The sequence below is a fragment of the Streptomyces sp. NPDC005303 genome, assembly GCF_040607335.1.
Lineage (GTDB): Bacteria > Actinomycetota > Actinomycetes > Streptomycetales > Streptomycetaceae > Streptomyces.
The window spans coordinates 450411-507015 of record NZ_JBEXGM010000002.1 but is presented as its reverse complement, the minus strand read 5'-3'; the positions used below and the strand labels follow the sequence as shown (position 1 = coordinate 507015).

At 70.3% G+C, this 56605-nt stretch carries 57 protein-coding genes, 1 tRNA gene and 1 pseudogene (2 of these 59 only partly in view); 44 read left to right on the top strand and 15 right to left on the bottom strand.

All coding sequences use genetic code 11. The annotated features are described in order from the left end of the window. The 3 genes from ABZT93_RS06340 to ABZT93_RS06330 all read left to right on the top strand — a co-directional run. On the top strand, nucleotides 1–837 hold the 3' portion of the coding sequence (locus ABZT93_RS06340; protein ID WP_356099725.1) for a UvrD-helicase domain-containing protein. It extends 1626 nt beyond the left edge of the window; 837 of the gene's 2463 nt are visible here — the last part of the coding sequence; its start codon lies beyond the left edge, outside the window; its stop codon occupies nucleotides 835–837. A 298-nt stretch (nucleotides 838–1135) separates the two neighbouring features. Next, nucleotides 1136–2551 (top strand): NAD-dependent malic enzyme, encoded by a 1416-nt coding sequence (locus tag ABZT93_RS06335; RefSeq protein WP_356099722.1) that lies wholly within the window; start codon nucleotides 1136–1138, stop codon nucleotides 2549–2551. 328 nt (nucleotides 2552–2879) lie between these two features. Continuing rightward, on the top strand, nucleotides 2880–3161 hold the full coding sequence (locus tag ABZT93_RS06330) for an HU family DNA-binding protein (protein ID WP_007382399.1): 282 nt from the start codon (nucleotides 2880–2882) through the stop codon (nucleotides 3159–3161). Nucleotides 3162–3267: 106 nt separating this feature from the next. On the opposite strand, the gene murA is transcribed toward ABZT93_RS06330, so the two are convergent. After that, the gene (gene murA / locus ABZT93_RS06325; RefSeq protein ID WP_356099719.1) at nucleotides 3268–4614 is read right to left on the bottom strand and encodes a UDP-N-acetylglucosamine 1-carboxyvinyltransferase; all 1347 of its coding nucleotides are present in this window, start codon (nucleotides 4612–4614) and stop codon (nucleotides 3268–3270) included. A gap of 254 nt (nucleotides 4615–4868) precedes the next feature. Here murA and ABZT93_RS06320 point away from each other — a divergent pair, with 254 nt between their 5' ends. The 10 genes and pseudogenes from ABZT93_RS06320 to ABZT93_RS06275 all read left to right on the top strand — a co-directional run bounded on the left by ABZT93_RS06320 (nucleotide 4869) and on the right by ABZT93_RS06275 (nucleotide 15060). Continuing rightward, entirely contained in the window at nucleotides 4869–5441 is a 573-nt protein-coding gene (locus ABZT93_RS06320) for a YqgE/AlgH family protein (RefSeq protein WP_356099716.1), read from the top strand. Between the two features lie 30 nt (nucleotides 5442–5471). After that, nucleotides 5472–5750 (top strand): DUF3039 domain-containing protein, encoded by a 279-nt coding sequence (locus ABZT93_RS06315; protein WP_057610823.1) that lies wholly within the window; start codon nucleotides 5472–5474, stop codon nucleotides 5748–5750. Between the two features lie 160 nt (nucleotides 5751–5910). Beyond that, a pseudogene (locus ABZT93_RS06310) lies at nucleotides 5911–6188 on the top strand (hypothetical protein); the annotation flags it as partial. A gap of 40 nt (nucleotides 6189–6228) precedes the next feature. Continuing rightward, the gene (locus tag ABZT93_RS06305; protein WP_356099713.1) at nucleotides 6229–7854 is read left to right on the top strand and encodes a beta-N-acetylhexosaminidase; all 1626 of its coding nucleotides are present in this window, start codon (nucleotides 6229–6231) and stop codon (nucleotides 7852–7854) included. Between the two features lie 245 nt (nucleotides 7855–8099). Further along, nucleotides 8100–8993, top strand: coding sequence for an FAD binding domain-containing protein (locus ABZT93_RS06300; RefSeq protein WP_356099710.1), 894 nt, complete (start codon nucleotides 8100–8102; stop codon nucleotides 8991–8993). Beyond that, nucleotides 8990–10771, top strand: a complete 1782-nt coding sequence (locus ABZT93_RS06295; protein WP_356099707.1) for a 2Fe-2S iron-sulfur cluster-binding protein — start codon at nucleotides 8990–8992, stop codon at nucleotides 10769–10771. The genes ABZT93_RS06300 and ABZT93_RS06295 overlap by 4 nt, the downstream gene beginning before the upstream one ends. Next, complete coding sequence (locus ABZT93_RS06290) at nucleotides 10768–13080, top strand: molybdopterin cofactor-binding domain-containing protein (RefSeq protein WP_356099704.1); 2313 nt, start codon at nucleotides 10768–10770, stop codon at nucleotides 13078–13080. Before ABZT93_RS06295 ends, ABZT93_RS06290 begins: the two co-directional genes overlap by 4 nt. After that, nucleotides 13077–13205 (top strand): hypothetical protein, encoded by a 129-nt coding sequence (locus ABZT93_RS06285; protein ID WP_356099701.1) that lies wholly within the window; start codon nucleotides 13077–13079, stop codon nucleotides 13203–13205. Before ABZT93_RS06290 ends, ABZT93_RS06285 begins: the two co-directional genes overlap by 4 nt. A 34-nt stretch (nucleotides 13206–13239) precedes the next feature. After that, complete coding sequence (locus ABZT93_RS06280; RefSeq protein WP_356099698.1) at nucleotides 13240–13770, top strand: AAA family ATPase; 531 nt, start codon at nucleotides 13240–13242, stop codon at nucleotides 13768–13770. Between the two features lie 132 nt (nucleotides 13771–13902). Next, nucleotides 13903–15060, top strand: coding sequence for an SUKH-4 family immunity protein (locus tag ABZT93_RS06275; protein WP_356099696.1), 1158 nt, complete (start codon nucleotides 13903–13905; stop codon nucleotides 15058–15060). Here ABZT93_RS06275 and ABZT93_RS06270 read toward each other — a convergent pair. Then, nucleotides 15015–15608, bottom strand: coding sequence for an FABP family protein (locus ABZT93_RS06270; protein ID WP_356099693.1), 594 nt, complete (start codon nucleotides 15606–15608; stop codon nucleotides 15015–15017). The genes ABZT93_RS06275 and ABZT93_RS06270 overlap by 46 nt on opposite strands. A gap of 406 nt (nucleotides 15609–16014) precedes the next feature. On the opposite strand from ABZT93_RS06270, the gene ABZT93_RS06265 reads away from it, so the two are divergent. The 4 genes from ABZT93_RS06265 (at nucleotide 16015) to ABZT93_RS06250 (ending at nucleotide 18861) form a co-directional block, all read left to right on the top strand. Continuing rightward, nucleotides 16015–16692 carry a hypothetical protein gene (locus tag ABZT93_RS06265; protein ID WP_356099690.1) on the top strand — a complete coding sequence of 226 codons (678 nt, stop codon included), beginning with the start codon at nucleotides 16015–16017 and terminating at the stop codon, nucleotides 16690–16692. Nucleotides 16693–16927: 235 nt separating this feature from the next. Then, nucleotides 16928–17590 carry a hypothetical protein gene (locus ABZT93_RS06260; protein ID WP_356099688.1) on the top strand — a complete coding sequence of 221 codons (663 nt, stop codon included), beginning with the start codon at nucleotides 16928–16930 and terminating at the stop codon, nucleotides 17588–17590. Between the two features lie 240 nt (nucleotides 17591–17830). After that, a complete protein-coding gene (locus ABZT93_RS06255) occupies nucleotides 17831–18298 on the top strand; it encodes a GntR family transcriptional regulator (RefSeq protein WP_356099685.1) in 468 nt (155 codons plus the stop codon). After that, nucleotides 18295–18861, top strand: a complete 567-nt coding sequence (locus tag ABZT93_RS06250; protein ID WP_356099682.1) for an HD domain-containing protein — start codon at nucleotides 18295–18297, stop codon at nucleotides 18859–18861. Before ABZT93_RS06255 ends, ABZT93_RS06250 begins: the two co-directional genes overlap by 4 nt. Here the strand turns inward: ABZT93_RS06250 and ABZT93_RS06245 are convergent. Together ABZT93_RS06245 and ABZT93_RS06240 are read right to left on the bottom strand one after the other, a co-directional pair. Then, a complete protein-coding gene (locus ABZT93_RS06245) occupies nucleotides 18849–19322 on the bottom strand; it encodes an NUDIX domain-containing protein (protein WP_356099679.1) in 474 nt (157 codons plus the stop codon). The genes ABZT93_RS06250 and ABZT93_RS06245 overlap by 13 nt on opposite strands. 2 nt (nucleotides 19323–19324) lie before the next feature. Then, nucleotides 19325–20083: an XRE family transcriptional regulator gene (locus tag ABZT93_RS06240; protein WP_356099676.1), complete on the bottom strand. Its 759-nt coding sequence runs from the start codon at nucleotides 20081–20083 to the stop codon at nucleotides 19325–19327. Between the two features lie 484 nt (nucleotides 20084–20567). On the opposite strand from ABZT93_RS06240, the gene ABZT93_RS06235 reads away from it, so the two are divergent. From ABZT93_RS06235 to ABZT93_RS06170, 14 genes are all read left to right on the top strand, one after another. After that, on the top strand, nucleotides 20568–21380 hold the full coding sequence (locus tag ABZT93_RS06235; protein WP_356099673.1) for a DUF4097 family beta strand repeat-containing protein: 813 nt from the start codon (nucleotides 20568–20570) through the stop codon (nucleotides 21378–21380). Between the two features lie 101 nt (nucleotides 21381–21481). Then, a complete protein-coding gene (locus ABZT93_RS06230) occupies nucleotides 21482–21772 on the top strand; it encodes a hypothetical protein (RefSeq protein WP_356099808.1) in 291 nt (96 codons plus the stop codon). Further along, nucleotides 21769–22629, top strand: coding sequence for a protein spdB (locus ABZT93_RS06225; RefSeq protein WP_356099671.1), 861 nt, complete (start codon nucleotides 21769–21771; stop codon nucleotides 22627–22629). The genes ABZT93_RS06230 and ABZT93_RS06225 overlap by 4 nt, the downstream gene beginning before the upstream one ends. Then, the gene (locus ABZT93_RS06220) at nucleotides 22626–22997 is read left to right on the top strand and encodes an RRQRL motif-containing zinc-binding protein (protein WP_356099668.1); all 372 of its coding nucleotides are present in this window, start codon (nucleotides 22626–22628) and stop codon (nucleotides 22995–22997) included. Before ABZT93_RS06225 ends, ABZT93_RS06220 begins: the two co-directional genes overlap by 4 nt. 83 nt (nucleotides 22998–23080) lie before the next feature. Beyond that, nucleotides 23081–25312 carry a cell division protein FtsK gene (locus tag ABZT93_RS06215; protein ID WP_356099665.1) on the top strand — a complete coding sequence of 744 codons (2232 nt, stop codon included), beginning with the start codon at nucleotides 23081–23083 and terminating at the stop codon, nucleotides 25310–25312. Between the two features lie 141 nt (nucleotides 25313–25453). Next, nucleotides 25454–25705 (top strand): hypothetical protein, encoded by a 252-nt coding sequence (locus ABZT93_RS06210; RefSeq protein WP_356099662.1) that lies wholly within the window; start codon nucleotides 25454–25456, stop codon nucleotides 25703–25705. Nucleotides 25706–25723: 18 nt separating this feature from the next. Further along, nucleotides 25724–25918, top strand: coding sequence for a hypothetical protein (locus tag ABZT93_RS06205; protein WP_329597851.1), 195 nt, complete (start codon nucleotides 25724–25726; stop codon nucleotides 25916–25918). Between the two features lie 20 nt (nucleotides 25919–25938). Next, nucleotides 25939–26406 carry a hypothetical protein gene (locus tag ABZT93_RS06200; protein WP_356099659.1) on the top strand — a complete coding sequence of 156 codons (468 nt, stop codon included), beginning with the start codon at nucleotides 25939–25941 and terminating at the stop codon, nucleotides 26404–26406. An 11-nt stretch (nucleotides 26407–26417) separates the two neighbouring features. Beyond that, nucleotides 26418–27212, top strand: coding sequence for a hypothetical protein (locus ABZT93_RS06195; protein WP_356099656.1), 795 nt, complete (start codon nucleotides 26418–26420; stop codon nucleotides 27210–27212). A gap of 91 nt (nucleotides 27213–27303) precedes the next feature. Next, on the top strand, nucleotides 27304–28221 hold the full coding sequence (locus ABZT93_RS06190) for a bifunctional DNA primase/polymerase (RefSeq protein WP_356099653.1): 918 nt from the start codon (nucleotides 27304–27306) through the stop codon (nucleotides 28219–28221). Then, complete coding sequence (locus ABZT93_RS06185; RefSeq protein WP_356099650.1) at nucleotides 28218–28541, top strand: hypothetical protein; 324 nt, start codon at nucleotides 28218–28220, stop codon at nucleotides 28539–28541. Before ABZT93_RS06190 ends, ABZT93_RS06185 begins: the two co-directional genes overlap by 4 nt. Before the next feature lie 11 nt (nucleotides 28542–28552). Continuing rightward, on the top strand, nucleotides 28553–30100 hold the full coding sequence (locus ABZT93_RS06180; RefSeq protein WP_356099805.1) for a YfjI family protein: 1548 nt from the start codon (nucleotides 28553–28555) through the stop codon (nucleotides 30098–30100). Between the two features lie 341 nt (nucleotides 30101–30441). Next, the gene (locus tag ABZT93_RS06175) at nucleotides 30442–30669 is read left to right on the top strand and encodes an excisionase family DNA-binding protein (protein ID WP_356099648.1); all 228 of its coding nucleotides are present in this window, start codon (nucleotides 30442–30444) and stop codon (nucleotides 30667–30669) included. A gap of 85 nt (nucleotides 30670–30754) precedes the next feature. Further along, nucleotides 30755–32038: a site-specific integrase gene (locus tag ABZT93_RS06170; protein ID WP_356099645.1), complete on the top strand. Its 1284-nt coding sequence runs from the start codon at nucleotides 30755–30757 to the stop codon at nucleotides 32036–32038. Nucleotides 32039–32817: 779 nt separating this feature from the next. Here ABZT93_RS06170 and ABZT93_RS06165 read toward each other — a convergent pair. Further along, a tRNA-Cys gene (locus tag ABZT93_RS06165) sits at nucleotides 32818–32892 on the bottom strand. A gap of 312 nt (nucleotides 32893–33204) precedes the next feature. Between ABZT93_RS06165 and ABZT93_RS06160 the strand changes: the two genes are divergently transcribed. From ABZT93_RS06160 to ABZT93_RS06140, 5 genes are all read left to right on the top strand, one after another. Then, nucleotides 33205–34662, top strand: a complete 1458-nt coding sequence (locus tag ABZT93_RS06160) for an MFS transporter (RefSeq protein WP_356099642.1) — start codon at nucleotides 33205–33207, stop codon at nucleotides 34660–34662. Nucleotides 34663–34702: 40 nt separating this feature from the next. Further along, nucleotides 34703–34903, top strand: a complete 201-nt coding sequence (locus tag ABZT93_RS06155; protein WP_356099639.1) for a CopG family transcriptional regulator — start codon at nucleotides 34703–34705, stop codon at nucleotides 34901–34903. Beyond that, entirely contained in the window at nucleotides 34900–35283 is a 384-nt protein-coding gene (locus ABZT93_RS06150) for a type II toxin-antitoxin system death-on-curing family toxin (RefSeq protein ID WP_356099636.1), read from the top strand. Before ABZT93_RS06155 ends, ABZT93_RS06150 begins: the two co-directional genes overlap by 4 nt. 144 nt (nucleotides 35284–35427) lie before the next feature. Continuing rightward, on the top strand, nucleotides 35428–37218 hold the full coding sequence (locus tag ABZT93_RS06145; protein WP_356099633.1) for a DEAD/DEAH box helicase: 1791 nt from the start codon (nucleotides 35428–35430) through the stop codon (nucleotides 37216–37218). A gap of 303 nt (nucleotides 37219–37521) precedes the next feature. Then, complete coding sequence (locus tag ABZT93_RS06140; RefSeq protein WP_057610834.1) at nucleotides 37522–38163, top strand: helix-turn-helix domain-containing protein; 642 nt, start codon at nucleotides 37522–37524, stop codon at nucleotides 38161–38163. Between the two features lie 241 nt (nucleotides 38164–38404). Here the strand turns inward: ABZT93_RS06140 and ABZT93_RS06135 are convergent, their stop codons facing one another. Next, nucleotides 38405–39952, bottom strand: a complete 1548-nt coding sequence (locus tag ABZT93_RS06135; protein WP_356099630.1) for a helix-turn-helix domain-containing protein — start codon at nucleotides 39950–39952, stop codon at nucleotides 38405–38407. Between the two features lie 111 nt (nucleotides 39953–40063). Between ABZT93_RS06135 and ABZT93_RS06130 the strand changes: the two genes are divergently transcribed. Genes ABZT93_RS06130 through ABZT93_RS06120 form a run of 3 tightly spaced genes read left to right on the top strand, consistent with a single transcriptional unit; the run spans nucleotide 40064 to nucleotide 42767 of the window. Then, on the top strand, nucleotides 40064–40828 hold the full coding sequence (locus tag ABZT93_RS06130) for a chorismate synthase (protein WP_356099628.1): 765 nt from the start codon (nucleotides 40064–40066) through the stop codon (nucleotides 40826–40828). Then, nucleotides 40825–41934, top strand: coding sequence for an o-succinylbenzoate synthase (gene menC, locus ABZT93_RS06125; protein ID WP_356099625.1), 1110 nt, complete (start codon nucleotides 40825–40827; stop codon nucleotides 41932–41934). The genes ABZT93_RS06130 and menC overlap by 4 nt, the downstream gene beginning before the upstream one ends. Nucleotides 41935–41975: 41 nt before the next feature. After that, complete coding sequence (locus ABZT93_RS06120) at nucleotides 41976–42767, top strand: S16 family serine protease (RefSeq protein WP_356099622.1); 792 nt, start codon at nucleotides 41976–41978, stop codon at nucleotides 42765–42767. On the opposite strand, the gene ABZT93_RS06115 is transcribed toward ABZT93_RS06120, so the two are convergent. The 6 genes from ABZT93_RS06115 to ABZT93_RS06090 all read right to left on the bottom strand — a co-directional run bounded on the left by ABZT93_RS06115 (nucleotide 42764) and on the right by ABZT93_RS06090 (nucleotide 46821). After that, the gene (locus ABZT93_RS06115) at nucleotides 42764–42946 is read right to left on the bottom strand and encodes a hypothetical protein (protein WP_356099619.1); all 183 of its coding nucleotides are present in this window, start codon (nucleotides 42944–42946) and stop codon (nucleotides 42764–42766) included. The genes ABZT93_RS06120 and ABZT93_RS06115 overlap by 4 nt on opposite strands. 11 nt (nucleotides 42947–42957) lie before the next feature. Next, a complete protein-coding gene (locus tag ABZT93_RS06110; protein ID WP_356099616.1) occupies nucleotides 42958–43533 on the bottom strand; it encodes a helix-turn-helix domain-containing protein in 576 nt (191 codons plus the stop codon). A 94-nt stretch (nucleotides 43534–43627) separates the two neighbouring features. After that, nucleotides 43628–44431 carry an ABC transporter permease gene (locus ABZT93_RS06105; RefSeq protein WP_356099613.1) on the bottom strand — a complete coding sequence of 268 codons (804 nt, stop codon included), beginning with the start codon at nucleotides 44429–44431 and terminating at the stop codon, nucleotides 43628–43630. Then, nucleotides 44428–45672: a betaine/proline/choline family ABC transporter ATP-binding protein gene (locus tag ABZT93_RS06100; protein WP_356099610.1), complete on the bottom strand. Its 1245-nt coding sequence runs from the start codon at nucleotides 45670–45672 to the stop codon at nucleotides 44428–44430. The genes ABZT93_RS06105 and ABZT93_RS06100 overlap by 4 nt, the downstream gene beginning before the upstream one ends. After that, nucleotides 45665–46312, bottom strand: coding sequence for an ABC transporter permease (locus tag ABZT93_RS06095; protein ID WP_356099606.1), 648 nt, complete (start codon nucleotides 46310–46312; stop codon nucleotides 45665–45667). Before ABZT93_RS06095 ends, ABZT93_RS06100 begins: the two co-directional genes overlap by 8 nt. 26 nt (nucleotides 46313–46338) lie before the next feature. Continuing rightward, nucleotides 46339–46821: an Lrp/AsnC family transcriptional regulator gene (locus ABZT93_RS06090; protein ID WP_356099603.1), complete on the bottom strand. Its 483-nt coding sequence runs from the start codon at nucleotides 46819–46821 to the stop codon at nucleotides 46339–46341. Between the two features lie 126 nt (nucleotides 46822–46947). On the opposite strand from ABZT93_RS06090, the gene hppD reads away from it, so the two are divergent. After that, nucleotides 46948–48093, top strand: a complete 1146-nt coding sequence (gene hppD, locus ABZT93_RS06085; protein WP_356099600.1) for a 4-hydroxyphenylpyruvate dioxygenase — start codon at nucleotides 46948–46950, stop codon at nucleotides 48091–48093. On the opposite strand, the gene ABZT93_RS06080 is transcribed toward hppD, so the two are convergent. After that, nucleotides 48090–49508, bottom strand: coding sequence for a tetratricopeptide repeat protein (locus tag ABZT93_RS06080; RefSeq protein WP_356099597.1), 1419 nt, complete (start codon nucleotides 49506–49508; stop codon nucleotides 48090–48092). The two genes, hppD and ABZT93_RS06080, sit on opposite strands and share 4 nt — an antisense overlap. A gap of 92 nt (nucleotides 49509–49600) precedes the next feature. On the opposite strand from ABZT93_RS06080, the gene ABZT93_RS06075 reads away from it, so the two are divergent. Then, complete coding sequence (locus ABZT93_RS06075) at nucleotides 49601–51007, top strand: FAD-linked oxidase C-terminal domain-containing protein (protein ID WP_356099595.1); 1407 nt, start codon at nucleotides 49601–49603, stop codon at nucleotides 51005–51007. 19 nt (nucleotides 51008–51026) lie between these two features. On the opposite strand, the gene ABZT93_RS06070 is transcribed toward ABZT93_RS06075, so the two are convergent. After that, nucleotides 51027–51503, bottom strand: coding sequence for an SsgA family sporulation/cell division regulator (locus tag ABZT93_RS06070; RefSeq protein ID WP_356099592.1), 477 nt, complete (start codon nucleotides 51501–51503; stop codon nucleotides 51027–51029). A gap of 242 nt (nucleotides 51504–51745) precedes the next feature. Between ABZT93_RS06070 and ABZT93_RS06065 the strand changes: the two genes are divergently transcribed. Then, nucleotides 51746–53401, top strand: a complete 1656-nt coding sequence (locus ABZT93_RS06065) for an RDD family protein (RefSeq protein WP_356099589.1) — start codon at nucleotides 51746–51748, stop codon at nucleotides 53399–53401. Nucleotides 53402–53490: 89 nt separating this feature from the next. Continuing rightward, complete coding sequence (locus tag ABZT93_RS06060; RefSeq protein ID WP_356099586.1) at nucleotides 53491–54120, top strand: RDD family protein; 630 nt, start codon at nucleotides 53491–53493, stop codon at nucleotides 54118–54120. Nucleotides 54121–54231: 111 nt separating this feature from the next. On the opposite strand, the gene ABZT93_RS06055 is transcribed toward ABZT93_RS06060, so the two are convergent. After that, nucleotides 54232–54486, bottom strand: coding sequence for a hypothetical protein (locus ABZT93_RS06055; protein ID WP_356099583.1), 255 nt, complete (start codon nucleotides 54484–54486; stop codon nucleotides 54232–54234). 337 nt (nucleotides 54487–54823) lie between these two features. Between ABZT93_RS06055 and ABZT93_RS06050 the strand changes: the two genes are divergently transcribed. Further along, nucleotides 54824–56605: the 5' portion of an immune inhibitor A domain-containing protein gene (locus tag ABZT93_RS06050; RefSeq protein WP_356099580.1), read on the top strand. The gene runs 570 nt beyond the window's last position; the window shows 1782 of its 2352 coding nt (coding positions 1–1782); it begins with the start codon at nucleotides 54824–54826; its stop codon lies off the right edge, out of view.

Genomic DNA, 56605 nt, shown 5'->3' with positions numbered 1-56605 from the left:
CACGACATCGCCATGCTCGACGAACTCCAGGCGGTCCTCGGCGCCCCCGCACGCCCGAGGAAGAGGCGCGAACTGGACCCGCTCGACCAGCTCACCGGCCTGGAGGAGCTGATGCCGGCCCGCGAGGAGTCGCAGCGTGAGCGGGCCGAGCGGCTCGCCCAGGAGCGGGTCGAGTACGCCCACGTCATCGTCGACGAGGCCCAGGACCTCACGCCCATGCAGTGGCGCATGGTCGGCCGCCGTGGCCGGCACGCCACCTGGACGGTCGTGGGAGACCCCGCCCAGTCCTCCTGGTCCGACCCCGACGAGGCCGCCGAGGCCCGCGACGAGGCTCTCGGCAGCCGCCCGAGGCGCCGCTTCCAGCTCACCGTCAACTACCGCAACCCCTCAGAGATCGCCGACCTCGCGGCCAAGGTGCTGGCCCTCGCCATGCCCGGCGCCACGTCCCCCTCGGCCGTACGGTCCACGGGCGTCGAGCCCCGTTTCACCGTCGTACGCAAATCGCTGGGGGAGACCGTCCGCGAGGAGGCGGCCCGGCTCCTCGGCCTCGTCGACGGCACCGTCGGCGTCGTGGTCGCCATGAACCGCCGGGAAGAGGCGGCCCGCTGGCTCACCGGACTCGGCGACCGGGTCGTCGCGCTCGGCAGCCTGGAGGCCAAGGGTCTGGAGTACGACGCGACGGTCGTCGTCTCCCCGGCCGAGATCGCCGACGAGTCGCCGGCCGGACTGCGGGTGCTCTACGTCGCCCTCACCCGGGCCACCCAGCAGCTCACGGTCGTCTCGGCGGACCGCGACCAGCCGGACGCGGAGGGCGTGCCGGATCTGCTGAGAGATTGAACTCTCCGCACGGGAATGGTCTTTCGGGATCCGTTTGTTAGCCTGGATGTGACACCGGCCCGATCCAAGCCCCCGGGCCCAACCTTCGTCGCTACGAGCGACCACTTGCCGCGAGGCGAGCATGGCGGGTCGGTGTCATTGACCTGGTGAGAGGCCCACGTCCATGTGACGTGGGCCTCTTTCACGTGGACGCCCCCGTGAACAAAACGTCCGCAATCCAGTGCGGCTAACGCCTACTCATCAGTAGGTGCGACCATCGGACGGCATCAGCGTCAGGTGAAAGCAGAGGAAGTCGGCCATGGCAACGGCGCCCAGCGTCTCCTACTCGATTACGGTCCGGCTGGAGGTGCCCGCGAGCGGAACCGCGGTCTCCCAGATCACCACGGCCGTAGAGTCCAACGGAGGCTCGGTGACCGGCCTCGACGTGACCGCGTCCGGCCACGAGAAGCTCCGCATCGACGTCACCATCGCCGCGTCCTCCACCGCGCACGCCGACGAGATCGTCCAGCAGCTGCGCGGCATCGAGGGCGTCACCCTCGGCAAGGTCTCCGACCGTACGTTCCTGATGCACCTCGGCGGCAAGATCGAGATGGCGTCCAAGCACCCCATCCGCAACCGTGACGACCTCTCGATGATCTACACCCCGGGCGTGGCCCGCGTGTGCATGGCGATCGCCGAGAACCCCGAGGACGCCCGCCGGCTCACCATCAAGCGCAACTCCGTTGCGGTCGTGACCGACGGCTCGGCCGTGCTGGGCCTGGGCAACATCGGCCCCAAGGCCGCCCTGCCGGTCATGGAGGGCAAGGCGGCCCTCTTCAAGCGGTTCGCCGGCATCGACGCCTGGCCGCTGTGCCTGGACACCCAGGACACCGACGCGATCGTCGAGATCGTCAAGGCGATCGCCCCCGGGTTCGCCGGCATCAACCTCGAGGACATCTCCGCGCCCCGCTGCTTCGAGATCGAGGCCCGGCTGCGCGAGGCCCTCGACATCCCCGTCTTCCACGACGACCAGCACGGCACCGCGATCGTCGTCCTCGCCGCCCTGACGAACGCGCTTCGCGTCGCAGGCAAGGCGATCGAGAACATCCGGGTCGTCATGTCCGGGGCCGGCGCGGCCGGTACGGCCATCCTCAAGCTGCTGATCGCCGCCGGCGTCAAGAACGCCGTCGTCGCCGACATCCACGGCGTCGTGCACGCCGGCCGCGAGGACCTCGTCGACGCCGCTCCGGGCTCGGCGCTGCGCTGGATCGCCGACAACACCAACCCCGAGAACCTGACCGGGACGTTGAAGGAGGCCGTCCGCGGCGCCGACGTCTTCATCGGTGTCTCGGCCCCCAACGTCCTGGACGGCGCCGACGTGGCGGCCATGGCCGAGGGTGCGATCGTGTTCGCGCTCGCGAATCCCGACCCCGAGGTCGACCCGGCGATCGCCCGTCAGACGGCGGCAGTCGTGGCCACGGGCCGCTCCGACTTCCCGAACCAGATCAACAACGTGCTGGTCTTCCCGGGTGTCTTCCGCGGTCTGCTGGACGCCCAGTCCCGCACGGTCAACACGGAGATGATGCTCGCGGCCGCGAAGGCCCTCGCGGACGTCGTCACCGAGGACGAGCTGAACCCGAACTACATCATCCCGAGCGTCTTCAACGACAAGGTCGCTGGCGCGGTCGCGGGTGCGGTGCGGGACGCAGCGAAGGCCGCGGGCGCGACGGCGTAGGGGTCCTCGGCCGGGTCCCCCGGCCCGCGTCTACAGTGGTCGTCGTATGTTTGTTCGGCTGTGAGGATTGCCACGGCGGTTCTCCGGCCCGGCGCGTCGCGAAACCGGGCGCTTCGCGCCACCCTCTAGGGTGGCGCCACGCCCAGGCCTCTGTTCGTGTGACCCCCTAGGGTGTTCATACGAGTTCTACGGGTGCCGGATTGGCTTTCCCGCAGCAGGTAGGGGCAGGATGCGTCCCTGGGCGCGAGCGCATCGGCTTCGCTGTGCCTCGTGTGCGGCCCCGCCGCGTGGCACACCCCAACGGCAAGAAGAACACGGGAGTAACAACATGAACCGCAGTGAGCTGGTGGCCGCGCTGGCCGACCGCGCCGAGGTGACCCGCAAGGACGCCGACGCCGTTCTGGCCGCGTTCGCCGAGACCGTCGGCGAGATCGTCGCCAAGGGCGACGAGAAGGTCACCATCCCCGGCTTCCTGACCTTCGAGCGCACCCACCGTGCCGCTCGCACCGCGCGCAACCCGCAGACCGGTGACCCGATCCAGATCCCGGCCGGCTACAGCGTCAAGGTTTCGGCGGGCAGCAAGCTCAAGGAAGCCGCCAAGGGCAAGTAGGTCCGACGGTGCGTCTCGGGATGACGTACACGTCTTGAGCAACGCCAATGGGGCGGCCACCCGGAACCGGGAGGCCGCCCCATCGTCGTGTCAGGGAAGCGGCGGGCTAGCCGAGCGCCTTGCCCGGCAGTTCCACCTTCGCACCGAGCTCCACGAGCTTCTCCATGAAGTTCTCGTAGCCGCGGTTGATGAGGTCGATGCCGTGGACCCGGGACGTGCCCTGGGCCGCCAGCGCCGCGATCAGGTACGAGAAGCCGCCCCGGAGGTCGGGGATGACCAGATCGGCGCCCTGGAGCTTGGTGGGGCCCGAGACGACCGCCGAGTGCAGGAAGTTGCGCTGCCCGAAGCGGCAGTCGGAGCCGCCCAGGCACTCGCGGTAGAGCTGGATGTGAGCACCCATCTGGTTCAGCGCGGAGGTGAACCCGAGGCGGGACTCGTAGACCGTCTCGTGGATGATCGACAGGCCGGTGGCCTGGGTGAGCGCGACCACCAGCGGCTGCTGCCAGTCCGTCTGGAAGCCCGGGTGCACGTCCGTCTCCAGCGCGATGGACTTCAACTGGCCGCCGGGGTGCCAGAACCGGATGCCCTGGTCGTCGATCTCGAAGGCACCGCCCACCTTGCGGTAGGTGTTCAGGAACGTCATCATCGAGCGCTGCTGGGCACCGTGGACGTAGATGTTGCCCTCGGTCGCCAGCGCCGCGGACGCCCAGGAGGCGGCTTCCAGACGGTCCGGCAGCGCGCGGTGGTTGTAGCCGCTCAGCCGGTCCACACCCGTGACGCGGATGGTCCGGTCGGTGTCCATCGCGATGATGGCGCCCATCTTCTGCAGCACGCAGATGAGGTCCTCGATCTCCGGCTCCACCGCGGCGTTCGAGAGTTCGGTGACGCCCTCGGCGAGGACGGCCGTCAGGAGCACCTGCTCGGTCGCGCCCACGGACGGATACGGCAGCCGGATCTTCGTGCCGCGCAGCCGCCGCGGCGCCTCCAGGAACTGTCCGTCCGCGCGCTTCTCGATCGTCGCGCCGAACTGCCGCAGCACCTCGAAGTGGAAGTCGATGGGCCGGCCGCCGATGTCGCAGCCGCCGAGGCCGGGGATGAAGGCGTGTCCCAGGCGGTGCAGCAGCGGACCGCACAGCAGGATGGGGATCCGCGACGAACCCGCGTGGGCATCGATGTCAGCGACGTTGGCGCTCTCGACGTGCGTCGGGTCCATCACCAGCTCGCCCGGTTCCTCACCCGGAAGGACCGTCACCCCGTGCAGTTGCAGCAGACCGCGCACGACGCGCACATCACGGATGTCCGGAACGTTGCGCAGTCGACTCGGCTCGCTGCCCAGAAGGGCGGCGACCATGGCCTTCGGTACGAGGTTCTTCGCACCGCGGACACGGATCTCGCCCTCCAGCGGGGTTCCGCCGTGGACAAGCAGTACGTCGTCAGAGCCGTTGACGGTCATGTATCTCGCGTTCCGATGAGTCGGGCAGGGGCCAGAAGGGACAAGGGTAATCGCCGCCTACCCCCCTTCTGTAAGCCCAAGTACCGCCCAGACACGTCATAGGTCTGTCACAACACGTGCCGTCCCCTGCCGGGCACATGCGGTCACCGGCGCCGAGCGTGCGCGTGGGGCGCACTGGTGCGCTCTGAGCTGCGCCCCCTCCCGAACGGGCATTGGCTCCCCGCGCGGAGGGAAGATGCGGGATCATGTCTGGCATGACCGAGGTGTCCTCGCTCACAGGGCGGTTGCTCGTGGCAACGCCCGCCCTGGCGGACCCGAACTTCGACCGCGCGGTGGTGCTCCTTCTCGACCACGACGAGAAGGGCTCGCTCGGCGTGGTCCTCAACCGCCCCACCCCGGTGGACGTCGGCGACATCCTGGAGGGCTGGGCCGACCTCGCGGGTGAACCCGGCGTCGTCTTCCAGGGCGGCCCGGTCTCGCTGGACTCGGCCCTCGGGGTCGCCGTCATCCCGGGCGGCGGGGCCGTCGACGGGGCCCCGCTGGGCTGGCGCAGAGTGCACGGCGCGATCGGCCTGGTCGACCTGGAGACCCCGCCGGAGCTGCTCGCCTCGGCCCTCGGCAGTCTGCGCATCTTCGCCGGTTACGCCGGCTGGGGCCCCGGCCAGCTGGAGGACGAGCTGGTGGAGGGTGCCTGGTACGTCGTCGAGTCGGAACCCGGCGACGTCTCCTCCCCGTCCCCGGAGAGACTCTGGCGTGAGGTCCTGCGCCGCCAGCGCAGCGAACTCGCGATGGTGGCCACCTACGCCGACGACCCTTCGCTCAACTGAAGGGTGTGACCTTCAGTACCCTTGGCGTTTATGAGCACTCTTGAGCCCGAGCGCGGGACTGGTACGGGGACCCTCGTAGAGCCGACGCCGCAGGTGTCCCATGGCGACGGCGACCACGAGCGCTTCGCCCACTACGTCCAGAAGGACAAGATCATGGCGAGCGCCCTCGACGGGACCCCCGTCGTGGCGCTGTGCGGCAAGGTGTGGGTGCCCGGCCGCGATCCCAAGAAGTACCCCGTGTGCCCCATGTGCAAGGAGATCTACGAGTCCATGGGTTCCGGGGACGACGACAAGGGCGGCGACAAGTAGGCGGGCCGCCCGGCTGAGCTTCACAGGGTCCCCGGGGTGCGTACCGCGCGCCCCGGGGACCTTCTGCGTGTCACGGATTGGTTGAGACCTCTTGTGGGCGGGTTCGTGCAACCCGTAGCCTCCGTTGCGTTGAGCGAAACCGTCATTGCATATGTTGCAATTCCGGTGCGTGTTCGGGTGGCAGGATTTCGGTCGGTATTTCGTCAACAGCCTTGTCGTCGCGGGCGGCTTCGTGATCTTCTCCGTGGTGATCGCCTTTCTCGCGGCGACCGCTGTGCCGCGATTCCGCTTCCCCTTCCGGACCACCTCGCCGACCTTGTTTCCGGGCTTTGGAAGAGGCGGCGGCAATTTCCTCTTCGCCGATACCGGGGCGGGGTGACGGCCGCGTCGACGGTGATGACGGTTCCGGTTCCGGTGTTCTTCGTACTCGTACAGTGACGCCTGGTCTCGGGACCGGGTAGAGCGGTCAAGGACTGACATGGCTGAACTGATTCCGACAGCGCGCGAGGTCATCGCCGGCTCCGGCGAGGTGCGGCTGACGGCACGCACCCAGGTCTACGCCGGTACCGGCACCGAAGGCGTCGGCCGCTGGCTGCGCGGCGTCCTGTGGCAGGCCACCGGGCTGCCGCTGCACGAGGCCCGCGAACTCGACGACGCCGAGGGCGACGGCATCGGGCTCCGACTCGACCCGGGGCTCGGCCCCGAGGAGTACCGCCTCGTCAGCGACGAGACCGGTGTCCTCATCGAGGGCGGCAGCGCGGCCGGAGTCTTCTGGGGCGCCCAGACGCTTCGTCAACTCCTCGGCCCGAACGCCTATCGGAGGGCACCCCTCGGCGGCGACCGCACCTGGACCGTGCCGCACCTCACGGTCCAGGACGCCCCGCGATTCCGCTGGCGCGGCCTCATGCTCGACGTGTCCCGGCACTTCATGCCCAAGGACGGCGTCCTGCGCTACCTCGACCTGATGGCCGCCCACAAACTCAACGTCTTCCACTTCCACCTGACGGACGACCAGGGCTGGCGGATCGAGATCAAGAGATACCCCCGGCTCACCGAGGTGGGCTCTTGGCGGGCGCGTACCAAATTCGGCCACGGGGCGTCACCGCTGTGGGAGGAGAAGCCGCACGGTGGCTTCTACACCCAGGACGACATCCGGGAGATCGTCGCCTACGCCGCCGAGCGGCATATCACCGTTGTCCCCGAAATCGACGTACCCGGACACTCGCAGGCGGCCATCGCCGCGTACCCGGAACTCGGCAACACCGATGTCATCGACACCACCTCCCTCACGGTCTGGGACAACTGGGGCGTCTCCCTGAACGTACTCGCCCCCACTGACAACACCCTTCGCTTCTACGAGGGCGTGTTCGAGGAACTGCTGGAGCTGTTTCCCTCCGAGTTCATTCACATCGGCGGCGACGAATGCGCCAAGGAGCAGTGGCGGGAGTCGCCTTCCGTCCAGGCCCGGATCGAGGAACTCGGCCTCGCGGACGAGGACGAGTTGCAGTCCTGGTTCATCGGACACTTCGACAAGTGGCTGTCCGCGCGCGGGCGCAGGCTCATCGGCTGGGACGAGATCCTTGAGGGCGGCCTCGCCGAGGGCGCGGCGGTCTCGTCCTGGCGCGGCTACGCGGCCGGCATCGCCGCCGCCCGCGCCGGCCACGACGTCGTCATGTGCCCCGAACAGCAGGTGTATCTGGACTACCGGCAGGACGCGGGCGCGGACGAGCCGGTTCCCATCGCCTACGTCCGCACCCTGGAGGACGTCTACCGGTTCGAGCCCGTTCCACCGGAGTTGACGCCCGAGGAGGCCGCGCACGTCCTCGGCGCGCAGGCCAACGTGTGGACCGAGGTGATGGAGGACCAGGGACGCGTCGACTACCAGACCTTCCCCCGGCTGGCGGCCTTCGCCGAAGTGGCCTGGAGTCCTCTGCCCGCCCCGGCGGAACGGGACTTCGCCGGCTTCGAGCGGCGGATGGCCGCCCACTACGAGCTGCTGGACGCCCTGGGTGTCGGCTACCGGCCGCCCGCGGGACCGCTGCCGTGGCAGAAGCGACCCGGTGTGCTCGGCCGGCCGATCGAGGGGGAGCCCCCGAACAGGTAGGGGAAAAAGACCTCAAGGGTCACCGAAGAGTGTCAATCGCCATGCGCGGGCGATCCCGTACGAAAACGGACCATCTCCCTGATGGGGCGGGCGAATGCCACCGAAGGCCTCCTAGCGGACCCCTGTCTTCGCGTGTTGCGAAGATGTGCCAGAGTTGCCACGTCCGCCCTGTCAGCACGTACCGTACGGCAGCAAGCAGGCAGGACCAGCAGGACCAGGTGGGGCAGCGGGAAGGGGCAGCCGGTTTGACCACGCACACACCGCAGGCGGCGCAGGCCGTCACGCTGCCCACGACACTGGACGAGGCCGTGGCGGCACTCACCGCCATGCCCGCCGCGGTGCCCGTCGCCGGCGGCACCGACCTGATGGCCGCCGTCAACTCCGGGCAGCTCAGGCCCGCCGCGCTCGTCGGCCTCGGCCGGATCAGCGAGATCCGCGGCTGGCAGTACCAGGACGGGCACGCCCTGCTCGGCGCGGGACTCACGCACGCGCGTATGGGCCGCCCCGACTTCGCCGCCCTCATCCCCGCGCTCGCCGCCGCCGCCCGCGCCGCCGGACCGCCGCAGATCCGCAACGCGGGCACCCTCGGCGGCAACATCGCCTCGGCGGCCCCCACGGGCGACGCGCTGCCCGTCCTCGCCGCCCTCGAGGCCACGCTGATCATCGCGGGCCCGGACGGCGCCCGCCGGGAGATGCCGGTCTCGCATCTGCTGGCCGGCATGGAGATGCTGCGCGCAGGCGAACTCATCGGCTTCGTGCGGGTGCCGCTGCTGCACGCCCCGCAGGTCTTCCTCAAGGTCACCGGCCGCACCGGCCCGGGCCGCGCGATGGCCTCGGTCGCGCTGGTCCTCGATCCGGCCCGGCGCGGGGTCAGATGTGCCGTCGGTGCCATAGCGCCGATGCCGCTGCGACCCCTGGACGCCGAGCAGTGGGTCGCCCGGCTCATCGACTGGGACAACAACCGCGCGATCGTCCCGGAGGCCCTGGAGGCCTTCGGGGAGTACGTGTCCGCGGCCTGCATCCCCGACCCGGCACCGGCCGCGGACGGTTCCGTACCGCAGCATCCGCCCGCCGTACTGCACCTGCGGCGCACAGTCGCCGCGCTGGCCCGACGAGCACTGGGGAGGGCACTGTCTTGACCGACGACCAGCACGGAGAGGGCACGCCCCGGGCCGCCGGCCGCTGGGACCCGCTCCCTCAGGGTGACTACGACGACGGCGCGACCGCCTTCGTGAAGCTGCCCGAAGGGGGCATCGACGCCCTCCTGGCCTCCGCCGACAGCCCGCTCGCCGCGCCCGGTCACGGTTATGTGCCGCCGCAGATAACGGCCGCGCAGGGCGACGGAACCGACCCGGCGGGCACGGGCGGCTGGGCGGTGCCGGCAGAGGGCGCCCACTGGCCCGACCCGAGCACCCTGCCGCAGGGCCAGACCGGACAGTTCACGTACAACCCCGCGACCACCCAGCAGTGGCACGTCGAGGACACCGCGGCCGCGCCCGCGCCGGGCCACGACGTCACCGGCCAGTGGTCGATCCCGGTGGCCGGCGGCGACCTCCCGGACGAATCGGGCGAGTTCACCACGTCGTCCCTCGTCGAGCAGTGGGGCGGCACCCCTCCGGCGACCCTGCCGGGCGGTGCGGCCGCGCCCTGGGCGACCCAGCCGCCACAGCCGTGGGGGGACCAACCCCAGGGTGGCCCGGGTGCGGGACCCGAGCACGGCGGACCGGCCGGGGAACGGCACACGCACGTGCCGCACGGTGACGGACACGGCGGCGGCTTCGACGAGGGCCACGGTGGTCCGGTCGGCGACGCTCCCACGGGTCCGCTCGGCGACGGCCACGCGCACGTGCCCGCCGCCGAGGCGCCGGGCGGCGAGGTCGACGAGCGGCACGGTGACGCGCACACCGTGACGGACGAGGCGTCCCCCGACTCCCCGCACCCGCACACCGACGGCCACGGCAGCGCTCTCACCGAGCCCCACGACACGGCCCAGCCCCACGACCCCGCCGAGCCCTATGGGGACGGCCCCTCCACGACCGCCTCACGGCCCTCACCCGGCCCCGGTGAGGCACTGGCGGCCCTCCGGGTCCCCGGGGGCGCCGAAGAGGCCGTAGAAGCCGCTGACGGCCCCGCCGAGCACGGTGACGGGCCCGGTGTCGAGCACGCCCCGGACGAGGGCGAGGACGAACCGTCGCCCGACGCCGTCGAGCAGTACGCCGCCGACCCCGACGAGAACCCGGACGACCAGGCTCCCGCGCACCCCGGCGAAGAACACCCGCTCGCCTCCTACGTCCTGCGCGTCAACGGCGTCGACCGCCCCGTCACCGACGCGTGGATCGGCGAGTCGCTGCTCTACGTACTGCGTGAGCGGCTCGGTCTCGCCGGCGCCAAGGACGGTTGCTCACAGGGCGAGTGCGGGGCGTGCAACGTCCAGGTCGACGGACGGCTCGTCGCCTCCTGCCTGGTGCCCGGCGTGACCGCCGCCGGCAGCGAGGTCCGTACCGTCGAGGGCCTCGCCGAGGACGGCAGCCCCTCGGACGTGCAGCGGGCGCTCGCCCGGTGCGGCGCCGTGCAGTGCGGCTTCTGCGTGCCCGGCATGGCGATGACCGTGCACGACCTGCTGGAGGGCAACCCCGCGCCCACCGAGCTGGAGACACGGCAGGCGCTGTGCGGCAACCTCTGCCGCTGCTCCGGCTACCGGGGCGTCGTCGACGCCGTCAAGGAGGTCGTCGCAGAGCGTGAGGCCCACGCGAGCGGCGACGCTGAGACGGACGGCGACGAGCCGCGTATCCCCCACCAGGCGGGTCCCGGAGGCGGCAGCGTCCACCCGTCGGCGTTCGACTCCCCGGGGTTCCCGGGCGCCGCCGGACCACATGAGCAGGCGTACGGACAGGGACAGGACGGAGGCCAGGCGTGAGCAACGAAGCCGCCACCGCGACCACCGCCGCGGAGGCAGCAGCACCCGCCCCCGAGCCGATTCCGCACGGCATCGGCGTCTCCCTGCCGGCCGCCGACGCGCGCGCGAAGACCGAGGGCACCTTCCCCTACGCCGCCGACCTGTGGGCCGAGGGCCTGCTGTGGGCCGCCGTCCTGCGCTCGCCGCACGCGCACGCGCGCATCGTGTCCATCGACACCTCCCACGCGCGTGAGATGCCCGGAGTCCGCGCGGTCGTCACCCACGAGGACGTGCCCGGCAGCCCGGTGCACGGCCGCGGCAAGGCCGACCGCCCGGTCTTCGCCTCCGAGGTCGTACGCCACCACGGCGAGCCCATCGCGGCCGTCGCCGCCGACCACCCCGACACCGCGCGCATGGCCGCGGCCGCCGTCATCGTCGAGTACGAGGTGCTCGACCCGGTCACCGACCCGGAGCAGTCCTTCGAGGCCGAGCCGCTGCACCCCGACGGCAACCTGGTCCGGCACATCCCGCTCCAGCACGGCGACCCCTCCGCGACCGGCGAGATCGTCGTCGAGGGCCAGTACCGCATCGGCCGCCAGGACCCCGCGCCCATCGGCGCCGAGGCCGGCCTCGCCGTACCCCGCCCCGACGGCGGCGTCGAGCTCTACCTCGCCTCCACCGACCCGCACACCGACCGCGACACCGCAGCCGCCTGCTACGGCCTCGAACCCGAGCGCGTCAAGATCGTTGTCACCGGCGTCCCCGGCGCCACCGCCGACCGCGAGGACCAGGGCTTCCAGCTCCCGCTCGGCCTGCTCGCGCTCAAGACCGGCTGCCCGGTCAAGCTGACGGCCACGCGCGAGGAGTCCTTCCTCGGCCACGTCCACCGCCACCCCACGCTGCTGAGATACCGCCACCACGCCGACGCCGAGGGCAAGCTGGTCAAGGTCGAGGCGCAGATCCTGCTCGACGCGGGCGCCTACGCCGACACCTCCTCGGAGGCACTGGCCGCCGCGGTGGGCTTCGCCTGCGGACCGTACGTCGTCCCGAACGCCTTCATCGAGGGCTGGGCCGTCCGCACCAACAACCCGCCCTCCGGCCATGTCCGCGGCGAGGGCGCCATGCAGGTGTGCGCCGCCTACGAGGCGCAGATGGACAAGCTGGCCAAGAGGCTGGGCGTCGACCCGGCGGAACTGCGCCTGCGCAACGCGCTCGCCACCGGGGACGTACTCCCGACCGGCCAGACCGTCACCTGCCCGGCCCCGGTCGCCGAACTGCTCCAGGCCGTACGGGACTTCCCGCTGCCCGCGCTGCCCAAGGACACCCCCGAGGACGAGTGGCTGCTGCCCGGCGGCCCCGAGGGCGCGGGCGAACCGGGCGCGATCCGCCGGGGCGTCGGCTACGGCCTCGGCATGGTGCACATGCTCGGCGCGGAGGGCGCGGACGAGGTCTCCACGGCGACCGTACGGGTCCAGGACGGCGTCGCCACGGTCCTCTGCGCTGCCGTCGAGACCGGCCAGGGCTTCACCACGCTGGCCCGCCAGATCGTCCAGGAGACGCTCGGCATCGACGAGGTCCACGTCGCCCCCGTCGACACCGACCAGCCCCCGGCAGGACCGGGCTGTCGCGGCCGCCACACCTGGGTCTCGGGCGGCGCGGTGGAACGGGCGGCCAAGATGGTCCGCACCCAGCTCCTCCAGCCCCTGGCGCACAAGTTCGGCATGTCCACCGAGCTGCTCCAGATCACCGACGGCAAGATCACCTCGTACGACGGAGTGCTCTCGACGACGGTCACCGAGGCCATGGACGGCAAGGAACTGTGGGCCACCGCCCAGTGCCGCCCGCACCCGACGGAGCCCCTCAACGAGATCGGCCAGGGCGACGCCTTCGTCGGCATGGCCTTCTGCGCGATCCGCGCGGTGGTCGACGTCGACATCGAACTCGGCTCGGTCCGCGTGGTCGAGCTGGCGCTCGCCCAGGACGTGGGCCGCATCCTCAACCCGGCCCAGCTGGAGGCCCGCATCGAAGCGGGCGTCACCCAGGGCGTCGGCATCGCGCTCACGGAGAACCTGCGCAGCGCGCGCGGGCTGATCCGCCACCCGGACCTCACCGGGTACGCCCTGCCGACGGCCCTGGACGCGCCGGAGATCCGGATCGTCAAGCTCGTCGAGGAGCGGGACGTGGTGGCCCCGTTCGGTGCGAAGGCGGCCAGCGCGGTGCCGGTGGTCACGTCACCGGCGGCGGTCGCCTCCGCCGTACGCGCCGCGACGGGCCGTCCCGTCAACCGGCTCCCGATCCGCCCGCAGGCCGCGGTGGTGACGGACCGGTGAGCGCTCCCGGGCAGGAGCCCCGCGAGTACGAACCGCCGCCCGGTCTCGGCAAGTTGGCCCTGTGGATCCTGCTGTTCGTGGTGGCGGCGATCGTGGTCGTGCTGGGCGGCGTGTACTTCACCTGACCGAAGTGCCTTCGGCCGTCGGGGAGTTCACGTGATGCACGGGGTCGTCCTGGTCACCGGTGTGATGGCGGCCGGGAAGTCGACGGTCGCACAGGCGCTGGCGGAGCGTCTGCCGCGGGCGGCGCATGTCCGCGGGGACGCGTTCCGGCGGATGATCGTGTCGGGACGCGAGGAGTACGCACCCGGGGCCTCGGCGGAGGCCGCCGCTCAACTGCGCCTGCGGTACCGCTTGTCGGCCGCGACGGCGGACGCGTACGCCGAGGCCGGGTTCACGGCCGTCGTACAGGACGTGGTGCTGGGGGAAGACCTGACGGCATACGTCGGGCTGGTCCGGACCCGGCCCCTGTACGTCGTCGTCCTGGCGCCGGACGCCGGGACGGTCGCGGCCCGGGAGGCGGGCCGGGCGAAGGCGGGTTATGGGTCCGCCTGGACGGTCTCCGCGCTGGACGAGGCGCTGCGGGAGTCGACCCCGCCGATCGGGCTGTGGCTGGACACCTGCGCGCAGACCCCCGCGCAGACGGTGGAGGCGATTCTCGCGGGACGGGAACGCGCGAGGGTGCTCTGACGTCTCCTTGGTACGGGGGCGTTGTCAGTGGTGGCGCGTAGTGTTTCGAGCAGTGGGGGACGAGCGCAGGCCCGACGGGTTCGCCGTGCCGTGCCCGGCCAGGGGACTGCGTACGAAGCACACGGGGGAGCCATGAGCACGACCGATGCCGCCGTAGCGGCGATCAGACTGACCGAGGACGAACTGCAGCCCTACATCTCACATGTGTCGACCCGCCGCTGGCTCAGCGGCCCCGGACTGCCCGCCGACAGCGACCTGTTCACCTTCGAGGAGCTCCGCAGGGAGGGCCTGCGGACGGTGGCGGACTCGACGGCCGACCTGGCCGGCCGGCTCAGCGAGGAGCTGCGCGGCCAGCTGGTCATAGGCGGACTCACGGACCTGCACGGCAGGGAGACGGAGTCGGTCCTGCTCGACGGGATCACGGGCGAGGTCTCGACGACGGCGTTCTTCCACGCCCGCCCCGACCTGATGGACCGCATCCCCCTGGCCCCGTCGCTCCCCACCCTGGTCCGCTTCGCGACGGCCACGGACGAACTGACGGAGGTGCGCGGCCAGTTCGCCGCGTACGCCGGCCGCTTCGGTCCTACGGCCGTGGCGGACGCGACGCATCAGCTGCTGACGGTGTTCGAGGAGGGCACGGGCGGCGAGGTGCCGACGTTCTGGAAGATCGCGGCCCTGATCCGCCCCCTGGCCCTGGTGGCGGGCCCGGGCACCGACTCCGGCCTGGCCGTGGACCTCCCGCCGCGCCTCCTGGACCACGAGTTCGGCCGGAACAGGGTCGCCCGCTTCGAGGACATCGACTTCCCGTCCACGCTGACGCACGCCCCGACCCGCCGCTTCCTGGCGGAGACGGGTCTGCCCGAGGACGGCGTGCTCTTCCACACCGACCCGGACGCCCCGCTCCCGACCCTCGCGGAGCACCGGGCCGACACACCGGCCACCCTCCCGCCCCGCGCCGAACACCTGGTCGTCCTCGGCCACCTCATCGAGGACAACACCCTGGTCGTCGACGGCGCGACGGGCGCGGTCCTGAACTGGAGCGAACGCGAGGGAACGCTCCACCCCCTGAACACCGACATCTCCACCCTCGCGTTCACCCTCTGGCTCCTGCACCGGGAGCGCCGCATAGACGAGTCACTCGCCCACGAACTGACGAACACGCTGTACGTCCAGGTCGCCAAGACCATGATCCGGGCCCTGTCCACGATCGACCCCACGGGCACGACGACGGACGCGGACTGGCACTACTGGACGGAGCTGTTCCAGGACGAGGCGGGCGGGGTGCTCTGACCGACTGCGCGGTGCAGGGTCGCCGAGAGGTGATGCCGCAGGGGCTGCCCGACGGCTGCGAGGTCGTGGACGAAGGTGAAGGTGGCGCTGTCGCCGTCGGCCAGGGTGTAGCGGCGACGGGTGGCGGTCACGTCCTTGGCGGTGGGAGTGAGGGCCACGGCGTGCGTGGCGAGATCGACCGCGCCCCCTTCCGCCTGCCCGACCAGGATCTCGGTGATGCCGGTGGGCTGGGTGACCAGCGCCTCCACCCGGCCGTCCGGCTGCAGCCGCCACCACCCGCTCTCCCGTGCGGCCGGCCGCAGCGGCTCCCCGGCCCCGTCGATCAGCCAGGCCCGGGCCTCGTACCGGAGAAAGGGCCGCCCGTCGTGACTGAAGCAGACCTCCTGCGCGTACGCGAAGTCGTCGTCGAGCGTCGGATACCCACCTCGGCCCCGACCGCGCCACACCCCCAGAAACCCGAGCACGGGTCCGAGCAACGCGTGCGGAGCCGGTTCCCGGTCCACCCGGTAGCTCTCCGGAAAGGGCTGCTCCGCCACACTCTCGACCACGCCCGCACTCCTCACTCACGACCACTGCAGGCCGCCAGCGTAGGACGCCGCACAGCGGAAGGGACGGCACCTCTGCACGAGATGCCGCCCCTTCCCCACAGAGGCCGTGGCGGGAATCGAACCCGCGTAACTCGCTTTGCAGGTTTGTCGGTGCTGGTCAGGGTGTGATTCGCGCGCGGTCAAGGGTGTTCATTTCCGTACGGGCGCGGCGTCGACCCGGGGCGGATGAACGGTCTCGGACGCCTGCGTACGGCGACGAACGAGACGGAAACTGAGACGGCCCGCGGCCGGACGCGAGTCGCGGAGCCACCTCAGCCAGCTCGCCGTCTGCACCGTGCACTCACATCCCCTCGCAGTGCCCTCTGGCTGCCATAATCGGTCAGCACACAGTGGGCGGGGGCCGGACATGATCGAACTGTTGAAGTTCTTGGTAGAGACTCTGACTCAGGGCTTGCCAGGCCTCACGTCAGCGCGAGGCGAGAAGAAGAGAAGAGCGCTGGCTGTAGAGCTCTTCCTCCTGTATGTCCGCTGCAACGAAGCCATGATCACTGCGGATAGCATTGTCTCTCTGCTAAATAGGTATGGGCAAGCTGGAGCAGATCAATGGAATCGCCACTGGCTGAAGCAAGAACTCAAGGAGTCCGTCCAGCGGCAGTACGTAACCGTGCGAAGCTTGACTGGACTGCTCTCGGACCAGAGCGAAGTCATGTGGATCATCGATTCGGACCCCGAGGAAAAGCTAGACGTCCTGATGAATAGAAAATCTGGACGACTCATTGAACTTCTCGGTATTTTGCATGACGGTCATATACCTCTCGACGTTGACTTGGATCTGCTAGGCGAAGAAGCGCGCTCCGTGAGATTGTCGCATAGTGCAGGTCCGCTCTATGCTCGCTTTACGGTGAGTCTTAGTAATGATTTCGGGCGAGATGCCAGAGATTTCCGCGAGTACATGGAGAGTGGAGTCCCGCAGAATCAGATTTCTGAAATTCGTGCGGCATTGAGGCGTTTTCGAGAGGCTCTTGAGTCCAACTTCTCTATCGCGGATGTACTGGTCGACGTTGGCGACAGAAGGCTGAATTGAGTCGTTGGCGTTCGTGGAGAATTTTCGCCGGGCTCACCCCAAGCGGTCGACGCTGCGGTGCGGGCTCCTAGTTTCGCTGAATGTATCCCTTCTTCTATAGGCTTGGTGTATGTCTGACGCTACGCAGCCACCCGAAGAGACAACTGACCCAGACGAGGGCGAAGCGGAACCTCTGTCTGGGTGGGGAAGGTTCACTGCTGGCGTGACAGGGTTGGCGCTCTCTGGAGCCGGAGCGGTGGCTGTTTTCGCCACTGATAATCAAGCCGGTTCTGTTGCCCTGGTATTAGGCGGGATCATTTTCCTGTTAATGCTTATAACCGGGAATCCGCTTTTGACGCTGGGGCATGGGGAAACTCAGATGCGGTTCGCAGCGCGGCGTAGGCGTGTCATCCAAGAGGCGGTAGAAGCGCCGCCCCGCGAAGCCCGTAGCGCGCTGGAGGCCCTTAATACAATCGACCCGCGTGCGTCGCGGGACTCCGCCTTCATTCGAACATCGGGAATGGTGTATGACCGGCTCGTTCAGGCTGAACTGATACGCCTATTTCCTGAATTCTCAATTAGGGAGCAGCAGAACGACGGCCCTTCAAATTTCGACATCATCGTTGCAACGCCAGACCATCACTCGATCTTCGTCGAGTTGCGATCATTGCAGAACCCCGTTTCGTCGAATCTGGTTCGGCAGGTTATCGGGATGGTGAGTTCAAGTGTTATGGGTGGTCTTCTGGTATCGAATCAGCAGCTCGTGAGGCCCGCAGGGATGTTATTGCGTCAAGCGCAGCAAAATGGGAATAAAGTTGCATTTGTGCAGTGGCGCGATGAAGCAGACAGTGACGCCCTAAAGGATGCAGTACTTGGTCTGCTGCGCCAGGTTGGTTACGGCTCGCTCAATGAGGAGTGAGCTGGAGGTAGGCGCGCGAATCGCAGTGTTCAGACCCGTACGGATGCCGGGCCCGAGGGGGCGCGGCGAACTGCTTTGAACGGCTGCGTACTGCTACGAACTGAGACGGAGTGGGCGGAGATCGTGCCTGCTCAGAGGCGGAGCGCAGGGCCGGAAGACTCAGCCCTCGGGGCGCTCCGGCCGGACGCTCAGCATGGCAGGCTTGACCCTGACGGCGGGAGACGCGGACAGGGAGGGTGAGTGTCGCAGCAAGCAAGCCCGCGCGGGACTTTTCAGAAGATCGCGGATGCGCTCAAGGCGCAGATCGACGCGGACCCGAAGATGGTGGAAGTGCCGTCGGTCGCGGCGGTTATGAATGATCACGGAGTCTCGCGCGGGGTAGTTCTCCGGGCATTCGCGGTGCTTCAGAAGGAGGGTGCTGCGGAGCCGGTTCCGGGTGGACGCTGGCGTGTGGTCAGGGAGGGGCAGCGAACGGACCGGCGCCCCCTCGCGGAACGGCTCACGGACGTCTTCGCGGATGATGGCCTTGAGGTCGGGGCAACCTTCCCGAGCGCTTCCGCACTGTGCGAGCGGTTCGACGTCTCGCGTCCGACGGTGACTAAGGCGCTGGAGAAGCTGGAAGCCGCAGGTTGGCTGTCCGGAGGGGGGCAGGGCAAGGTGCGAACCGTGCGGGCCCTGCCGAATCGAGAGGGGAGTTCCTCACTGTGACGGGACTGACGGAGTGGGCATACCCGCTCGCCGAATCGCTGCTTGCCGACCCGTTGCCGCGTCGCTGGAAGCACTCGGTCGGAGTTGCCGAGCGCGCACGCAGCATCGCGCCGATCCTTGGCGCGGACGCGGAGCTGTTGGAGGCGGCTGCGGTCCTGCACGACATCGGTTACGCACCGGACCTCGCTAAGACGGGATTCCACCCGCTTGACGGGGCCCGTTACCTCCGGGATGTCGCGAACGCAGATGCGCGGGTTGTGCACCTTGTCGCTCACCACTCCTGTTCGTGGATGGAAGCGGACGCCCGCGGGCTGCGCGAGGAACTTGAGGGTGAGTTCCCGCGAGAGAGCGCTGAGCTCAATGACGCGCTCTGCTACTGCGACATGAACACGACTCCGGACGGGACGCCCACGAATCCCGTGGACCGCGTCAACGAGATCGCCGGTCGCTACGGGCCGGACAGCCTGATCGGTACGTTCATCCGTCGCGCCGAACCGGAGATCCTCGCGAGTACTTCGCGTGTGCTCGAACGAGTCGCCGCCGCGAAGCGTCAGCCGATGTAGGGAACGGGGCGGGTCCGGTCCATGGCGTGCTCGATCCTGAGGCGCATGGTGGGGTGGACGTCCAACTTCGACAGGTCCGCTGGGTCGACCCAGCGGACCTGCGTTGTTTCGTTGCTCGTACGCACTTCGCCGCCGACCGGTCGCGCGCGGAAGCAGATGCTGAATTGCTGCCGGACCTCGCCGTCGTCGTACTTCATCACGTGACCGGGGTCTGTGTAGATCCCGGACATGTCGACGACTTCCGCCTTGATGCCGGTCTCTTCCCACACCTCGCGCACCACCGTGTCACGGATCGACTCGCCCACGTCGTGGCCGCCACCTGGAAGTGCCCACCGCCCGTTGTCGGAGCGCTGGATCATCAGCACCTGGCCCGCGTCGTTCTGTACGAACGCGACGACTGAGGGCACAACTGAGTTGGCCGGCGGGGCGTCCGGGTCGTGCAGGTAGTCGATGCGTCCCATGCTCAAGCTCCCGTGATGTCGGTTTCGGTTACTGGCCTGGCACCTTCCCAGGTCTGTTGAACGCTGTTGGCGAAGGTGTCGAACAGACTGCCTCCGGGGAGTCGCCGCAGGTGGAGGACGGGCGCCATGTAGGCGCCGATGCCGTACACGTGGGTGTTGGCCAACATCTCGTCATCGGCGCGGTAAATCGAGTTGTAGAGCACTGTGTCATGCAGGCGAAAGCCTATTTCGGGGTGACTCGTGAACAGCGGACGATAGTTGACCAGCGCATTCCGAATCTTGCCGCCCATGATGCGGTGACCTTCGTCGATGCCGCGTCGGATGACGGCTTCGCACTCAGGGTCGCCCATGAGTACTCGGATGCGAACGCCGCTCTTGGCCTTCTCCTTCAAGGTCGAGAAGAAAAGAGGGTCCTCCGCCAGGTAGATACCGGCGTACACAAGGATGTCGATGCGCTCGGTAGCCCGCTCGCACATCTCCCGCCAGAGGCTTGACGGCACGACGTGCCGATGCGGGTAGACAGCCGTGATCTCGGCTTTGCTCAGGTCAGCCGCTGATTCCTGGGTCCGGGAGTCCTCCCACAGCGTGGTGACGTCGACCTTGAGCGCTGCGGCCGTCGCGTACTGGTGTCGCCGGTACGGAACCTTCCCCTTGGTGATCCACCGTTCGACGGTCTTCGGGTTCACGTCGATCTCTTCGGCCAGCGCCTGAATCGTCATGCCGCTCGCCAACAAGGCAGACCGCAAACGCTCGTTGGACATCTGCACCCCCGGTGGGACGTCTTGGGACCTCTTGAAGGTATCCGGACGTCCTTGAGGTGTCCACGTAGGGGGTGACCAAGTCCCCTGACCTGGGGCGATTCTGATTGTGCGCCAAGAAGTTCCGGCGCGAAGCGCAAGAGGTTCCGTCGAGGTACTTGACGGAGGTCCATGTAGTACCTGTAAAACAGGTACTACAACGTCCGGGGGAAAGCCCGCAGGGGTGAGTACGAAGGCAGCGTCTGTTCCTTGAGAACTCAACAGCGTGCTTGAGATTGGCGGGGCTCGACCCCGCCCCCGTGACGGCCGGGTGAGGTCCGTCGGCCCCGGTATCCAGCCGTGAGGGCGCGAGATCGGATCTCGCCCGGGGCACTTGGCCCGCCGCCTTTCGCGGCGTTGGCCTGCTTACCGAGCGCGCCGGCACTCCCGGACAGGACAGCCCGCCGCGCTCGGTCTCCTTTCCCGACGCAGTCAGGAGCAGTAGCCCATGACCGAGCGCATCATCCCCGTGGACGTCGTCGGCCCGATCGCCCTGGATCTGGCGATGAGCACCGGCAGTATCCGTGTCGTTGTCGACCCGGCGCTGAAGCAGGCGCGCATGGTGCTGGCGACGGAGGCGACCTCCGGCCCGTCGGCCGACGCGATCCGCGACACCAGTGTCAGCCTCACCGGGCAGAACCTGCGGGTCCGCGTCCCGGACGTGGCCGGCGGCATCGGCGGGAGCACCACGATTCGGGTGGGCGGTAACACCATGACGTTCTCCGGTGGCAACGGCGTGCAGATCGTGAACGGCAACGTCCACATCACCGGCCACGGCGGCGGCAAGGTCTTCGTCAACGGCCGCGAGGTCACCGCCACCGGCTCGGACGGAGACGCGGTCACTCCGATCACCGCCACGATCCACCTGCCCGCCAAGTCGGTGGCCACGATCAGCACGAACAGCGCGAACACCGTCGTCACCGGCTCGCTCGCGCGGCTGGAGTACGACGGCACCTCCGGCACGCTGACCGCTGAGCGGGTCGGCGACCTGGAAGCCGTCGTCACCAGCGGCAGCGTCATCGTCGGCGAGGTCAGCGGCCCACTGGACATCAACCTCACGTCCGGCAGCGTCAACGTCGGCGCCTACAGCGGCCACCTCGCCCGGCTGAACCTCACCTCCGGCAACGTCCGCATGGCCGCGACCTCGCAGGCCACCGGCCGTCTGTCCGTGAACGCCACCTCCGGCAGCGTCCGCGTCACGGGTGCCGGTCACCTGGACGTCCGCCGTCGGGTGACCAGCGGCCACGTGCAGATCAGCTAGTCCCCTCACCCCCCGTTCTTCGTGGGGCGGTCGCACTCCCGGACAGGACAGCCGACCGCCCCGCGCATCCCGACGTATCCAAGGAGAGACCCACCATGCGTATGCGCACTTTCGTCGCTGGCCAGGAGGCGTACGGCGACCTGGAGTTCGCGGAACTGGCGCTCGGTATCGACGTCGACCTGTTCCGTGGCCCGCTGGAGTTCGAGACGGACGGCGAGCGTGCCGCCCGTCAGGACGCGGCCCGTGACATCCTCGCCGACCTGGCCGCGGAGGCGGAGGCCGGTGACGAGATCGCCGGTTGGGACGCCCTGTACGCCGACGCGCTGACCCGTACGGTGCCGTTCCTGCGTTCCGTGCGCGGCCACCGGGCCGGGACGGGGGAAGCGGCATGAGGGCCAAGACCGTACTGCCCGCCGTCGCGATGACGGCGGTGTCCATGGTCCTGACCCTGGCCGTGGTCATGATGTGGCTGGGCACGGCCGTGCCGTGGCCGGTCGCCCTGGTCGTCGGACTCGGCATCGACGGGGGATGGCTGGCCACCCTCGCCTACGAACGGCGCCTCGCCGCGCAGGGCGACCACAGCCGCATCGTCACCGGCGTCGGCTGGTTCTTCGGTCTGATCGCGGCCGGTGTCCTGGTCGCCCACGCGCTGACCGCCGAACAGTCGGCCGGTGCGTGGCTGGCCGTTGCGTGGCTGCCGATCGCCGCGAAGGCGCTGTGGCTGGTTCACGGGCTGTGGGAGCGCACCGCGCTCACCACCGCCGCCCTGGACGCGATCCGGGGCATTCAGCAGGAAGCACGGGATGAGGCGGCCGTGGCGCGTGCCCGACTGCGGGCAGACGCGGCGACCGAGGAGACCCGGCTGACGGCCGTGACGGGGGCCGGTGCCCGCGTCGCACGCGTACAGGCCAAGACCGCCAAAACCCTCTCCCGGGCGTGGTCGACGCTGGAAGAGGCACGGCAGGGCGAGGACACCGGCAGGGCGCTGACCAGCGTGACGAGCCGCGTCACACCCGACGTCACACCGGTCTGGGAGCTCCCCGTGTGGGGCCCGGTCGAGCCGGTTACCGCGCTCTCTCTGGACTCGGGGCCCGCGCTCACCGATGAGGCGCTTGACGCCCTGGTCGACGCGATCACGCACAGCGAGACGCCTGCCCTGTCGTACCGCGAGATGGCTGCCCGGTTTCGCCAGGCCGGTCATTCCGCCTCCGAGGTCCGGTTGCGGGCCGCGTGGAAGCGCGTGGCATGAGCGTGCGGTTCTGGGACCCAGACGGCGCCACGTTCGGTATCCCCACCTACCCGTGGCGCCTGGCCCCGGACGGCTTGGCCACCCGCCGACAGCTCCGCATCCGTGGACTGCGCCCGGGTGGTCAGGACATCGCGGCGCAGATCCTGCGCCCGCGTCGCCGTCGCGAGCCGCTGACCGCCTACCTGTACCGCGTCGACCTCGCCCTGCCGGTGCGGCCGATGACCCCGGCGATGTGGGCGGCCCTGGCGAAGGCCAATGCCGCTCGCCGCCGCTGCCCCGAGTGCCACCGGGACGCTGGATACGTCATCCCGCCCACGCTCGGCATGTGTGTGACCTGCGCCTACCCCGAGGAACAGCGCGCCGCTTGAGCCACCCCGAATCCCGGGTCCGGCCGCCCACCTTCCACAGCAAGCCGGCCGGACCCTTCGACTCCCGAAGGAGTGCGTACATCGTGACGGAGAATCCCACCTTCCCGCCCCCGGACGACCCGGAGAACACCGAAGCGCCGACGGCCGAAGTGCTGCCGTTCCCGCTGAAGAAGACCGCCCCCGCCGACTCGCCCGCGCCCACCGACGCGGGTGTGGTCAAGCCGGGGGAGTGGGAGGCCGAACTCCCCGACACCGACGACCCCGAGGCCGAAGGGCTGACCGACGGGGCGCCGGTCGACCCGCCGCGCGAGGTCTACCCGCCCTCGGTCGCGGAATGGATGGAGGCCAAGGACAAGGCCCGCCTTCCGGTCCTGCCGGACTGGGTCAAGCTCCCCGACCAGCGAACGGCCGTGCGCAAGTGGGCAGTGCGGCACTACTCGGCTGTGATCGGCTACCACGCGGTTCGCCTGCCCTGCATCTACACCCCGAAGATCCTGTGGTACTCGCCGCGCGGCGCGTGGCGCTGGTCCACGGCGATCGGCCGGTGGGTGTTCGACGCCGAAGGAAAGGGCCTGCGCCTGGCGTCGGTGGCCAACGAGGACGCGGCGGAGTACCTGAAGCTGTCGCGGCAGCGCAACGACCGCGTCCGCCTGCGGGGCATCGTCGCCACGATCGCGTCCCTGATCGGCCTTGCCGCCGTATTGGCCGTGTATGTCATGGCGCCGTCCTGGCTGCTGCTGTTGGCCGTGGCGACGCTGACGACCACGCTCGGGGCGGTCGGGGCGCCGGCCGATCGGCCGCTGATCGACATGGCCAAGGTGACGTTCCGCAAGCGGCGGCTGTCCAGTGACATCGTCATCCGCGCACACGAGGCGTCCGGGCTGACCACCAAGGATCAGACCATCGCGTTCCCGCGGCCGATTGGCCGGGACGGCGACGGCTGGCGCGTGGTGGTGGATCTGCCGTACGGCAAGACGTTCGAGGACGCGGTGAAGGCTCACGCCCGGCTCGCCTCCGGTATGGACATCGCCCCCACTCAGCTCTTCCTGGACAAGGACGAGACGAGCGGGCGGCGGGTGTCGTACTGGATCGCCGACCGTGATCCGCTCGCCGTTCCCTCGGGCAAGTCGCCGCTGTTGGGGGCGACCCGGGTGGACTTCTGGAAGCCGTTCCCGTGGGGTGTCGACGAGCGCGGCAACCCGGTCATGGCGACCATGTTGTGGCTGTCGTTGCTGGTCGGCGCCGTGCCCCGGCAGGGCAAGACGTTCTCTGCCCGCACCATCGCCCTCGCCGCCGCGTTGGACCCGTACGTCAGGCTGTACGTGTTCGACGGCAAGGCGTCCCCGGACTGGCGCAAGTTCGCGCTGGTCGCGCACCGCATCGGGTTCGGCATCGTGCCCAAGAACGGGTTCGACCCGGTTCAGCACCTGCTGACCTCGCTGCGGGAACTCAAGGCGGACGTCGAAGACCGCTACCACCGGCTCTCCGAACTCCCCTTGCACGTCTGCCCGGAGGGCAAGCTCACCCCGGAGATCAGCCGGGACAAGAAGCTGAACATGCCGCTCACCCTGTTCGTGGTGGATGAGGTGCAGGAGTACCTGACCCACCCCGAGCACGGCAAGGAGATCCTGTCGCTCATGGTCTACCTCGCCCGGGTCGCCCCCGCGGTGGGTGTGTCCGTGATGACGGCGACGCAGAAGCCGGACGACAAGGCGTGCCCCTCCGAGCTGCGTGACCAGCACCAGGCCCGGTTCGCGCTGCGGGTCGGTGCCTACCAGGTCTCGGACACGATCCTCGGTGCCGGGTCCTACAGCGAGGGTCTGGACGCGTCCAAGCTGCTCAAGTCCCACAAGGGCGTTGGCCTGCTCAAGGGCATGTCGGATGACTCGGGGATCGTGCGCACCTACCTCGCCGACGGTCGTGACGCTGAACGCATCCTCACCCGCGCGGCGGCGCTGCGGGAGGCGGAGGGCACGCTGACCGGTGACGCGGTCGGCGAGGCCCCGGCGCCGGAGGTGTCCGCGACGATCCTGGACGACGTCGCGTCCGTGCTGGGCAAGGGCGAGGCCAAGGTGTGGTCCGAGACCATCGTTGATCGCCTCGCCGACCTGCGCCCCGACGTCTACGGCCCGTGGGCGGAGTTGGAGCCCAAGCCCAAGGCGGAAGCGCTCACCGCAGCGCTCAAGCCGTTCGGCATCGGCACCATGCAGATCAGCCGACGCATCGACGGCGAACAGGTCAACAAGCGCGGCATCAAGCGCGACGACATCGCCGCGGCGATTACGCAGCGCAACGAAAAGCGGGACGCCGGATAGGTCTCACGGCCTGCTACCGGTAGCGGCATGCGTCGCTACCGGTAGCAACCCTGCTAGCGACCAAAACCGCCCCTGATCAGGCTGCTAGCGGATAGCGGCCCACCTGCGGAAACCCCCGAAAACCCGCCTGAGAGGCCCCTGATGAGCCTTCCCCTCCTTGCTATCGCCTGCCTACTCGCCGTCACGCTCGGTTACAGCGTCAAGTGCTGGCTGAGCCCGTTCGGTGACTGCCGCAAGTGCCACGGCATGGGCCACGGCTTCAAGACCGACCGCAAGGGCCGGACCAAGCGCGGCAAGGACTGCCGCCGCTGTGACGCCACCGGCAAGCGCATACGCGTCGGCCGCTGGATCTACAACCGCGCCGCGCGCACCTACCGCGCCGGCACCCGCTGACCCCACCCCGGAGGACCGATGGTCATCACCATCCCGCTCGTGCTGTTGCTCGGCATCGGCGCTCTTCTGCTGCTGCGCTTCAAGGCCGTCGGCTTCGGCGCGGCCGTCGCCGTCGCCCTGTTCGGCTTCTACCTCGCCAACACCGGCGCGGCCGACACCGTCAACCAACTCGTTGCCGCCGTCACCGGCGCCCTCGCCGACATTGGCCGCTGACCCGAAGGGAGACCAGCATCATGAACGAACCCACCGCGTACGGCCGTCCGGCCGGACACCCCACGGCGGCCGTGGAGGTCCACACCCCCACCCCGATCGCCCCCGCGCACACCGTCCCGCTCGTACCCGTGCAGCCGGGCGCGATCCCGTCCGTGGCGAGCGTCCTTCTGCCGGACGGCCGCGTTGTCACCGGCTACGCCGTTAGCGCCGCCCAGCCCGAACCGGTCGTCGCCAAGCCGCTCGTCTCGCGCGCGGCGGTGAACGTCGCCCTCGGTGGCGTCGGGTTCCTCGCCGTGTGCGGCGGACTCCTTCTGCTGACCACGTTCATCACCGCCCTCACGGCGCTGATCACACAGCTCATCATCCTCGCCGCCGTCATCTTCGGCGGCTGGATCGCCGTGCAGGTGTTCAGCGCGAGCGGCCACCGGGGCGGGACGACGGTCAACATCCGCAAGGCCGTCATCAAGCGCAACAAGTTCTACGGCTGAGGGGGCCCGGCTTGCGCTTCTACCTGACCACTCACAAACGTCACTGGGTCCGGCTGACCAACGTGCCGCTGTTCCTGAAGTCCGAGCACTTCATCAACGCGGTCAAGCTGGACGAGGCGCGCGGCCCGTACGCGGTGGACTCCGGCGGATTCTCGGAGCTCCAGCGCCACGGCCGTTGGACGCGCACCCCGCGCCAGTACATCGAGGACCTGCGCCGCATCTGGGAATGCGTCGGCCCCTACGACTGGGCCGCACCGCAAGACTGGATGTGCGAGGACCTCATCATTCACGGCGGCACGGCCGGACCGAACGTCTTCGCCGGCACTCACCTCAGCGTTCCTGAGCACATCCGCCGCACCGTCGCCAACTTCCTCGAACTGCGCTCCCTCGCCCCTGAACTGCGGATCGCCCCGGTTCTTCAAGGACGGACGGTCGCGGACTACGAGTGGTGCGCGGAGCTCTACGAGCGGGCCGGAGTGGACCTAACCCGTGAACCCACAGTCGGGCTCGGCTCGGTCTGCCGCTTGCAGTCCACCCGCGAGGGTGCAGCGATCGTGACCGCGATGGCAGCGAGGGGGCTGAAGCTGCACGGCTTCGGCTTCAAGATTCTCGGGCTGGAACGGGTCGGCCACCTGCTCGCGTCGGCTGATTCCGCAGCATGGAGCTACCACGCGCGCCGACGGCCCCCGCTGCCCGGTCACACCCATAAAAACTGCGCCAACTGCATCGACTACGCCATGCGTTGGCGTGCCCGCGTTCTGGCCAGCATGCCGCCGTGGGAACAGCCCTTCCTCGACGCGGCCTAGCTTCGCCCGTGGGCGGCGGCACTCCCGGACAAGGACAGCCCGCCGCCCACGGTCTCCGTATCCCGACGTAGCAGAACAGGAGACCAACAGCATGACACCTGACGGCACGACCCGGCGCCCCGTCGACGGGAATCACCCGGACGGGAGCCACCTGCACACCGCCCTCGCCCTTGCGGCGGCTGGCGTGCCGGTCCTGCCCCTGCGGGAAGGGAAGGTCCCGTTCGGCAACTGCCGCACCTGCAAGGACAACGCGTGCGGCGGGCGGCCCCACATGAAGGCGGCCGGTCCCTGCCGGTGCCCCGCGCCGTGCCACGCGTGGGCCGCCGCCACCACCGACCCGCACGTGATCACCTCGCCCGTGTGGGCGGCGGTGTGGCGTGAGGCGGTCGCGATCGCCTACCACCCCGGAGGGGCCGGGCTGACGGTCGTGGACCTGGACAATGCGGCGGCCGTCGACTGGGCCCGCGCGGCCCTGCCCCTGACCCGCACCGTGCTGACGACGCGCGGTGAGCACTGGATCTACCAAGGCGTCATGCCGTCGGCGAATGCGGTCCGGCCGGGTGTCGACGTCAAGTCGCTGACACAGTACGCCCGTTGGCTCGGTCCCGGGACCGGCCGCATGGTGCCTTTGACGGCCGCCGTGCGCGCCCTGGTCGTGAAGGAAGACACCACCCCCGCCCGGCGCGGGGTGGCCTCTTCTTTCCCCGCCCGCGCCCCGTGGTCGCCGGACGTTGCCGCCGGGTGCCGCCACACCGACCGCTACGTCCGTACTGGCCTCGAACGCGGCCTCGCCCTCGTACGCTCGCGCACCGAATCCGGCGCCGGATCACAGGCGTTCGGCGTCGCCCGGTTCCTCGCCGCACAACACACCGCCTGCCCGGGACCGTGCGGCCTCGCCGCGATCGGCGAGGAGATCGTGACCGCTGCCGTCTCCGTGGGCGTCCCGGAGGCGTACGCGCGGCGCGCGGTCGCCAACGGCCTTGAGGCGGCTATGGAGCGCGCGGCATGAACAAAGCATCCCGAACCCCCGCGAACGGCCCTCAGGGCGCCGTACAGGGCTCGCCACGGCCGCCGGTGGGCGAACCGAAGGTCGCCGCCCGCAAGGGCGTCCTTTCTGCCGTTCGTTCTGACCCGCAGACGGTCACCGTCACCGGCATCACCCCGGGTCTCCACATCCAGTGCGAGGGCATCCCCGTCGCGGACTGGCTGTGCGCCTGCGGGGAGCACGAACGCGCCCGGGGCCGTGCCGCTGTCACCAGGCTGACCGCCCGCGTCATCGTCGGCGTCTGCCCCCACACCACCACCGCCGAAGGGAGGGCCGTCTCATGACTCCACAGCCTGTGGACTGCCCCGACCTATGGGTCGGACTGCCCACCTTGGAAGACCCGCCCGGCGAGGACGACGCGGCCCCGGACGTGTGGGAGGACCCCATTCCCCTCACCGGCCGCCGCGAGCGTCCCGCGTTCCCGGCCCACGTCTTCCCCACCTGGCTGGGGGAGTTCGTGACGGCCGTCGCGGAAGAGACGCAGACCCCGGTGGACCTTGGCGGTTCGGTCGCCCTCGCCGTCCTCGCGACGGCGGCCGGCGGCCGGTCGGTGGTCCACGTGCGCGGCAACTGGCGTGAGCCGACCAACCTCTACACCGTGGTCGCGCTCCCGCCCGGCAACCGCAAGTCCGCCGTCTTCTCTCTGCTGACCAACCCGCTCTATGAGGCGGAAAAGCAACTCAAGGCAGCCATGAAGCCGGTCATCGTGGAAGCTGAGCTGACGGCGCGGTTGGCCAAGGAAGCGGCGGACAAGGCCACCGCCAAGGCCGCGTCCGCCGACGGCGACAAGCGCGATGAGATGGTGGCCACCGCCATCGGCCTCGCGCAGACCGCCGACACGCTCACCGTCCCGGCCGAACCCCTGTTGCTCGCCGACGACTCCACACCGGAGACGGTCACCTCGCTCATCGCCGAACAGGGCGGCCGGTTGTCGGTGATGAGCGATGAGGGCGGCATCTTCGACATCATCGCGGGCCGCTACTCGGGAGCTCCCAACATGGAGGTCTTCCTCAAAGGCCATGCCGGGGGCCGCCTGCGGGTCAACCGGCAGACCCGCCGTGAGTACGTGGACGCCCCCGCCCTGACCATGGGACTGGCCGTGCAGCCCGACGTGCTGGTCGACATGGGGAAGATCAAGGGCGGCAAGGGGCGCGGCCTGTTGGGCCGCTTCCTGTACTCCCTGCCCGTGTCGACGGTTGGCGAGCGGAAGGTCATCACCGACCCGGTCCCCGAGCAGACGGCCGCCACCTATGCCGCGAGGGTCATTGACCTCACGCTATCCCTCGCGGACTGGACCGACCCCGCCGTCATCCAACTCACCCCCGAGGCAGACGCGGCCCTGATCGCCTATCAACAACGGGTCGAACCGCGGCTCAAAGAGCGCGGCGGGACGCTGGGTCACATCAACGACTGGGCCGGGAAACTCGTAGGCGCGACCGCCCGCATGGCCGCGCTACTGCACCTCGCCGAACACGGCGGCAACGGCTACGCCCATCCGGTCACCGAAGCGACCATGAACGCGGCCATCGAGCTGGGGGAGTACTACACCGCCCACGCCCTCGCCGTCTTCGACGCCATGGGCGCCGACCCGGTACAGGGTCGGGCCCGCAGCGTCCTCGAAGCGCTCAGGGACAACCAGTGGGAGGACGTCAGCCGACGGGACGTCTTCACCGCCCTGTCCCGCAGCGAGGTCCCCACCGTCGCCGACCTCGAACCCGCCCTCGCCCTGCTGGAAGACCACGGATACCTCCGGTCCTACCAGCCCGAGCGCACCGGCAAGCGCGGACGCCCCCCGGCACTCCGCATCCTGGTCCACCCCGCCCTACGACAAGGCGGTCGGTGACCCGGTCGGCGCGCACAACCCCTCCCGCACAAACCGCAAAATCCGCAGAAAAGCCCGGCCACCCCGCTGACCTGCGACGGGACTCCCGCCCGCACCGGCAAGGGGGCCCATCGCACAATCCCGCGATATTCCGCAAAAAACCGAGCACCACCCCCACCCCGGGGGACCGGCCGACGCCCGCCCCTGATTTTTGCGGAATATCGCGGGTTTCTGCGGAGCACCACCCACCACCACCCGCACACCGCAAAACCGCAGGTCAGCACCCCTCCCCGGTATTTCTGCGGATTTTGCGGTTTGTGCGGCGGCACCTGCCCCTGAAACCAGCCTCACAGGAGTGAGCCGTGGACGAACACGACAGCCCCGAGATCCCCGCCGACGACGACCCGACCCTCGTCTTCCTCACCGTCAAAGAGGCCGCCCGTCGCCTTCGCATCGGCCGGACCACGTGCTTCGGGCTTATCCGCACCGGAGAACTGGAGTCCGTCATGGTCGGTGGACTTCGCCGGGTCCCGGTCGACGCGCCGGCCGCATACGCGACTCGTCTCCGCACCGCCCAACGCGCCGCTTGACGACGCCCGTGGGCGGCGGCACTCCCGGACAGGACAGCCCGCCGCCCCGGCTCCATCCCGACACGCAAGAAACAGGAGCCTGCCTGTGGCAGAGGACAAGAAGAAGCGCACTCGACAGCCGAACGGCCGAAGCTCGATCTACTTCGGTAAGGACGGCAAATGGCACGGCCGCGTCACTGTGGGCGTTCGCGACGACGGCACGCCGGACCGCCGCCATGTCGAGCGCAAGACCAAGACCGAGGTAGCGGAGGCCGTCCGAGAGCTGGAGAAGCAGCGGGACGCCAAGACTGTACGGAAGCCCGGCAAGGCGTGGACGGTCAAGGCGTGGCTGACCCACTGGATTGAGAACGTCGCGCCCCTCGCCGTGAACGACAACACGATGGTCGGGTACGGCGTGGCGGTGCGGAAGCACCTGATTCCCGGCTTGGGCGCTCACCGTCTCGACAGGCTGAAGCCCGAGCACATTGAGGTGTTCTACGCCAAGATGCAGGCCAACGGCAGCAAGCCCGCGACCGCTCACCAGGTGCACCGGACCTTCCGCGCCGCGCTCAACGAGGCTGTACGGCGGGGGCATCTCGGTAAGAACCCGGTGCTGTTGGCCAAGGCACCGAAGACGGGTGATCACGAGGTAGAGCCCTACACCGTCCAAGAGGTACAGCGGCTGTTGAAGGCCGCTGACCAGCACCGCAACTCGGCACGGTGGGCCGTCGCCCTCGCGCTCGGTCTGCGGCAGGGGGAGGTGCTGGGGTTGCAATGGGTGGACGTGGACCTTGACGGCGGGTTCCTCATGGTCCGCCGTAGTCGCCACCGTCCGCAGTACGCCCACGGGTGCTCCGAGCCCTGCGGACGCAAGGCCGCCGGGTACTGCCCGCAGAAGCGGCGGACCAACCCGGAGTTGACCGTCACCAAGTCGCGCGCCGGCCGCCGCGCAGTCGGCCTCCCCGAACAGCTCGTTGACCTACTCCGGGCGCACCTCAAGGCGCAGGAAGCCGAGAAGGAAGCGGCCGGTAAGCAGTGGGAGGAGAACGGGCTGGTCTTCCCTGATGAGCACGGCCGTAGCCCGTCCCACCGTCGGGACTGGACAGAGTGGAAAGACCTCTTGGCTGAGGCCAAGGTGCGGGACGGTCGGCTGCACGACGCGCGCCACACGGCCGCCACGGTCCTACTCATCCTCGGTGTTCCCGAGCGGGCCGTCATGGGCCTCATGGGGTGGTCCACCACGGCCATGGCCGCGAGGTATCAGCACATGGTCGATGCCGTGCGGACGGACATTGCGAAGCAGGTGGACGGCCTGATCTGGAAGCCCGAGACGGACCGGCCGACCGATGACGACGACGGGGCCGCCGGGGCCCTCGTACCGGGCAACTGACAGGAGCTGAGGGGGCAGTCCGTCAGGGACTGCCCCCTCAGGTTTCCTGAAGTTCCACCATGCCGGAAGCCCGCATCGGATCCTTCACCCATGGATCAAGGCATTGTGGCCCTGGCAACTGCGGGCGTTGGACTCATAGGAGCGATTGGTGGAGCGGCGATCGGTGGCCTCGCGGCAGCACGCGGGGCGCGAATCGGAGCTGAGACGGCAGCGAGGGCTACAGCCAGGCAGGTCCAGGATCAGGCTGCCGCAGAGCACCTGCATTGGCTGCGAGAGCGGCGCTTGGAGGCTTGCCGAGACTACCTAGCGCTCTACGACGAGTACGCCAGAGCTGCCGGAACCTACAGTCGACTGTTGGACGGAGACCAAGGCAGCATCGGTGCCTCGGAACTGGGGAACATGGGGCCTGCCACGTCGGCTCTCTTGAAGGCCTACTTCCAGATCCGGTTGCTTGGGCCTGACGCACTGCGTCAAGCAGCGTTACAGATTCAGAGGGTGCAGCAAGACCACTTCGACGCGATGTTGGAGTGGCGGAGCGCATTCCTGGCGGAAGATGACCAGGCTGTAACTGAGACCCGTGCGCGACAAGAAGCGTTGCGTAGTCAGCTAGTGGAGGCTCACGACGCGTTCTTGACCGCCGTGAACCGGTCCATAGCCGCAGTCGCTGAGCCGGGTGATAGCGCTCACGTTTCATCCAACTGAGACGGGAATTGAGACGGACGACCGAAGGGCGGCACTCTCCGGAGAGTGCCGCCCTTTCGTTTTGCCTGGTCAGGCACTGGAGGCCGTGGCGGGAATCGAACCCGCGTAACTCGCTTTGCAGGCGAGTCCCTGAGCCACTCGGGCACACGGCCGTCACCGGGTTCGGTCGTGTCTCCTGCCGTGGCGGGGATCGGACCCGCGTAACTCCCCGCGAGCGGAGCTCGCTGATGGATGCAGCGCGGGCGAGTCCCTGAGCCACTCGGGCACACGGCCGGGGTGAACCGGTGACTTGACCGTAGGGGGCTGTGGGAAGTGGTTCAAGGGAGGCGTGGGGGCTGCAACGGGACTGCCATACGCCGTTCATGAACGGGACGGGACCCGTGGGGGTCGTACGACCAAGGTCTCAGGGCCGGGCGGGCTTTCGACAGGGGTCAACGGGGGCTGTGGCCCTTACTCTGGCGGGCATGGCAGTGCTGGAACCGCGTGACGCCGGTGTCACCGACGAACCTGAGGTCCTGTCCGTCAGCGAGTCGGGGGAGGGGGTACTGGGGCGTTCGTACCGGGCGCTGAGCATCGGCATCGTGTCCGTCGTGCTGCTCATCGCCTTCGAGGCGACCGCCGTGGGGACCGCGATGCCGGTCGCCGCACGGGAGTTGGACGGGGTCGCGCTGTACGCGTTCGCGTTCTCCGGGTACTTCACCACCAGCCTGTTCGGCATGGTGCTCGCCGGTCAGTGGGCGGATCGGCGGGGGCCGCTGGGGGCGTTGAGCGGGGGGATCGCCGCGTTCGCCGCCGGGTTGCTGTTGTCCGGGACCGCCGGTGCGATGTGGCTGTTCATTCTCGGGCGGGCCGTGCAGGGGTTCGGGGGCGGGCTGGTCATCGTGGCGCTGTACGTCGTCGTGGGGCGGGCCTATCCGGAGCGGCTGCGGCCCGCGATCATGGCGGCGTTCGCGGCGGGCTGGGTGGTCCCGTCCATCGTGGGGCCGCTCGCGGCAGGTGCGGTGACCGAGCACCTCGGCTGGCGGTGGGTGTTCGTCGGGATTCCGGTGCTGGTGGTCTTTCCGCTGGTGCTGGCCCTTCCGCAGATACGGCGGCGGGCGGCCGGGCCGGTCGGCGACGACCACGCGCAGGGCTCGTTCGACCGGCGCCGCATCCGGCTCGCCCTCGGGATCTCCCTCGGCGCCGGGCTGCTCCAGTACGCCGCCCAGGATCTGCGTCCCCTCTCCCTGCTCCCCGGCCTCGCGGGCGTGGCCCTGCTCGCCCCGGCCGTGCTCGGACTGCTCCCGCGCGGCACGTACCGGGCGGCACGCGGTCTGCCCTCCGTCGTGCTGTTGCGCGGGGTCGCCGCGGGGTCCTTCGTCGCCGCCGAGTCCTTCGTGCCGTTGATGCTGGTCACCCAGCGGGGGCTGTCGCCGACGCTGGCCGGGTTCTCACTCGCGGCGGGCGGGGGTACGTGGGCGCTGGGGTCGTGGGTGCAGTCGCGGGCGCGCGTGGAGCCGTACCGGGAGCGGCTGATGACCGTGGGGATGGTGGTGGTCGCGGCCGCGATCGCCGCCGCGCCGAGTGTGCTGATCCCCTCCGTGCCCGTCTGGACGGTCGCCGTGGCCTGGGGCTTCGGCTGTTTCGGGATGGGGCTGGTGATCTCCTCCACCAGCGTGCTCCTGCTGCATCTGTCCGCCCCGGAGGAGGCCGGCAGCAATTCCGCCGCCCTCCAGATCTCCGACGGTCTGGCGAACGCCGTCCTGTTGGCGGCGGGCGGTGCGGCCTTCGCGGCGCTGGGCGGGGGGACGGTGAGTCATGTGGCGAGCGGGGCATCCGGCTCACCGCATCCTGCCGCGTTCGCCGTGGTGTTCCTGCCGATGGCGGGGGTGGCGTTGGTGGGGGCGTGGGTGACGACCCGGCTGCGGTCCTCGCACTCATGAGTGGTACCACTTTGACACCAGCAGGCGGTACCGTTCTGGTATGGCCATGAACCTGCGTCTTCGTGACGACCAGACCGAAGCCCTGAAGCTGCGCGCCGAGGAGGAGGGCACCAGCATGCACGCCATACTGCTGCGAGCCGTGGACGATTACCTGGCCAGGACGGCGCAAGAGGCTCTGGTCCGCAAGGCTGCGAAGGAGCAGACCGTCAAGTGGGCCGAACTGCTGGAGCGGCTCAAGTGACCTGTGTCTACCTGTCCGCCGAGGACGTCCTGGCCATCGCCGAGCATGCTGTCGATGATCAGGACGTCGTCGTTCGTGACGCGGGCCTGCTGGAGTCGGCCGTCCATCGCCCCTCCGCCTCGATGTTCGGACAGGAGGCGTACGTCGATCTGTTCGAAAAGGCGGCGGCACTGCTGCAGTCGCTGGCGATCAACCACCCCTTCCTCGACGGGAACGAGCGCACGGCCTGGGTGTCCTGTGTGGTCTTCCTGGCGATGAACGATGTCCAGCTACGGCCAGACATCGACGCGGCCGAGCGACTGGTTATCGCTGTAGCGACCGGCAACCTGGACGAGGTCAAGGTCATCTCCGAGGCGCTGCGAGACCTGGTCGAGCGGTGATGTGACCTCCGTCCCACCCCCGCCCGCCCCGGCCCCGTCCGCGCGTTGACCCGACCGGGGCGCCGGTAAGGTGACCCGGTCGTCATACACCGCCGAAGACGACGCCGCAGAAACCGCCGAGCCGCTCGACCCCGTACGGAGACCGTGACTACCACCGCCGCCTCCTCGCACCATCTTTCCCCCGCCTTCCCCGGCAGGGCCCCCTGGGGTACCGCCAGCAAGCTGCGTGCCTGGCAGCAAGGGGCGTTGGACAAGTATGTCCAGGAGCAGCCGCGTGACTTCCTGGCCGTCGCGACCCCGGGCGCGGGCAAGACGACCTTCGCCCTCACCCTCGCCTCCTGGCTGCTGCACCACCATGTCGTGCAGCAGGTGACGGTCGTCGCGCCGACCGAGCATCTGAAGAAGCAGTGGGCCGAGGCGGCGGCGCGGATAGGGATCAAGCTCGATCCCGAGTACAGCGCCGGGCCGCTCGGCAAGGACTACCACGGGGTCGCCGTCACCTACGCGGGTGTCGGCGTACGCCCCATGCTCCATCGCAACCGCGTCGAGCAGCGCAAGACCCTCGTCATCCTCGACGAGATCCACCACGCCGGTGACTCCAAGTCCTGGGGTGAGGCGTGTCTGGAGGCCTTCGAGCCCGCCACCCGCAGGCTCGCGCTCACCGGTACGCCCTTCCGGTCCGACACCAACCCGATCCCCTTCGTCACGTACGAGGAGGGCAACGACGGCATCCGCAGGTCGGCCGCCGACTACACCTACGGGTACGGGAACGCGCTGGCCGACCACGTCGTGCGGCCCGTCATCTTCCTGTCCTACAGCGGGCAGATGCGGTGGCGGACGAAGGCCGGTGACGAGATCGCCGCCCGGCTCGGCGAGCCCATGACCAAGGACGCGATCAGCCAGGCCTGGCGTACGGCGCTCGATCCGCGCGGTGAGTGGATGCCGAGCGTGCTGCGCGCCGCCGACCAGCGGCTGACCGAGGTCAGGAAGGCCATCCCGGACGCCGGTGCCCTCGTCATCGCCTCCGACCAGGACTCCGCGCGCGCCTACGCCAAGCTGATCCGCGAGATCACCGGCAACAAGGCGACCCTCGTCCTGTCCGACGACGCCGGCGCCTCGAAGAGGATCGACGACTTCAGCGAGAGCAACGACCGGTGGATGGTCGCGGTGCGGATGGTGTCGGAGGGCGTCGACGTCCCCCGGCTGGCGGTGGGGGTGTACGCCACCACCATCTCCACGCCCCTCTTCTTCGCCCAGGCCGTCGGCCGTTTCGTACGGTCCCGGCGGCGCGGCGAGACCGCGTCCGTGTTCCTCCCGACCGTGCCGGACCTCCTCACCTTCGCCAACGAGATGGAGGTCGAGCGCGACCACGCCCTCGACAAGCCGAAGAAGGACGGCGAGGAGGACCCGTACGCCGAGTCCGAGAAGGAGATGGAGGAGGCGAACAAGGAGGAGGACGAGGACACCGGTGAGCAGGAGCAGTTCGCCTTCGAGGCGCTGGAGTCCGAGGCCGTCTTCGACCGGGTGCTGTACGACGGTGCCGAGTTCGGCATGCAGGCGCACCCGGGGAGCGAGGAGGAGCAGGACTACCTCGGCATTCCGGGGCTGCTCGAGCCCGACCAGGTGCAGATGCTGCTGCAGAAGCGGCAGGCCCGGCAGATCGCGCACAGCCGCAAGAAGCCGGACTCCGAGGCGGACCTGCTCGAACTGCCCGCCGAACGGCGGCCCGTCGTCTCGCACAAGGAGATGATGGAGTTGCGCAAGCAGCTCAACACGATGGTGAGTGCCTACGTCCACCAGAGCGGCAAGCCCCACGGTGTGATCCACACCGAGCTGCGCCGGGTGTGCGGCGGGCCGCCGAGTGCCGAGGCCACGGCCGGGCAGCTGCGGCAGCGGATCGCCAAGGTGCAGGAGTGGGCCACCCGGATGCGGTGACGCGGGGCGCCTGTCGTGCTGCGGCGACGGACTGTACGTATCAGGACAAACGGAGTGGTCCGTACCGGCTGTTGCCCGGATTCTGGACGGAGGCTTCCGCTGAGCGAACCCGCTTCGCTACTGTCCCGCTACGCACACGCCCCGTGGCAGCGCCGCCGCGGAGCGCAGCCGTGAAGCGACGCGGCCCGGAAACAGACCGGGTCGCCGGCCGATCGGCGGCCTCTGTAGCGCGTCGCCGACGGGACTCGGTGACGCACCGCCGCTCGGAGGTTGCCGACCTCACCACTTGGAGGAGTGGGCGTCGTGACCGCGGAGACCTCTCAGACGCTTGACCGGGGACTGCGTGTCCTCAAGCTCCTGGCCGACACGGACCACGGGCTCACCGTCACCGAGCTTTCCAACAAACTGGGCGTGAACCGGACCGTGGTGTACCGGTTGCTGGCCACGCTGGAGCAGCACGCCCTCGTACGGCGTGATCTCGGCGGGCGGGCCCGGGTGGGGCTCGGGGTGCTGCGGCTCGGACGCCAGGTGCATCCACTGGTACGGGAGGCCGCGCTGCCCGCGCTGCGCTCGCTGGCGGAGGACATCGGGGCGACGGCCCACCTCACCCTGGTGGACGGGGCGGACGCGCTGGCCGTGGCCGTCGTGGAGCCCACGTGGACGGACTATCACGTGGCCTATCGGGCCGGGTTCCGGCATCCGCTGGACCGCGGCGCCGCGGGGCGGGCGATTCTCGCGGCTCGGCAGCAGGGGTTCGGGGAGCCGGGTTACATGCTGACGCACGGGGAGCTGGAGGCCGGCGCCAGCGGGGCGGCCGCTCCGCTGCTCGGGGTCACCGGGGTCGAGGGCAGTGTCGGGGTCGTGATGCTGGCGGACGCGGTGCCGGAGCGGGTGGGGCCGCGGGTGGTGGACGCGGCGCGGGAGGTCGCGGAGGCGCTGCGCTGAGCTGTGCGGCTTCCCTCACCTCGGCTACGTCGGCTTCGTCGTCGGCTGCGGGGCCGGTGGGGGCTGGTCGCGCAGTTCCCCGCGCCCCTGGGTAGGTGCGGTCGCCGTCGGCCGACATGTGCGCGGACTGAACCGGCAGTCGCCACAGGCCGCCGGCCCACGCACCGATCCGGCGGTCGCCGTCGGCCGGCAGGTCCACGAGCATGCCGACAGGCCCACGTGTCCGCATGCTCTCGTGGTCTCAAGCGTCAGCCGGGCCAGGTCCGAGTCCCGCCAGTACCCTCAACTGGAGCCACAGCACCAGGCGTTCGTCGGGGTCGTCCAGGTCGATCCCGAGGTGGCGCCGCACCTGTTTCAGCCGGTAGCGGCAGGTGTTCGGATGTACGGCGAGCAGCCTCGCCGCCTCCGCCACGTCGCAGCCCGCGTCGAACCAACAGACCAGCGTGCGGGCGTGGTCGGTGCCGTGCTCGGCGTCGTACGACAGCACCCGCCGCCAGGACCCCGCAGTCAACTCCCGTTTTTCGCGGAGCACTTCGGCAAGCCGCAGCAGCGTCACGCGCGGCCGTACCTCGTCGACGGTCGCCACCGGCAGCGAGGGTCCGAGCACCCGCAGCACCAGGTCGGCGTCCGCCCGCGACCCGGCCACCTCCCCGAGCCCCGCCACCACCTCGCCCAGCCCCGCCCGCACCGGCACCCTGAGCGCCTGCCCGGCCCGCGCCACGATGTCCTGCGCCAACCGCTTGTGGCGAACCCCGGGCGCGGGCAGCAGCGCGTACACCACCCCGTCGAGCAGCACACACGCCTGCCGCCCGTACCGCGCCTCGCACTGCAGCCGTACGACGTCCAGCAGCCGCAGCCCGGTCTGTCCGGCGTCCGGGAGGCCGGCCGCGTCCAGGACGAAGGCGGCGACCCGCACCGGTCCCTCGGCTCCCAGCCGCACGGCGGACGCCGCCGCGTCCGCCGTGCCGTCCAGTACCCGCCGCAGCAGGTCACTGCTCTGGTGCCGGGCCAGCTCCTGGGCCGCCCGCGCCCGCAGAAGCAGCAGGGCCGCCGTCGACGCCCCCTGGGCGAGGGTCTCCTCCGCGTCCGCGGCGAGCGTGCCGTCGTCGACGACCCACACCGAGCCGAGGGTCTCCCCGCCGGCCCGGACGGCGACCGCGAGGCGCGGCAGGACCCCGTCCCGCAGCGCGGGCAGCCGAAGCGGTCCGGCGGCCGCGAACAGCTCCCGGTACTGCTCGGTGTTCTCCACGTCGGCCGGCACCTGGAGGCCCAGGATGCCCTGGCGGCGGTCCTCGTCGACCGGCTGGCCGGGGACGGTGGAGTAGGCGAGGATCCGCCGGCGCGGGTCCTCCACGGCGGTGGCCCCGCCGGTAGCCGCCGCGATGGCGTCGGCGAGGGCGAAGAGGTCGCCGTGGCCGCCCGTGGACGGTACCGGCCGGGCGCCGATGGCCGAGGCCAGCAGCAGGTGCGCCTGGTGCCAGGCGATGTCCTCGGCGACGGACAGCAGCGCCACACCGTACGTCTGTGCCTCGGCCGTCGGCCCGTCCGGCCCCCGGACCACCAGCCCGGTCATCCCGGCCTCCGCGGCCGCCCTCGCCAGCGGCCCGGCCGCGGCCGCCCGCACCCCGACCGCCAGCAGCAGCGCGCCCGGCGCCGGAGGGAGCGGGGCGTGGGCGTCGTACAGGAGCACCTGGGTGACCGGAGCGGTGAGCCCGGCGGGAGCGGTGTGCAGGTGTACGGAGGTGCCGCCGACGACGTCCAGGAGGTCACCGAGGGTGCAGGCGTCCACAGGTGGTTCTCCAGGGATGAGGATTTGGATTTGGCCGATCCGCAAAAAACGTATGCGGAGGTTGTGCAGCCGTACAACCCGTGGCCGCCGACGCGATCCAAGACTGGGCACATGACCGGAGTGAACATCCGTACCGTCCACGACGTCGCCGGCCTCCGTGCCGTCAGCGCGTACTTCGGCGAGGTGTGGCGGACCCCGCCCACGTCCCCGCCCTATCCCGCCGAGGTGCTGCACAGCCTGGTCCACGCGGGCGGCGCGGTGCACGCCGCCCACGACGGTGAGCGCCTGGTCGGGGCCTGTGCCGCGGTGTTCGGGCCGCCGGGCTCGCGGGAGGTGTACTCCCTGGTCGCCGCCGCGGAGCCCGGCCTCGGGCAGGCGGTGAAGCAGGCGCAGCGGGCCTGGGCGCTCGGCCTCGGCGCCCGCAGCATGCGCTGGACCTTCGACCCGCTGGTCGCCCGCAACGCCCGCTTCAACCTGGCCAAGCTGGGCGCGGTCGGCACCGAGTACCTCGTCGACTTCTACGGCCCCATGACCGACGGCGTGAACGGCGGTGACGAGAGCGACCGGCTGACGGTGACCTGGGATCTGGCGGCGCCCGGCCGGTCGTACGACGACCCGGGTGACCGCGAGGGCACGCCCGCCAGCCACCGTGCACCGGACGGGGACGTCCTCGCCCGTCGCGACCCCGCCGGCCCGCGCCTCTGGTGCCGGGTCCCGGAAGACGTCGTCAGGCTGCGGGCCGCGGACCCGGCGCTCGCGCTGCGCTGGCGGCGGGCCGTGCGCGAGGTGTTCACGGAGGCGTTCGGACAGGGGTTCCGCGCGACCGGCATGTCCCGGGACGGCTGGTACACACTGACCAAGGAGGCCGCGGTATGAAGGTGGAGCGCGTCGAAGTCGTCCACGTGGCGATCCCGCTCGTCACTCCGTTCCGTACCTCGTTCGGCACGATGACCACGAAGGACACCTTCCTGCTGCACGTCGTCACGGACACCGCCGCGGGCTGGTCGGAGTTCGCCGCCGACCCCCAGCCGCGCTACTGCTCGGAGTTCGTGGCGGGCGCGGAGCTCGTCCTGCGGGACTTCCTGGTGCCGAAGGTGGCGGCGCTGCCCGCGCTCACGGCGGCGCTGGTCGGGCCCGCCGTCAGCGGGATCAAGGGCCACGAGCTGGCGAAGGCCGCCCTGGAGACGGCGGTTCTCGACGCGGAGCTGCGGTCGTACGGCATGCCGCTGGCGGTGTATCTCGGCGCGGTGCGCGACCGGGTGCCCGCGGGGGTGTCGGTGGGGATCAAGGACTCCGTGCCGGAGCTGCTGGACGACGTCGAGCGGTATCTCGCCGAGGGATACGTCCGGATCAAGCTGAAGATCGAGCCCGGCTGGGACATCGAGCCGGTACGGGCCGTACGTGAGCGCTTCGGCGCCGCTCTGCCCCTCCAGGTCGACGCCAACACGGCCTACACCCTCGCGGACGCGGAACACCTGCGGCGCCTGGACGAGTTCGGGCTGCTGCTGATCGAGGAGCCGCTGGACGAGAACAACCTGTACGGCCACGCGCGCCTCCAGAGCCGTATCGCCACCCCCGTCTGCCTCGACGAGTCCCTCCACAACGCCCGGGACACGGCCTCCGCGATCGCGCTGGACGCCTGCCGCGTCGTGAACGTCAAGCCCGCGCGCGTGGGCGGCTATCTGGAGGCCCGCCGCATCCACGACGTGGCCCGCGCGCACGGCGTGCCGGTGTGGTGCGGCGGCATGCTGGAGACGGGAATCGGCCGCGCCCCGAACCTCGCCCTGGCCGCCCTGCCCGGCTTCACGCTCCCCGGCGACACCTCCGCCTCCTCGCGCTACTTCGCCGAGGACATCACCGAGCCGTTCGTCCTGAAGGACGGCCATCTGCCGGTACCCCGCACACCCGGTATCGGTGTCGAACCGCTGCCCGAGGTACTGCGGCGCTTCACGCGTGCGAGACGGGATCTGTACCGGGGCTGACCGGTCGTGGCCGGAATCGACCGCCACGTTAGATTGATCCCGTGCTCTCTCGCCTCACGCGCCCCCAGGCCGTCGCCGTCTGCGCCCTGCCCGTCGTGGCACTGGTCGCCACGGCCCTCTTCGCGCCGCTGCCCTTCGCACTGGCGCAGCCCGGGATGACGGCGAACGTGCTCGGCGAGAACAAGGGCGCGGAGGTGATCACGATCTCCGGGGCGAAGACCCGTACGACGAGCGGGCAGCTGCGGATGACGACCATCGAGGCGACCGGGCCCGACACACACGTCTCGCTCGGCGACATCTTCGACAGCTGGTTCCGCACCGACCGGGCGGTCATGCCCCACGACGCGGTCTACCCGAGCGGACAGAGCGTCAAGGAGATCGAGAAGCACAACACCGCCCAGATGAAGGAGTCCCAGGACGCGGCGACCCAGGCGGCGCTCGGCTACCTCAAGCTCAGCGACGACAAGGTCAAGGTCACGCTGAGGCTCGCGGACGTCGGGGGGCCGAGCGCGGGGCTGCTGTTCACGCTGGGGATCATCGACAAGCTCGACGGTGACGGCGCCGGGGGCGACCTCACGGGCGGCCGCACCATCGCCGGGACCGGCACGATCGACGCGGACGGCACGGTCGGCGCGGTGGGCGGCGTGGCACTGAAGACGCAGGCCGCGAAGCGGGACGGGGCGACGGTGTTCCTGGTCCCGAAGGACGAGTGCGCCGACGCGAAGGCGGAACTGCCGAAGGGGCTGCGGCTGATCCCGGTGACGTCCCTGAAGGGGGCGGTCGGCGCGCTGACCGCGCTGGACTCGGGCAAGGGGGCCGTCCCCGCCTGCTAGGGCGCGAAGGCCGGCCTGGGGGAGGCCAGGCGGAGGCCGACCTCCACGAGGGTCCAGCCGAGCCGGGTCCTGATGGCGTACGGCCGCTCGGCCTGCTTGGCGAGGCGGTGGGCGTCGGCCTCGGCGCGGAGGTCGGCGGCGCGGAGGTGGTGTGCGGCGAGGTGGGTCTCGGGGTGCATGGCGGGGCCCTTCAGTCCGTTTCGATGGGGAACAGGTGCGTGTGGATGCGTACTTGCTCCGCGCCGGGGTCCTCGTCGGTGACCTGGCCGCGGTAGTCGTTGATCAGGGCATGCATCTTGTCGATGAGCTCGATGGCCAGCTCGGGGGTGAGCTGGAGCGTCATGTCGCTCATGTCGGAACCGCGGGTCCAGTCGGAGGACCAGTGGTCCCGCGTGCTGAGCCAGCCGGACAGCTCGCGGGAGTGATTGGCGGCGATCTCGTGCAGGTAGATCTCGGCCATCCCGCGTACTTCGGGTCCGGCGCCGTCGAACTCGGTGGAGTCGAAGGTCAGCCCCTGGTCCACGGCCTTCCACCACCGCTCCCGTCCCTTCCCGTGCTCCGGGGCGTCGGTGATGAAGCCGTGCTCTGCGAGTTGGCGCAGGTGGTAGCTGGTGGCGCCGCTGGACTCGCCCAGCCGCTCGGCGAGCATCGACGCGGTGGCGGGTCCGCGCCGGCGCAGTGCGTTGAGCAGTTCCATCCGCAGGGGATGGGCCAGCCCGCGCAGTGAACGGGCGTCGAGTTTCCGTACCTTCGGCTCTTCCGGCATGCGTACAAAGGTATCTATGCAAAGTCTTCTTTGCAACAGGTTCTTTGTAACTCGCTCCGACGAAGACGCGGTAGTCGGTGACACCCTCGCCTCATCACCCCACCTCCAACCCCCGCGGCTTCAGCAGTACTTCCGCCAGGGAGGCCAGCCAGTCGACCAGCAGGGCCAGGGCCACCGTGAGGATCGAGCCGAGCATCAGGACGGGCATGCGCTGGTCGGTGATGCCGGTCGTGATCAGGACGCCGAGGCCGCCACCTCCTTCGAAGGCCGCCAGGGTCGCCGTGCCTACGTCGAGGACCAGGGCGGTGCGGACGCCCGCGAGGATCAGGGGGACGGCCAGCGGGAGTTCGACGCGGGACAGGACGCCCAGGGGTGACATGCCGATGCCGCGCGCAGCCTCCAGCAGGGTCGGGTCGGTCGCCTTCAGGCCCGCGATCGTGTTCGACAGGACCGGCAGGACGGCGTAGGCGATGATGCCGATCAGGGCCGCCTTCCTGCCCGGGCCCAGCCAGATCACCAGCAGGGCCAGCAGGCCGACCGCCGGGGTCGCCCGGCCCATGCCGACGAGCGCCGTCGCCACCGGGCTCGCCCCGCGAAACGCCCTCCGCGTCAGCACGATCCCCAGCGGGATCGCGATGATCAGCACGAAGAACGTCGAGATCGCCGTCAGCCGCACGTGCTGCCACAGCGCCTTGGACACCTGCCCGTTCGACAGCGCGTTCTCGGAGAGCGGGTCCAGGTCGGCCCGCTCGAACCACAGCCAGGTCGCGAGCAGGACCGCCACCAGGAACGCGGGCAGGAAGGTCAGCTTCTGCCAGGACACGCGACTCCTGGGCGGGGCCGGCGGGGGAGGGGCGAGCAGCGTCTGCGTCACCTCCGCGGTCTCCGACGTCGTCACGCCTTCCGCTCCCCTCGGCCGGCAGCCTCCTGCTCGGCGTGCGTCCGGGCGGCCCGGATCCCCTCCGGCTCGTGCTGGTGCGCCGCCGCCTCCACACGGTCGGCCTCCAGGAGTTCGTGCACGGAGTTCATGAGCGTGCCCATGTCGACGACCCCCGTGTACTCCCCCCGCCGCCCGGTCACCGCGACCCGCCCCGCGTTGTCGGTCAGCACGGCCGCCAGCGCGTCCCGCAGCGTCGCGTCCCTGCTCACCGTGTCGCTCACCGGCGTCCCGGCCCGCGCCAGCGACCCCTTGGCGCGCATCAGGTCCCCGCGCCTGAGCCACTTGTACGGCCGTCCGCGCCGGTCGAGCAGCAGGACCTCGTTGGTCCCGCTGCCCCGGAGCCTGTTGAAGATCTCCTGGAGCGAGTCGTCGACGGTCACCGTCGGATAGCCGGTGATCTCCACATCCCGTACCCGGGTGAGGTTCAGACGCTTCAGCGCCGCCCCGGCACCAACGAACCCGGACACGAAGTCGTCGGCCGGGTTGGTCAGGATCGCCTCAGGGGTGTCGAACTGGGCGATGTGGGACCGCTCGCGCAGCACGGCGATCCGGTCGCCCAGCTTGATCGCCTCGTCGAAGTCGTGGGTGACGAAGACGATCGTCTTGCGCAGCTCGCGCTGGAGCCGGATCAGCTCGTCCTGGAGACGGTCACGGGTGATCGGGTCGAGCGCCCCGAACGGCTCGTCCATCAGCAGGACGGGCGGATCGGCCGCGAGCGCCCTCGCCACCCCCACCCGCTGCTGCTGACCGCCGGACAGCTGACCCGGATAACGGCCGCGGAACTCGCCGGGATCGAGCCCGACGAGGTCGAGCAGCTCCTCCACCCGGTCCTCGATCCGGGCCTTCCCCCAGCCGGCCATCCTCGGCACGAGCGCGATGTTCTGCGCGACCGTCATGTGCGGGAAGAGCCCGGCCGACCGGACGGCGTAGCCCACCGTGCGGCGCAGCTTGACCGGATCGGTGTCGGTCACGTCCTCGCCGTTGATCCGGATGCGTCCCCCGGTCGGCTCGATCAACCTGTTGATCATCTTGAGTGTCGTCGACTTACCGCATCCGGACGGCCCCACGAGGACGACGGTCTCGCCCGCCTTGATCTCCAGGGTGACGCTGTCGACGGCCGGCCGGGGGCTGCCGGGATATCTCTTGGTCAGGCCCTCCAACCCGATGGACGCACCCGAGGTGCCGGATGTCTCAGTCACGGATCCCCCTCGGAATCGTCAGCCGTCCGAGCAGGAGGTACGCGGCGTCGAACAGCAGGGCGAGGACGATGATCCCGAGCGTGCCGGCGAGCACCTGGTTGAGCGCGTTCCTGCTGCCCGGGGAGGCGAGGCCGCGGAAGATCTCGTTGCCCAGACCGGGCCCGGAGGCGTAGGCGGCGATCGCCGCGATGCCCATCAGCATCCGTGTCGAGACCCGGATCCCGGTCAGGATCGGCGGCCAGGCGAGCGGCAGCTCGACCCGCACCAGGCGCGTCACCCGGGACATACCGATGCCCCTGGCCGCGTCCACCAGCGAGGGGTCGACCCCGCGCAGCCCGACGATCGCGTGGCGGACCACCGGCAGCAGCCCGTACAGCGTCAGGGCGATCACCGTGGGCGGCACCCCGAGCCCCACGGCCGGGATCAGCAGACCGATCATGGCGAGCGACGGGACGGTCAGGATCGTCGAGGCGGCCGTCGTGGCGAGGTTGCCCGCCCATTCGCTGCGGTAGGTCACGACCCCGATCAGCACCCCGATCACCGTCGCCACGACCATGCACCGGAAGACGGCGCTCGCGTGCTGGTAGGCGTCCACGAGCAGCTGCTGGTGGCGGCTGCCGAGGTACTCCCAGAAGTTCACACCGCCTCCTCCCACGCCAGGTCACGTCACGTCCCGTGCGCCTCCTGAAGGCTCGCCTGCTCCACCAGCGGGATGATCCGCAGCGGAACGGGGTTCTCCATGACGATCGCGGTGGCGGCCCGGACGATCCCATCGAAACCGACAACCCGGTCGATCACACGTTGGAGATCGGCGTTGGAGCGCGCCACCAGCCGGCACAGCATGTCCCCGCTGCCGGTGGTGGTGTGCAGCTCCAGCACCTCCGGCACGCCCGCCAAGTGCGCCCGTACGTCGGCCCCTTGCCCCTGCCGGATCTGGAGCGTGGCGAACGCGGTCACCGGGTAGCCGAGGGCCGCCGGATCGACCTGCGGACCGAACCCCCGGATGACTCCGTTCGACTGAAGACGGTCCAGGCGCGCCTGCACCGTCCCCCGGGCCACCCCCAGCCGCCGGGACATCTCGAGGACCCCGATCCGCGGCTCCCGCGCGAGGAGCACGATGATCCGCCCGTCCAGCTCGTCGATCCCCACGGCAGCCTCCCGCAACGATGGTCACCCTGTACAGAAAGGCCGTCGATACGGCCGTATCGCTGAACAGATTGTCCAGCGGATACGCAAACTATTGCGCACCTTGCAGAGCGGAGCCAGGCTTCGCACATGACGCAGACCACACACCACACTCCCGACACCGCCCGGCAGGCCGATCCCTTCCCGGTCAAGGGAATGGACGCGGTCGTCTTCGCCGTCGGCAACGCCAAGCAGGCGGCGCACTACTACTCGACCGCCTTCGGCATGCGGCTCGTGGCCTACTCCGGACCGGAGAACGGCAGCCGCGAGACCGCGAGCTATGTGCTGGAGAACGGCTCCGCCCGTTTCGTGTTCACCTCGGTCATCAAGCCCGCCACCCCCTGGGGCCACTTCCTCGCCCAGCACGTTGCCGAGCACGGCGACGGCGTGATCGACCTCGCCATCGAGGTCCCCGACGCCCGCCGCGCCCACGCGTACGCCATCGAACACGGCGCCCGCTCGGTGGCCGAGCCGTACGAGCTGAAGGACGAGTACGGCACGGTCGTGCTCGCCGCGATCGCCACCTACGGCGAGACCCGCCACACCCTGGTCGAGCGCACCGGCTACGACGGCCCGTACCTGCCCGGCTTCGCCGCCGCCGCCCCCGTCGTCGAGCCCCCTGCCCACCGCACCTTCCAGGCCGTCGACCACTGCGTCGGCAACGTCGAACTCGGCCGGATGAACGAGTGGGTGGGCTTCTACAACAAGGTCATGGGCTTTACGAACATGAAGGAGTTCGTGGGCGACGACATCGCCACCGAGTACAGCGCGCTGATGTCGAAGGTCGTGGCCGACGGCACGCTCAAGGTGAAGTTCCCGATCAACGAGCCCGCCATCGCCAAGAAGAAGTCCCAGATCGACGAGTACCTGGAGTTCTACGGCGGCGCGGGCGTCCAGCACATCGCACTGAACACCAACGACATCGTGCAGACCGTGCGGACCATGCGCGCGGCCGGAGTCCAGTTCCTCGACACCCCCGACTCCTACTACGACACCCTCGGCGAGTGGGTCGGCGACACCCGGGTGCCGGTCGACACCCTCCGGGAACTGAAGATCCTCGCCGACCGCGACGAGGACGGCTATCTGCTGCAGATCTTCACCAAGCCGGTCCAGGACAAGCCGACCGTGTTCTTCGAACTCATCGAACGACACGGCTCGATGGGCTTCGGCAAGGGCAACTTCAAGGCACTGTTCGAGGCCATCGAACGGGAGCAGGAGAGGCGGGGCAACCTCTAGCCCCTGGCCGGCTCGTCCGGTACGTCCCCCAGCGCCGCCAAGGCCTCCCGCGCCGCCCGCACCCGCACGGGCGAGAAGTAGGGATTGATCCGCAGGGCCTCCTGGAGATGCCGGCGCGCGGGGGCGTACTGCTTCAGCTCCCGTTCGGTCATGCCCAGATGGAACGCGTACAGCGCGCTGCGCACCCCGCCCCCGTGCGCCTTGTCCGTCGCGATCCGGGCGTACCGCAGGGCCTCGCGGTCCTGGCCCGCCCGGTGCAGCGCCCACCCCAGCGCGTCGGCCACCGCGATCCCCGGCTGCCGTCGCCACTCGGCCCGCAACCGCCCCACGGCTGCGGCCGGGTCGCCGTGGTCCGCCTCGAACTGCCCGAGCACCAGCTGCTCGTCGGCCCCGCCCGCCGCGGCCCGTTCCACCGTCGCCCGCAGCAGGTCGTACTGCACCCGGGCGGCCTGCCCCAGCCCCAGCCACTCGTACAACTCGCCCAGCTCCAGGGCGTATTGGGGCAGCGGCTGCTTCGCGAGGGCCATCCGGTAGGCGTTCAGGGCCTCCGTCGTGCGGCCCAGCGCCGCAAGGGCCCGGCCCTGCCCGGCCTGGGCGGCCCGCTGGTCCGGGTCGATCCGGACCGCCTCCTGGAAGTGCCGCAGCGCGTCCTCGCGGTCGCCGCGCTCCCACGCGAGCTGCCCGGCCCCCTCCAGATACGCGGCCCGCTCGGCCGGCGCCTCGGCCCCCGCCGCCGCGTCGGCGAGCTGGGCCGCCGCGTCCTCGCGCCAGCCCCGGTCCCGGTACACGGCCGCCGCCCGGGCTCGCACCGCCGGCCCCGACCGCAGCCGCGTCAGCCGCTCCAGCGCCCCACGGGCCGCCTTGTAGTCGCCGAGCCCGGTGTACGCGTCGATCAGCGCCGGATACGTCGTCCACCGCTTCGGCTCCAGCTGCCGCGCCTCCTCACCCCAGGTCCGCGCGGTCCGGAAGTCCCGGCGCGCGTTCGCGAGGGTGGCCAGAGCGCCGAGGGCCGGTGCGCTCCTGCGCACCTTCAGGGACATCCGCAGACTGTCCTCGGCCTTCGCGTAGAACGCCGTGTCGGCCGTCCGCCGCCCCTGTTCGACATACGCCGTCCCGAGCACCGCCCACGACTCGGCGTCCTCGGGATGCCTGCGCAGATGCGCCTCCCGCTCATCGATCAGGGCCGCGAGGTCGGGCAGCGCGGCCGGCACCCCGGCGGCGACCGCCGTCAGCGCCTGGGCCCCCGGGGCGGGGGCGGGAGCGCGGGTCACCGTCCGTTCCGCGGGCAGCAGCATCAGTGCCGCACCGAGCACCGCGCAGCCCGCGACGGCGGCGATCACCAGCCGCCCGTGCAGCCGGGCCCACCGCTCCTCCCGCCGCCGCGCCGGCCGGTTCCTGGTGGCTTGGTTCTCCATGGCGCTCACTGTGCGCCAGTACGACGAGCACACCCCGGCGCACGCCAGTCGGCGCTGGTGGGGTTCACACCGATGGCCCCCGGTGCGACGCTGTGATCATGAGCCGTATCGAAGCCCCCCGCGACGAGGTCACCGGCAACCTGGTGGACCGGCTGCTCACCGCTCTGCCCGCCGAAGCCGTTCTCACCGACCCGGACGTCACGGTCTCCTACGCCAACGACATGGCGAGCTTCTGCCCGGCCGGCACCCCCGCCGTGGTCGTCCTGCCACGCACGGTCGAACAGGTCCAGCACGTCATGCGCATCGCCACCGAACTGCGTGCCCCGGTCGTCCCCCAGGGCGCCCGCACGGGCCTGTCGGGCGCGGCCAACGCCTCCGACGGCTGCATCGTGCTGTCCCTGACGAGGATGGACCGGATCCTGGAGATCAACCCGGTCGACCGGATCGCCGTCGTCGAACCGGGCGTCGTCAACGCGACCCTGTCCCGCGCGGTGAACGAACTCGGCCTCTACTACCCGCCGGACCCCTCCAGCTGGGAGATGTGCACGATCGGCGGCAACATCGGCACCGCGTCCGGCGGACTGTGCTGCGTCAAGTACGGGGTGACGGCGGAGTACGTCCTCGGACTGGACGTCGTCCTCGCCGACGGGCGGCTCATGTCCACCGGCCGCCGCACCGCCAAGGGGGTCGCCGGATACGACCTGACCCGCCTCTTCGTCGGCTCCGAGGGCTCGCTCGGCATCGTCGTCCGGGCGGTCCTGGGCCTGCGGCCGAAGCCGCCCGAGCAACTGGTGCTGGCCGCCGAGTTCTCCTCCGGGGCCGCCGCCTGCGACGCGGTGTGCAGGATCATGGAGGGCGGACACGTGCCGTCCCTCCTCGAACTGATGGACCGTACGACCGTCAAGGCCGTCAACGACCTGGCCCACATGGGGCTCCCGGAGACCACCGAGGCCCTGCTCCTCGCGGCCTTCGACACCACGGACCCGGCCGCCGACCTCGCCGCCCTCGGCGCCCTGTGCGAGGCGGCCGGTGCCACGCAGGTCGTCCCGGCGGAGGACGCGGCCGAGTCGGAACTGCTGCTCCAGGCCCGCAGGCTCTCCCTCACCGCGCTCGAAGCCGTCAAGGGCACCACGATGATCGACGACGTGTGCGTGCCCCGCTCCCGGCTCGGCGAGCTGCTCGAAGGGACCGAGCGGATCGCCGAGAAGCACCGGCTCACCATCGGTGTCGTCGCCCACGCGGGTGACGGCAACACCCACCCCACCGTCTGCTTCGACGCCGCCGACCCCGACGAGTCCCGGCGCGCCCGTGAGTCCTTCGACGAGATCATGGCCCTCGGCCTGGAGCTCGGCGGCACGATCACCGGGGAGCACGGGGTGGGCGTACTCAAGAAGGAGTGGCTGGCGCGTGAGATCGGACCGGTGGGGGTGGAGATGCAGCGGGCGGTGAAGGGGGTCTTCGACCCGCTGGGGATCCTGAACCCGGGCAAGCTGTTCTGACCCCGTCCCCCACGGGCGCTCACTCCCCGTCCGCCGACTCGTCGCCCGGCCACGGGTCGCGCAGCCACAGATCGTCGGCCGGAGTGCGGGCCAGCAGCTCGGCGAGGCCCTCGCCGATGCCGAGCTGCTCCGCCTCGGAGCCCGGCGGGACCGCCCTCAGCGTGCGCTCCAGCCAGGCCGAGACCTGCGCGGACGGGGCCTCAAGGAGGGCGTCGCCGTCGGGGGAGGTCAGCGCCATCAGCACGACACCGCGCCCCGCGACCTTCGTCGGCCACACCCGCACGTCCCCGTGCCCGCACGGGCGGAACACCCCCTCCACGAGGAGTTCGCGGGCGAAGGTCCAGTGGACGGGGTGGTCCGAACCGATGTGGAAGGTGAGGTGGACGGCGAAGGGGTCGTCGCTGCGGTAGCCCAGCCGGGCCGGGACCGGGATGCTGCGCTCGGGCGACAGGATGAGTCTGAGCTCCAGTTCGCGCTCTACCACCGTGTGGGGCATGTCGTTCGTTCCTCTCTCGGCTCGCGACTCGCGGCTCTCGTCCGGGTCCCGCGGTGGGCCCGTACGAGTGGAGAGGGGGGAGGGGGCGGGATCATTACGCGGGTTCGGCGAACTTTTTTCCGGCGGTATCACGGTCGTGCTCAAAAGGGGTGGGTCCGGTGGGACTGGCGGTGGGTCTTGCGCCGGTCTGATAGATGTGGTGCCCCCTCTATTGACCCCCGAGCAGATACGGGACGACGGACATGAGCGCCCCAACCCCGGCACCCGGTGACGACAGGCCCCGCGAGGGCTACTACCCGGACCCGTCCATTCCTGGATATGTCCGTTACTGGAACGGTGCCTCCTGGGTGCCGGGCACCAGCCGTCCCGCCCCGGCGGCCGGTGAACCGCTCGCACCGCCGTCCGGCGCGAGCTCCGAGCCGTCACCGTCCCCGGTGGAGGAGACGGGCCCGCACTTCTTCGACGAGGACCCGGCCGAGGAACCGCCGCACCCCGACACCCAGCACGGCAGCCGCCCCGAGCCCGCGTCCGCGTGGGCGGCCGACCGGGCCCACCAGGCGGGCTTCGGCGGCGACCAGGACCGCCGGGTGTCATGGGGGTCGCCGCAGGCAGCCGCGCAGGCTCAGCAGGGGGCGCCCCAGCAGGTTCCGCACCAGGGGGCTCACCAGGGGCCGCAGGGAGCCCAGTCCGGCGTACCGCGGACTCCGCAGGGCGCCGATCCCAGGGTGCCCGGTCCGGGGCGGCCCGCCGACGGCTCCTCGCCGGCGCAGCCGGACGGTCACGCGGCCCGTACCGACGGCACGGCGACCATCCCGCCCGCCGAGCCGGACGAGGACGGCGGCACGCGTGTCTTCCGCAGGCCCACGGCCGGGGCCGGTGGAGCGGGGTCCGCCCAGCAGTCCGACGACGGCACCATGAAGTTCCGCGCGCTCTCCCCGCGCACGGCGCAGCAGGGCGCGGGGGCGGGGGCGCAGAACGGAAGCACGCCCGGACCCGCGTATGCCGGGCCCACCGCGCAGCCCTCCGCGGCCGGTGGCTCCGCCGCCCCCGAGGCCCCGGGTTTCGGTGCCGGCAAGGCCGCCGCCGAGCGGGCCGCGGCGGCGGGTGCCGCGGGCCCCCAGGGCCCCGCCTCCGCCGCCGCCCCGGCCCTCTCCGGCCCCCAGCAGTCCGCGCCCGCTCCCGGCCCGCAGACGGCCCCTCCGGGCGCCCCGCAGCAAGGCGTGCCGCACCAGGGTGTGCCTCAGCAGGCCGCCGGAGCCCAGGTCGCCGCGACCCCCATGAGCCCGGGCCCCGGTGGCGGTCAGCCCTCCTGGGCCCAGCAGGTGCACCGGCTCGCCGGGCCCGACGAGGAGCAGCCCGCCCCCTGGAAGCCGCCGGTCGAGGACATCTTCCAGGCGGCCGCCCGCCGCCAGGCCGCGGCCAGACCCGCCGGGCTCGGCAAGCGCCTGGCCGCACGCCTCCTCGACACTCTCGTCGTCGGCGCGGTGACCGCCGTGGCCGCCGTCCCCCTCGGCACCAAGGCGGCCGACCACATCGACGAGAAGGTCGACGCGGCCAAGCTCTCCGGCGAGACCGTGACGGTCTGGCTGCTGGACGGCACCACGTCGGTGTACCTCGGCATCGTGGTCGCCGTACTCCTCGTCGCCGGCGTCCTGTACGAGGCGCTGCCCACCGCCAAGTGGGGCCGCACCCTCGGCAAGAAGCTGCTCGGTCTGGAGGTGCGGGACATCGAGGGCCACGAGCCGCCGACCTTCGGCGGGGCCCTGCGCCGCTGGCTGGTCTACAGCGTCCCCGGCCTGCTCGGCATCGGCCTCGTGGGCGTCGCGTGGTGCCTGTTCGACCGGCCGTGGCGCCAGTGCTGGCACGACAAGGCGGCGCATACGTTCGTCGCGGGCTGAGCGGGCCCCACGAACGGCGTACGGGATTCGGTACTCCGGACGGCCGCGCGCCGGATGCGGAAGCGGGGGGTTCGCGGTCCACTCGGGCCATGAGCAGTGAACCGCCCCCCGGCTCCGGCGGGCAGCCGCCGGATGACGACCCGTTCAGGAAGCAGCCCCCGCCCGCCGAGGGCTCGGGATCGCCGTACAGCACACCGCCGCCGCCCTACGGCGGCACTCCCGGCGGCGACCCGTACGGCGGCGGCTCCTACCCCACCGACCCGCTGGCCGGCATGCCGCCGCTCGCGCCCAGCGGGCGGCGCACGCTCGCCCGCATCATCGACATGATCATGGTGGGCATCGTCGTCTGGCTGATCACCTGGGGCTTCGGGGTGAGCGAGTACGACGTGAACGGTGACGACATCCAGTACGGCAAGTCGCTCGCGCAGTCGTTCCTCGCGGCCGTGCTCTACATCGCCTACGACACCGTCCTGATCTCCCGGTCCGGGCAGACGCTCGGCAAGAAGTGGCTCGGTATGCGGGTGGCGAACCTCGACAACGGCTCCACGCCCTCGGTGCAGACCACGCTGATCCGCTCGGCGGTGCTCTGGATCCCGTTCGCGTTCTGCTGCGCCTGCATCTGGACCGCGATCTCAGGCGGCTGGAGCTACTTCGACAAGCCCTACAAGCAGGGCCTGCACGACAAGGCGGCAAAGACGGTGGTAGTCACCGCGGCCTGACCCGGTCGTCAGGCAGGTGTGTCGGTCGGGGCGACCTGTGTCGGCACACGGGCGTGTCCGGCTCGGCCCGTGGAGGGCGAACCGGAGCGCGCGGTTCAGGCAACGTGGTGCTCAGGCGGCGGTCTTGGAGGCCGCGGCAGGCACCGGTTCTTCCGCCGGGCGTTCCACGGGCCTGCTCAGTGCGACGACGCGGGACTTCGGCTGGGGCACCGTCATGGCGACCAGCAGGCCGAGGGCCAGCCCCGAGACCGCGATGACCGCGGTCCCCACGGCCGAACTCGTCTGTGACAGCAGCAGCATGGCGAGCGTCGAGAAGATGACGGTGATCGAACCGTAGGCGATCTGTGCGGCGGTCGGACGAGGCATGGCAATCGTGTCCTCGGAATTGGGGGTCCACGGGGCGTGTCGGCCTGGCATTCCGCCGACGTCCGGGCGTTCCGCCAATCGACTCTAATCGGCTGTGTGCCCGAGTGGAACGAACGGTAAGCGTGACCTAACCAACAGTGCCGGAGCACAGGGGGCGCACGGAGTCATGACGTCCACCGAGTGGACATCTGTGCGCGCCTGTTGTGTTGCAGTCACGTGTCCGCAATGCGAACACCGGCTCCCGATAATGCATTTGATGGGTCCAAGTCAAGGTCTGTCTTTTCTCCCCAACTTTTAGTCAAATACCGCTCACTTGCCTGATAGGGGAGAGGTACAAGTGACTGACAGATCCTGGATGTTCAGGACGGCAGCGACGGTCGTGGCGATAGCCGCGGCCTCGGCCACGTTCTCCACGTTCGCCGTGGCGCAGGCCGCGGACAACTCCGCTGGGACCTCCGCGGTCGACCGGCAGGACCCGCAACCGGCGAAGGCCAGGGAGCACGACTTCGACGGCCCGCTGACCAAGACCCAGGAGGCGCAGCGAAAGGAGGCGCTCGACCAGGTCATCTCCGGGGACGCCGCGGTGAAGAACCGCAACGGCTCCCAGGTGGTCGAGCTCAAGAGCCGCAAGGGCGACAGCAAGTACGTCGAGCTGGGCCGCGAGAAGACCGACAAGATCTTCACCATCCTGGTCGAGTTCGGCGATCAGGTCGACCCCCGCTACGGCGGCACGGTGGGCCCGCTGCACAACCAGATCGCCAAGCCGGACCGCAAGACGAACAACAGCACGGCCTGGCAGGCGGACTACAACCAGGCGCACTTCCAGGACCTGTACTTCGGCACCGGCAAGAAGACCGAGTCGCTGAAGAAGTACTACGAGAAGCAGTCCTCGGGCCGCTACTCGGTCGACGGCGAGGTCACCGACTGGGTCAAGGTCCCCTACAACGAGGCCCGTTACGGCTCCAACAAGGCCTCCACCGGCGCCTGGTACGCGGTCCAGGACGGCGTCAACGCCTGGGTCGCCGAGCGCGAGGCGGCCGGTGACACCGCCGCCGAGATCAAGACGGAGCTGGCCCAGTTCGACCAGTGGGACCGCTACGACTTCGACGGCGACGGCAACTTCAACGAGCCCGACGGCTACATCGACCACTTCCAGATCGTGCACGCCGGCGAGGACGAGTCCGCGGGCGGCGGCGCCCAGGGCGAGGACGCGATCTGGGCGCACCGCTGGTACGCCTTCGGCACCGACGCCGGCTCCACCGGCCCGGACACCAACAAGCTCGGCGGCACCCAGATCGGCGACACCGGCATCTGGGTCGGCGACTACACCATCCAGCCGGAGAACGGCGGCCTGGGCGTCTTCGCCCACGAGTACGGCCACGACCTCGGCCTGCCCGACGAGTACGACACCTCCGGCGGCGGCGAGAACTCCACCGGCTTCTGGACGCTGATGTCGTCCGGCTCCTGGCTCGGCACCGGCAAGGACTCCATCGGTGACCTTCCCGGCGACATGAACGCCTGGGACAAGCTCCAACTGGGCTGGCTCGACTACGACGTGGCCACGGCCGGCAAGCGCTCCTCCCACAAGCTGGGCGTCGGGGAGTACAACACCAAGAACCCGCAGGCGCTCGTGGTCCAGCTGCCGAGGAAGACGGTCACCACCCCGGTGGTCACCCCGGCGCAGGGCGCGACCCAGTGGTGGAGCGGCAGCGGTGACGACCTGCGCAACACCCTGACCCGCCCGGTCGACCTGACCGGCAAGTCCTCGGCGGCGCTGACCCTCGACGGCTGGTGGGACATCGAGCAGGACTTCGACTACCTCTACACCGAGGTCTCCACGGACGGCGCCAACTGGACGCCGGTCGACGGCACTCTGGCCGACGGCACCGCCATCCCGCGCGACGGCAGCGGCAAGCCCGCCCTCACCGGCTCGGTCGACGCCCACCAGAAGCTGACCTTCCCGCTGAACGCCTACGCGGGCCAGAAGATCCAGCTGCGCTTCCGCTACCAGACGGACGGCGGGGTGGCCCAGAAGGGCTTCACGGCCGACGAGATCACGGTGGCCGCCGACGGCGCGACCCTGTTCTCCGACAACGCCGAGACGGCGGACGCCGCCTGG

Coding starts and splice junctions, on each gene's coding strand:
- ABZT93_RS06335 (WP_356099722.1), top strand. CDS start 1,136: ATGGCAACGGCGCCCAGCGTCTCCTACTCGATTACGGTCCGGCTGGAG.
- ABZT93_RS06330 (WP_007382399.1), top strand. CDS start 2,880: ATGAACCGCAGTGAGCTGGTGGCCGCGCTGGCCGACCGCGCCGAGGTG.
- murA (WP_356099719.1), bottom strand. CDS start 4,614: ATGACCGTCAACGGCTCTGACGACGTACTGCTTGTCCACGGCGGAACC.
- ABZT93_RS06320 (WP_356099716.1), top strand. CDS start 4,869: ATGACCGAGGTGTCCTCGCTCACAGGGCGGTTGCTCGTGGCAACGCCC.
- ABZT93_RS06315 (WP_057610823.1), top strand. CDS start 5,472: ATGAGCACTCTTGAGCCCGAGCGCGGGACTGGTACGGGGACCCTCGTA.
- ABZT93_RS06305 (WP_356099713.1), top strand. CDS start 6,229: ATGGCTGAACTGATTCCGACAGCGCGCGAGGTCATCGCCGGCTCCGGC.
- ABZT93_RS06280 (WP_356099698.1), top strand. CDS start 13,240: ATGCACGGGGTCGTCCTGGTCACCGGTGTGATGGCGGCCGGGAAGTCG.
- ABZT93_RS06275 (WP_356099696.1), top strand. CDS start 13,903: ATGAGCACGACCGATGCCGCCGTAGCGGCGATCAGACTGACCGAGGAC.
- ABZT93_RS06265 (WP_356099690.1), top strand. CDS start 16,015: ATGATCGAACTGTTGAAGTTCTTGGTAGAGACTCTGACTCAGGGCTTG.
- ABZT93_RS06245 (WP_356099679.1), bottom strand. CDS start 19,322: ATGGGACGCATCGACTACCTGCACGACCCGGACGCCCCGCCGGCCAAC.
- ABZT93_RS06240 (WP_356099676.1), bottom strand. CDS start 20,083: ATGTCCAACGAGCGTTTGCGGTCTGCCTTGTTGGCGAGCGGCATGACG.
- ABZT93_RS06235 (WP_356099673.1), top strand. CDS start 20,568: ATGACCGAGCGCATCATCCCCGTGGACGTCGTCGGCCCGATCGCCCTG.
- ABZT93_RS06230 (WP_356099808.1), top strand. CDS start 21,482: ATGCGCACTTTCGTCGCTGGCCAGGAGGCGTACGGCGACCTGGAGTTC.
- ABZT93_RS06225 (WP_356099671.1), top strand. CDS start 21,769: ATGAGGGCCAAGACCGTACTGCCCGCCGTCGCGATGACGGCGGTGTCC.
- ABZT93_RS06220 (WP_356099668.1), top strand. CDS start 22,626: ATGAGCGTGCGGTTCTGGGACCCAGACGGCGCCACGTTCGGTATCCCC.
- ABZT93_RS06210 (WP_356099662.1), top strand. CDS start 25,454: ATGAGCCTTCCCCTCCTTGCTATCGCCTGCCTACTCGCCGTCACGCTC.
- ABZT93_RS06205 (WP_329597851.1), top strand. CDS start 25,724: ATGGTCATCACCATCCCGCTCGTGCTGTTGCTCGGCATCGGCGCTCTT.
- ABZT93_RS06200 (WP_356099659.1), top strand. CDS start 25,939: ATGAACGAACCCACCGCGTACGGCCGTCCGGCCGGACACCCCACGGCG.
- ABZT93_RS06190 (WP_356099653.1), top strand. CDS start 27,304: ATGACACCTGACGGCACGACCCGGCGCCCCGTCGACGGGAATCACCCG.
- ABZT93_RS06185 (WP_356099650.1), top strand. CDS start 28,218: ATGAACAAAGCATCCCGAACCCCCGCGAACGGCCCTCAGGGCGCCGTA.
- ABZT93_RS06160 (WP_356099642.1), top strand. CDS start 33,205: ATGGCAGTGCTGGAACCGCGTGACGCCGGTGTCACCGACGAACCTGAG.
- ABZT93_RS06155 (WP_356099639.1), top strand. CDS start 34,703: ATGGCCATGAACCTGCGTCTTCGTGACGACCAGACCGAAGCCCTGAAG.
- ABZT93_RS06130 (WP_356099628.1), top strand. CDS start 40,064: ATGACCGGAGTGAACATCCGTACCGTCCACGACGTCGCCGGCCTCCGT.
- menC (WP_356099625.1), top strand. CDS start 40,825: ATGAAGGTGGAGCGCGTCGAAGTCGTCCACGTGGCGATCCCGCTCGTC.
- ABZT93_RS06115 (WP_356099619.1), bottom strand. CDS start 42,946: ATGCACCCCGAGACCCACCTCGCCGCACACCACCTCCGCGCCGCCGAC.
- ABZT93_RS06110 (WP_356099616.1), bottom strand. CDS start 43,533: ATGCCGGAAGAGCCGAAGGTACGGAAACTCGACGCCCGTTCACTGCGC.
- hppD (WP_356099600.1), top strand. CDS start 46,948: ATGACGCAGACCACACACCACACTCCCGACACCGCCCGGCAGGCCGAT.
- ABZT93_RS06080 (WP_356099597.1), bottom strand. CDS start 49,508: ATGGAGAACCAAGCCACCAGGAACCGGCCGGCGCGGCGGCGGGAGGAG.
- ABZT93_RS06070 (WP_356099592.1), bottom strand. CDS start 51,503: ATGCCCCACACGGTGGTAGAGCGCGAACTGGAGCTCAGACTCATCCTG.
- ABZT93_RS06065 (WP_356099589.1), top strand. CDS start 51,746: ATGAGCGCCCCAACCCCGGCACCCGGTGACGACAGGCCCCGCGAGGGC.
- ABZT93_RS06060 (WP_356099586.1), top strand. CDS start 53,491: ATGAGCAGTGAACCGCCCCCCGGCTCCGGCGGGCAGCCGCCGGATGAC.
- ABZT93_RS06055 (WP_356099583.1), bottom strand. CDS start 54,486: ATGCCTCGTCCGACCGCCGCACAGATCGCCTACGGTTCGATCACCGTC.